49 protein-coding genes (1 of these 49 running past the window's edge) are annotated in these 57,671 nt (G+C 62.3%); 27 read left to right on the top strand and 22 right to left on the bottom strand.

Annotation, left to right across the window (positions count from 1 at the left end):
• Positions 1–899, top strand: the 3' portion of a protein-coding gene (locus A3AU_RS0123360; protein ID WP_027055040.1) for an NAD(P)/FAD-dependent oxidoreductase. 388 nt of this gene lie to the left of the window's left edge; the window shows 899 of its 1,287 coding nt (coding positions 389–1,287); its start codon lies beyond the left edge, outside the window; the stop codon is at positions 897–899.
• A gap of 290 nt (positions 900–1,189) precedes the next feature.
• Positions 1,190–2,062 carry an SH3 domain-containing protein gene (locus A3AU_RS0123350; RefSeq protein WP_027055039.1) on the top strand — a complete coding sequence of 291 codons (873 nt, stop codon included), beginning with the start codon at positions 1,190–1,192 and terminating at the stop codon, positions 2,060–2,062.
• 313 nt (positions 2,063–2,375) lie between these two features.
• Here A3AU_RS0123350 and A3AU_RS0123345 read toward each other — a convergent pair whose 3' ends face one another.
• Positions 2,376–3,680 (bottom strand): Mur ligase family protein, encoded by a 1,305-nt coding sequence (locus A3AU_RS0123345; RefSeq protein ID WP_027055038.1) that lies wholly within the window; start codon positions 3,678–3,680, stop codon positions 2,376–2,378.
• Between the two features lie 105 nt (positions 3,681–3,785).
• Positions 3,786–4,532, bottom strand: coding sequence for an SDR family oxidoreductase (locus A3AU_RS0123340; RefSeq protein WP_027055037.1), 747 nt, complete (start codon positions 4,530–4,532; stop codon positions 3,786–3,788).
• Positions 4,533–4,838: 306 nt separating this feature from the next.
• On the opposite strand from A3AU_RS0123340, the gene zwf reads away from it, so the two are divergent.
• From zwf to edd, 3 genes are all read left to right on the top strand, one after another.
• A complete protein-coding gene (gene zwf / locus A3AU_RS0123335) occupies positions 4,839–6,308 on the top strand; it encodes a glucose-6-phosphate dehydrogenase (protein ID WP_027055036.1) in 1,470 nt (489 codons plus the stop codon).
• Positions 6,290–7,006 carry a 6-phosphogluconolactonase gene (gene pgl, locus A3AU_RS0123330; protein WP_027055035.1) on the top strand — a complete coding sequence of 239 codons (717 nt, stop codon included), beginning with the start codon at positions 6,290–6,292 and terminating at the stop codon, positions 7,004–7,006. The genes zwf and pgl overlap by 19 nt, the downstream gene beginning before the upstream one ends.
• 70 nt (positions 7,007–7,076) lie before the next feature.
• Positions 7,077–8,900 (top strand): phosphogluconate dehydratase, encoded by a 1,824-nt coding sequence (edd, locus tag A3AU_RS0123325; RefSeq protein ID WP_027055034.1) that lies wholly within the window; start codon positions 7,077–7,079, stop codon positions 8,898–8,900.
• A 65-nt stretch (positions 8,901–8,965) separates the two neighbouring features.
• Here the strand turns inward: edd and A3AU_RS0123320 are convergent, their stop codons facing one another.
• The 5 genes from A3AU_RS0123320 to A3AU_RS0123300 all read right to left on the bottom strand — a co-directional run bounded on the left by A3AU_RS0123320 (position 8,966) and on the right by A3AU_RS0123300 (position 15,565).
• Positions 8,966–10,630 carry a vWA domain-containing protein gene (locus A3AU_RS0123320; RefSeq protein ID WP_027055033.1) on the bottom strand — a complete coding sequence of 555 codons (1,665 nt, stop codon included), beginning with the start codon at positions 10,628–10,630 and terminating at the stop codon, positions 8,966–8,968.
• Between the two features lie 87 nt (positions 10,631–10,717).
• Positions 10,718–10,849: a hypothetical protein gene (locus A3AU_RS1000000140790; protein WP_272481098.1), complete on the bottom strand. Its 132-nt coding sequence runs from the start codon at positions 10,847–10,849 to the stop codon at positions 10,718–10,720.
• Between the two features lie 69 nt (positions 10,850–10,918).
• Positions 10,919–11,917: a GlxA family transcriptional regulator gene (locus A3AU_RS0123310; RefSeq protein WP_032917978.1), complete on the bottom strand. Its 999-nt coding sequence runs from the start codon at positions 11,915–11,917 to the stop codon at positions 10,919–10,921.
• Positions 11,918–11,945: 28 nt separating this feature from the next.
• A complete protein-coding gene (gene folD, locus A3AU_RS0123305) occupies positions 11,946–12,845 on the bottom strand; it encodes a bifunctional methylenetetrahydrofolate dehydrogenase/methenyltetrahydrofolate cyclohydrolase FolD (RefSeq protein WP_027055031.1) in 900 nt (299 codons plus the stop codon).
• Between the two features lie 182 nt (positions 12,846–13,027).
• Entirely contained in the window at positions 13,028–15,565 is a 2,538-nt protein-coding gene (locus A3AU_RS0123300; RefSeq protein ID WP_027055030.1) for a GumC family protein, read from the bottom strand.
• Between the two features lie 197 nt (positions 15,566–15,762).
• On the opposite strand from A3AU_RS0123300, the gene A3AU_RS0123295 reads away from it, so the two are divergent.
• Positions 15,763–17,058 carry a lipopolysaccharide biosynthesis protein gene (locus tag A3AU_RS0123295; protein ID WP_027055029.1) on the top strand — a complete coding sequence of 432 codons (1,296 nt, stop codon included), beginning with the start codon at positions 15,763–15,765 and terminating at the stop codon, positions 17,056–17,058.
• Positions 17,059–17,070: 12 nt separating this feature from the next.
• On the opposite strand, the gene A3AU_RS0123290 is transcribed toward A3AU_RS0123295, so the two are convergent.
• Genes A3AU_RS0123290 through A3AU_RS0123280 form a run of 3 tightly spaced genes read right to left on the bottom strand, consistent with a single transcriptional unit; the run spans position 17,071 to position 19,939 of the window.
• Positions 17,071–17,994: a DUF6492 family protein gene (locus tag A3AU_RS0123290; protein WP_027055028.1), complete on the bottom strand. Its 924-nt coding sequence runs from the start codon at positions 17,992–17,994 to the stop codon at positions 17,071–17,073.
• A complete protein-coding gene (locus A3AU_RS0123285; RefSeq protein WP_027055027.1) occupies positions 17,991–18,770 on the bottom strand; it encodes a WecB/TagA/CpsF family glycosyltransferase in 780 nt (259 codons plus the stop codon). Before A3AU_RS0123285 ends, A3AU_RS0123290 begins: the two co-directional genes overlap by 4 nt.
• The gene (locus A3AU_RS0123280) at positions 18,767–19,939 is read right to left on the bottom strand and encodes a glycosyltransferase family 4 protein (RefSeq protein ID WP_027055026.1); all 1,173 of its coding nucleotides are present in this window, start codon (positions 19,937–19,939) and stop codon (positions 18,767–18,769) included. Before A3AU_RS0123280 ends, A3AU_RS0123285 begins: the two co-directional genes overlap by 4 nt.
• Positions 19,940–20,110: 171 nt before the next feature.
• On the opposite strand from A3AU_RS0123280, the gene A3AU_RS0123275 reads away from it, so the two are divergent.
• From A3AU_RS0123275 to proC, 3 genes are all read left to right on the top strand, one after another.
• Entirely contained in the window at positions 20,111–21,109 is a 999-nt protein-coding gene (locus A3AU_RS0123275) for a glycosyltransferase family 2 protein (RefSeq protein WP_027055025.1), read from the top strand.
• Positions 21,078–22,406: an O-antigen ligase family protein gene (locus A3AU_RS0123270; protein ID WP_027055024.1), complete on the top strand. Its 1,329-nt coding sequence runs from the start codon at positions 21,078–21,080 to the stop codon at positions 22,404–22,406. Before A3AU_RS0123275 ends, A3AU_RS0123270 begins: the two co-directional genes overlap by 32 nt.
• Before the next feature lie 161 nt (positions 22,407–22,567).
• The gene (gene proC, locus A3AU_RS0123265) at positions 22,568–23,383 is read left to right on the top strand and encodes a pyrroline-5-carboxylate reductase (RefSeq protein ID WP_027055023.1); all 816 of its coding nucleotides are present in this window, start codon (positions 22,568–22,570) and stop codon (positions 23,381–23,383) included.
• A gap of 3 nt (positions 23,384–23,386) precedes the next feature.
• Here proC and A3AU_RS0123260 read toward each other — a convergent pair whose 3' ends face one another.
• Positions 23,387–24,703, bottom strand: a complete 1,317-nt coding sequence (locus A3AU_RS0123260; RefSeq protein WP_027055022.1) for an NAD(P)H-dependent oxidoreductase — start codon at positions 24,701–24,703, stop codon at positions 23,387–23,389.
• Positions 24,704–25,045: 342 nt separating this feature from the next.
• On the opposite strand from A3AU_RS0123260, the gene A3AU_RS0123255 reads away from it, so the two are divergent.
• The 3 genes from A3AU_RS0123255 (at position 25,046) to A3AU_RS0123245 (ending at position 27,296) form a co-directional block, all read left to right on the top strand.
• Complete coding sequence (locus A3AU_RS0123255; RefSeq protein WP_027055021.1) at positions 25,046–26,452, top strand: PTS galactitol transporter subunit IIC; 1,407 nt, start codon at positions 25,046–25,048, stop codon at positions 26,450–26,452.
• A 74-nt stretch (positions 26,453–26,526) separates the two neighbouring features.
• Positions 26,527–26,988 carry a PTS sugar transporter subunit IIA gene (locus tag A3AU_RS0123250; protein WP_027055020.1) on the top strand — a complete coding sequence of 154 codons (462 nt, stop codon included), beginning with the start codon at positions 26,527–26,529 and terminating at the stop codon, positions 26,986–26,988.
• A gap of 20 nt (positions 26,989–27,008) precedes the next feature.
• A complete protein-coding gene (locus A3AU_RS0123245; RefSeq protein WP_027055019.1) occupies positions 27,009–27,296 on the top strand; it encodes a PTS sugar transporter subunit IIB in 288 nt (95 codons plus the stop codon).
• Between the two features lie 34 nt (positions 27,297–27,330).
• On the opposite strand, the gene A3AU_RS0123240 is transcribed toward A3AU_RS0123245, so the two are convergent.
• The 9 genes from A3AU_RS0123240 to A3AU_RS0123200 form a co-directional block, all read right to left on the bottom strand.
• Complete coding sequence (locus tag A3AU_RS0123240; protein ID WP_027055018.1) at positions 27,331–28,725, bottom strand: multicopper oxidase family protein; 1,395 nt, start codon at positions 28,723–28,725, stop codon at positions 27,331–27,333.
• Positions 28,726–28,959: 234 nt separating this feature from the next.
• A complete protein-coding gene (locus A3AU_RS0123235; protein WP_027055017.1) occupies positions 28,960–30,621 on the bottom strand; it encodes a peptidoglycan L,D-endopeptidase MepK in 1,662 nt (553 codons plus the stop codon).
• Between the two features lie 212 nt (positions 30,622–30,833).
• The gene (locus A3AU_RS0123230; protein WP_027055016.1) at positions 30,834–31,970 is read right to left on the bottom strand and encodes a hypothetical protein; all 1,137 of its coding nucleotides are present in this window, start codon (positions 31,968–31,970) and stop codon (positions 30,834–30,836) included.
• Positions 31,971–32,057: 87 nt separating this feature from the next.
• Positions 32,058–32,723 (bottom strand): methyltransferase family protein, encoded by a 666-nt coding sequence (locus A3AU_RS0123225; protein WP_027055015.1) that lies wholly within the window; start codon positions 32,721–32,723, stop codon positions 32,058–32,060.
• A gap of 297 nt (positions 32,724–33,020) precedes the next feature.
• On the bottom strand, positions 33,021–33,560 hold the full coding sequence (locus A3AU_RS0123220; protein ID WP_027055014.1) for a prepilin peptidase: 540 nt from the start codon (positions 33,558–33,560) through the stop codon (positions 33,021–33,023).
• A 9-nt stretch (positions 33,561–33,569) separates the two neighbouring features.
• A complete protein-coding gene (locus A3AU_RS0123215; RefSeq protein ID WP_027055013.1) occupies positions 33,570–34,118 on the bottom strand; it encodes a tetratricopeptide repeat protein in 549 nt (182 codons plus the stop codon).
• Between the two features lie 54 nt (positions 34,119–34,172).
• Positions 34,173–35,063 (bottom strand): type II secretion system F family protein, encoded by an 891-nt coding sequence (locus A3AU_RS0123210; protein ID WP_418001077.1) that lies wholly within the window; start codon positions 35,061–35,063, stop codon positions 34,173–34,175.
• A 78-nt stretch (positions 35,064–35,141) separates the two neighbouring features.
• The gene (locus A3AU_RS0123205) at positions 35,142–36,113 is read right to left on the bottom strand and encodes a type II secretion system F family protein (RefSeq protein WP_027055011.1); all 972 of its coding nucleotides are present in this window, start codon (positions 36,111–36,113) and stop codon (positions 35,142–35,144) included.
• The gene (locus A3AU_RS0123200; protein ID WP_027055010.1) at positions 36,113–37,498 is read right to left on the bottom strand and encodes a TadA family conjugal transfer-associated ATPase; all 1,386 of its coding nucleotides are present in this window, start codon (positions 37,496–37,498) and stop codon (positions 36,113–36,115) included. The genes A3AU_RS0123205 and A3AU_RS0123200 overlap by 1 nt, the downstream gene beginning before the upstream one ends.
• A gap of 540 nt (positions 37,499–38,038) precedes the next feature.
• Between A3AU_RS0123200 and A3AU_RS0123195 the strand changes: the two genes are divergently transcribed.
• The 10 genes from A3AU_RS0123195 (at position 38,039) to A3AU_RS0123150 (ending at position 46,146) form a co-directional block, all read left to right on the top strand.
• Positions 38,039–38,257 (top strand): Flp family type IVb pilin, encoded by a 219-nt coding sequence (locus A3AU_RS0123195; protein ID WP_027055009.1) that lies wholly within the window; start codon positions 38,039–38,041, stop codon positions 38,255–38,257.
• An 87-nt stretch (positions 38,258–38,344) separates the two neighbouring features.
• Positions 38,345–39,385: a Flp pilus assembly protein CpaB gene (gene cpaB, locus A3AU_RS0123190; RefSeq protein WP_027055008.1), complete on the top strand. Its 1,041-nt coding sequence runs from the start codon at positions 38,345–38,347 to the stop codon at positions 39,383–39,385.
• Positions 39,386–39,441: 56 nt separating this feature from the next.
• Positions 39,442–40,887 (top strand): type II and III secretion system protein family protein, encoded by a 1,446-nt coding sequence (locus A3AU_RS0123185; protein WP_027055007.1) that lies wholly within the window; start codon positions 39,442–39,444, stop codon positions 40,885–40,887.
• Positions 40,874–41,179, top strand: a complete 306-nt coding sequence (locus A3AU_RS0123180; RefSeq protein WP_027055006.1) for a hypothetical protein — start codon at positions 40,874–40,876, stop codon at positions 41,177–41,179. The genes A3AU_RS0123185 and A3AU_RS0123180 overlap by 14 nt, the downstream gene beginning before the upstream one ends.
• A gap of 72 nt (positions 41,180–41,251) precedes the next feature.
• Complete coding sequence (locus A3AU_RS0123175) at positions 41,252–42,712, top strand: TadE/TadG family type IV pilus assembly protein (RefSeq protein WP_027055005.1); 1,461 nt, start codon at positions 41,252–41,254, stop codon at positions 42,710–42,712.
• 4 nt (positions 42,713–42,716) lie between these two features.
• Complete coding sequence (locus tag A3AU_RS0123170; protein ID WP_027055004.1) at positions 42,717–43,214, top strand: TadE/TadG family type IV pilus assembly protein; 498 nt, start codon at positions 42,717–42,719, stop codon at positions 43,212–43,214.
• On the top strand, positions 43,208–43,843 hold the full coding sequence (locus tag A3AU_RS0123165) for a TadE/TadG family type IV pilus assembly protein (RefSeq protein WP_027055003.1): 636 nt from the start codon (positions 43,208–43,210) through the stop codon (positions 43,841–43,843). The genes A3AU_RS0123170 and A3AU_RS0123165 overlap by 7 nt, the downstream gene beginning before the upstream one ends.
• A complete protein-coding gene (locus A3AU_RS0123160; protein WP_027055002.1) occupies positions 43,840–45,003 on the top strand; it encodes a CpaE/TadZ family protein in 1,164 nt (387 codons plus the stop codon). The genes A3AU_RS0123165 and A3AU_RS0123160 overlap by 4 nt, the downstream gene beginning before the upstream one ends.
• Entirely contained in the window at positions 44,987–45,577 is a 591-nt protein-coding gene (locus tag A3AU_RS0123155; RefSeq protein ID WP_027055001.1) for a L,D-transpeptidase, read from the top strand. The genes A3AU_RS0123160 and A3AU_RS0123155 overlap by 17 nt, the downstream gene beginning before the upstream one ends.
• Entirely contained in the window at positions 45,574–46,146 is a 573-nt protein-coding gene (locus tag A3AU_RS0123150) for a hypothetical protein (RefSeq protein WP_027055000.1), read from the top strand. The genes A3AU_RS0123155 and A3AU_RS0123150 overlap by 4 nt, the downstream gene beginning before the upstream one ends.
• A gap of 38 nt (positions 46,147–46,184) precedes the next feature.
• Here the strand turns inward: A3AU_RS0123150 and A3AU_RS0123145 are convergent, their stop codons facing one another.
• Positions 46,185–46,721, bottom strand: a complete 537-nt coding sequence (locus tag A3AU_RS0123145; protein ID WP_027054999.1) for a hypothetical protein — start codon at positions 46,719–46,721, stop codon at positions 46,185–46,187.
• 447 nt (positions 46,722–47,168) lie between these two features.
• On the opposite strand from A3AU_RS0123145, the gene A3AU_RS0123140 reads away from it, so the two are divergent.
• The 4 genes from A3AU_RS0123140 to A3AU_RS0123125 are packed head-to-tail and all read left to right on the top strand — an operon-like array spanning position 47,169 to position 52,756.
• Positions 47,169–48,617 carry a TolC family protein gene (locus A3AU_RS0123140; protein WP_027054998.1) on the top strand — a complete coding sequence of 483 codons (1,449 nt, stop codon included), beginning with the start codon at positions 47,169–47,171 and terminating at the stop codon, positions 48,615–48,617.
• Between the two features lie 40 nt (positions 48,618–48,657).
• A complete protein-coding gene (locus A3AU_RS0123135; RefSeq protein WP_027054997.1) occupies positions 48,658–50,790 on the top strand; it encodes a type I secretion system permease/ATPase in 2,133 nt (710 codons plus the stop codon).
• 45 nt (positions 50,791–50,835) lie between these two features.
• Positions 50,836–52,125 (top strand): HlyD family type I secretion periplasmic adaptor subunit, encoded by a 1,290-nt coding sequence (locus tag A3AU_RS0123130; protein ID WP_027054996.1) that lies wholly within the window; start codon positions 50,836–50,838, stop codon positions 52,123–52,125.
• Positions 52,115–52,756, top strand: a complete 642-nt coding sequence (locus tag A3AU_RS0123125) for a ribbon-helix-helix domain-containing protein (protein ID WP_027054995.1) — start codon at positions 52,115–52,117, stop codon at positions 52,754–52,756. Before A3AU_RS0123130 ends, A3AU_RS0123125 begins: the two co-directional genes overlap by 11 nt.
• Before the next feature lie 13 nt (positions 52,757–52,769).
• Here the strand turns inward: A3AU_RS0123125 and A3AU_RS0123120 are convergent, their stop codons facing one another.
• A complete protein-coding gene (locus tag A3AU_RS0123120; RefSeq protein ID WP_027054994.1) occupies positions 52,770–53,708 on the bottom strand; it encodes a transglutaminase-like cysteine peptidase in 939 nt (312 codons plus the stop codon).
• Positions 53,709–54,030: 322 nt separating this feature from the next.
• On the opposite strand from A3AU_RS0123120, the gene A3AU_RS0123115 reads away from it, so the two are divergent.
• The coding region (locus A3AU_RS0123115) for a beta strand repeat-containing protein (RefSeq protein ID WP_027054993.1) at positions 54,031–57,671 on the top strand (3,641 nt) is incomplete at its 3' end.

The raw sequence follows: 57,671 nt of genomic DNA, 5'->3' as shown, positions 1-57,671 counted from the left end.
TCTCGGTGGCGCACAAGCCGCGCTATGTCGACGACTACAAGGCGCACGCGGAGATCATGGCCAGCCGGTTCTCCTATCCGCACATTTCCTTCATGGATGCCAAGGAGACGGCGGAGCGGCTGGGTTCGACCGCCTATTTCGGCGGCACGCGCGACACCGGCACCGGCCATCTCCATCCGATGAAACTGGTGATCGGCACGGCACGGGTGGCGTCACAGGCCGGGGCGCAACTGTTCGAGGCAACGCCGTCGACTGGCATCGTCTCCACCGGCGGCAAGGTCAGGGTTTCCACACCGAAAGGGACGATATCGGCGCAGAAATGCCTGGTCGCGGTCAACGCCTATGGCGGAACGCTCGAGCCGGTAAGCGCCGCGCACATCATGCCGATCGGGTCTTTTATCGGTGCTACCGTGCCCTTGGGGGTGGATTCGAAAGTGCTGCCCGGCGGCGAGGCGGTCGACGATTCCCGCTTCGTGGTGCGCTATTTCCGCAAGTCGAGGGATGGCCGGCTGCTGTTCGGCGGACGCGAAGTCTACGGCGTCGACGACCCCAAGGACATCCACATCCATATTCGCCGTCAGATCGCGGAGCTCTATCCGACATTGAGGGATGTCGAGATCACGCATGGCTGGGGCGGCTATGTCGGCATCACGGTGCCGCGCAAACCGTTCGTGCGCGAAGTGATGCCGAATGTGATCTCGGCGGGCGGCTATTCCGGCCATGGCGTCATGCTGTCGAACTACTTCGGCAAGCTCTTTGCCGAAACGATTGCCGGCAATCGCGACCGGCTTAAGCTGATCGAGGACCTGAAAATTCCGCCATTCCCCGGCGGCCGCCGTTTCCGCGCGCCGCTGCTTTTCCTGGCGCTCAACTGGTTCGCGTTGCGCGACAGGATTTAGGCGACAGCGGACCGCACGGCCCCACGCCATCACGAGCTGATGTAATATTGTAATATTGATTGTAACATTTGTTGCCCCAGCGGCACATTGCGGAAATGCCGGCAAAGGCGCAGAATCCCTTATAATGGCGTACTGATGCCACAATCGCGGGCGAAAGGTTCCCGCTTCTGGGCGACTATTCGGGGATTGCTGCGGGCTTGCCCGCGTTGATTTTGGGACCGATGCCGATCAGACGCCGGACTTCCGGCACCGATCGAAAGAACATTGGCCCGCTTATGGAGGTGGCGAGATTGAGAGAGCCCTTCAGTTTCGGTGCTCCGGAACGTCGGCGCTTTGCCATGCAGTTTGGATATGACATGCGGCCGTCCTTCTGGCAGGAAGTCCGTTCGAACTCGCACCTGGTGATTGCCGCGGTCGGCACCGCCGCGCTGCTTGGCGTGGCCGGGGTTGCGCTCTGGCTGGCCTTGCCGGCGAGCGAGCGGCAAGCAGCCGCCAGCCAGGAACAGAGCATTCCGGCCATTCCCGTAAAGACGACGAAGGTCGTGCCTGCCGGTACCACGGTGGCCGCGGCGACGGTGCCGCGGGCAGCGCGCAAGTCCGATCAGGTTTCTCCAACCGTGACGGCAGCGGGAAGCAACATACAAGCGCTTGCGGCCAATGATCCGCGCTGGACCGGAGCACAGCCGAAGACCGCCCCAGCGGCGTCTGATCAGGCGGCTGCTCCCGGCAAGGTGGCCAACCAGGCCGACGCGGCGCCGGACAAACCGGCTACCGCCGCGTCATTCGCACAAGCGGCGACCGGAACCGATGCCACCGCCGAGCTTGCCAAGGTTGCCGCGCCGACACCGGCGGCAGGCAGCAGTCCCGATGGCGCACAGACCGCCGCGATCCCCGAAGTGCAGCCGCAAACACCCGAACAGCAACCGGCGGCGACCCATGACGATGGCAGCAAGGCCAAGCCGCGCAAGGTGGCGGCGGCCGGCAACGGGCGCATCCTGAGAGCGGTGACCATGCGCAGCGGCCCGAAAAAGAACGCAGCAGCCATCGGCACCGTGCCTGCAAGAACCTCGGTGCAGGTGATGAACTGCAAGCAATGGTGCCAGATCGTCTACAACGGCAAGACCGGCTGGGTCTACAAGAGCTATATCAAGCCGGGCGCGTAATGTGACGGCGCGTTTGGACCAGCTTAAAGTCTTTGTTTTGATGCATGTCGTTGTCCCAGAACCGCTGCATACTTCTGGGCGACATGCATTAGAACGGTTCAGCGCTTGATGGAACCGCCGAACCGCTCTAAAGCGCGTCGCGTCGAAACGGATTCATGCGACGCGCTTTAGGTCCTTGTTTTTATGCATGTCGTTCTCCCAGAACCGAGGTCACTTCTGGGCGACATGCATTAACTCTTTGTTTTTTACGCAATTCTGGACGGAAAACCGTTACACACTTTTCCTGGGATTGCTGTAGATGCCGGCCCCGGCCTTATGACGACCTGCCTCCGAACATGCCGCGGAACTGGCGCCACATTCTGGTGCGCCTGCGGAGCATGACGTGGGCGCGATGCTGCTCGTAGGGCAATTCATACATGCCACAGGTTTGGCAGCCCTCCGCCTTGCCGCAGACAGGGATCCAGCATTTGACGTCATGCGTCCAGGCGAGCGCGATGCGCTCCAGGTGAAGGTTGGATGAGCTTTTGACGAGGATCAGTTCGCCGGGCACCGCCGTCCGTTTGATATGGTCGGAGACTTCCTTCACCGTCCGAAGCTCGACAAACTGGCCGCTGTCGCGATCGCTCTGACTGGCACGTGAGCGATGTGCGTTGTCTCCGGTATAGATCACCTGATCGGCGATTTCCCGCGCGGTTTGGTAGGCGTGAGCGTATTTCCTGGACGAGCCGGTGTAGTCTGAAATCTGGCCAATGACGATGCGCTTGCGGATGGCAGTGGCCTTGGCCATCATGTCCAGGGCGAGATTAATCGAGTGCCAGGGCGCCTTGGCGACATCGAGGATGAATTGTGGACCGCCTTCGGTGATCAGCATGGCACAGCGGTTCACGACCGGCTGGAAAGTTGCCACCTGGGCCACAACCTTGTCCGAAGGAACACCGAGTTCGAGCGCCGTAGCGACGGCGGCAACGGTCGGTAGCCAGAAATATTCGGCGGGAAAAGACGTCTCGATTTGCAGCAGCCCTCCTCGCCAATGGATCGAAAAGGTCAGCCGGTCCGGATAGGCGGCGTGGATGTCGGTCACACGATAGTCGGCCGTCTGTGCCGCGCCGAAGGTGACGACGCGGCATCCGGCGCCGGCAGCCATGTCAGCGACATAGGGATCGTCGGCATTAAGGACTGCAAGGCCGCCCGGGCGCAACGCCGCGACCAATGCACGCTTTTCGGCGGCGACGTTTTCCAGTGTCCTGAAACTGGCAACGTGCTCCAGACGAACCATGGTGACGACGGCCACATGCGGCTGCAGCATTTCCGCCATTGGCCGGATCGAGTCGACGCCGTACGCCCCGGTTTCCATCACGACATAGTCGGCCCGTTCCACTTGCTTCATGCGCCTGTACAGCGCGCTGACGACTGAATGGAGGGTGTTGGCCAGAACCTGCGTGTAGACTGGTCGATGAGCAGCCAATATGTGCCCAAGCAGTGCAGTGACGGTCGATTTTCCCGAGCTGCCGGTGACGCCGATGAAAGTCGCCTTGCTTTTCGCGCGGGCGCGCTTCGCCCTGTAGACACTGACGCGCCACCGCAGATCTTTGAAACCTTTGCGTAATTTCGACTTCATCGCGCCAACGATCCCGTCCCCCGAAACAACTTCAGGCCCCGTAACTTCAAGTCAAGTCGATGCCCGACGCACGGTCAAGTCGGCGATTGCGCCCGATAATTCGCCTCAGATGCAGCGCCCGCCATCGACTTCCAGCGCCACGCCGGTGATGAAGGCGGCTTCATCCGATGCCAGCCAGAGCGCGGCATTGGCGATATCGAGCGGGGTCGACAGCCGCCCGAGCGGGATCGAGGCGCGGAATGCCTCGCGGATCTCGGGCGTGTCGGCGCCCATGAATTTCTCCAGCATGCCGGTCTCTCCGGCCACCGGGCACAGGCAGTTGACGCGGATGTTCTTCGGCGCAAGCTCTACCGCCATCGATTTGGTGGCGGTGATCGCCCAGCCTTTCGAGGCATTGTACCAGGTAAGGCCGGGTCGCGGCCTAAGCCCGGCAGTCGAGGCCGTGGTCAGGATAACGCCACCGCCTTGCCGCTCCATGATCGGCACCACGGCAAGCGCGGCATGATAGATGGCCTTCATGTTGACGGCGGTGATCAGATCGAACGTCTCCTCGTCGACCTTGAGCATGTCGCCGTTGCGATGGGTGTAGCCGGCATTGTTGACCATGATGTCGATACGGCCGAATGCGCTTTTTGCGGCATAGACCATCTCGTCGAATTCGGAGCGCAGCGAAACATCCGTCTGGGTCCAGATCGCCGCCTCGCCGATCTCGCCGGCGACGCGCTCCGCCCCCTTGGCGTTGAGATCGGCGACAACTATCCTTGCTCCCTCTTGCGCGAAGCGCTTGGCCATGCCTTCGCCAAAGCCCGACGCCGCGCCGGTGATAATGGCGACCTTGTTTTCCAGACGCATGCTGTTCCCGCTCATCGATATCTTCCCGCAACCAAGAGGTCGGCTGACCGCCGTGACCCAGTCGCGACAGACAGCGCCATTTCTCCCTTAGCTTTCGTCACATTCACGTTCTATGCTGCAACTGCGAAAGCTTCCGGAGTCTCCGTTCATCGACAAGCCTCCGGCTGGCGCCAGTGTCAAGCGCACAGGTGGGCCCAATCAATATCCAGCGATTGGTCCTCGATGTGACACCATGGCACTGGAAAATTTAAATCGATTAGAATATATCAGCCGCGTACTCGCGACCGGCGTCAGAGCGGATAGACCATGACCAGCCAGATCATCCCCGTCGATCCTTTCGACTTCATCATTTTCGGCGGCACCGGCGACCTGTCGGAACGCAAGCTTCTGCCGTCGCTGTACCATCGCCAGCGCGACCACCAATTCTCCGAGCCGACGCGCATCATCGGTACGTCGCGCTCGAAGATGAGTGACGAGGAATTCCAGGCCTTCGCCAAACAGGCGATTTCCGACCACGTCAAGCCGGCCGACATCGACGCCAAGGAACTGAAGACCTTCCTGGCGCGGCTTTCCTATATCTCGGCCGACGCGACAACCGGTGCCGGCTTCGACAAGCTGAAAAAGGCGATCGGCGAGAGTGAAAGCATCCGCGCCTTCTATCTGGCCGTCGCGCCGGCGCTGTTCGGTGATATCTCGCACAAGCTCAAAGAGCACAATCTGATCACGCCGAACTCGCGTATCGTGCTGGAGAAGCCGATAGGCCGCGACCTTGCCTCGGCGCAGGCGCTCAACGACCTGGTCGGCGACGACTTCCATGAAAGCCAGATTTTCCGCATCGACCACTATCTCGGCAAGGAGACGGTGCAGAACCTGATGGCGCTGCGCTTTGCCAATGCACTTTACGAGCCGCTGTGGAATTCCGCCCATATCGACCACGTGCAGATCACGGTCGCCGAGACCGTCGGCCTGGAAGACCGTGTCACCTATTACGACAAGGCCGGCGCACTGCGCGACATGGTGCAGAACCACATGCTGCAATTGCTCTGCCTGGTCGCCATGGAGGCGCCGTCGTCGATGGACGCCGACGCGGTGCGCGACGAGAAGCTGAAGGTGCTCAGGGCCCTGAAGCGCATCAACGGCAACGAGGCGCCGAAGCACACGGTGCGCGGCCAGTATCGCGCCGGCGCGTCCGCCGGCGGCCCGGTGAAGGGCTATGTCGAGGAGCTCGGCAAGGACAGCAACACCGAGACCTTCGTCGCCATCAAGGCCGAGATCGGCACCTGGCGGTGGGCGGGCGTGCCGTTCTATCTCAGGACCGGCAAGCGGCTTGCGACCCGGGTTTCGGAAATCGTCATCGAGTTCAAGCCGATCCCGCATTCGATCTTCGGTGACAGCGCCGGGCCGATCTTCGCCAACCAGCTGGTCATCCGGCTACAGCCCGACGAAGGCGTCAAGCAGTTCATCATGATCAAGGATCCGGGCCCGGGCGGCATGCGGCTGCGCCAGATCTCGCTCGACATGAGCTTCGCGCAATCCTTCGACGGCCGCGCCCCCGACGCTTATGAACGGCTGATCATGGATGTAATCCGCGGCAACCAGACGCTGTTCATGCGCCGCGACGAAGTTGAGGCGGCCTGGAAATGGATCGACCCGATCCAGAATGCCTGGGAAGGCGCCAAGCAGGAAGCGCAGGGATATACGGCAGGCACATGGGGCCCGTCGGCCTCGATAGCGCTGATCGAACGTGACGGGCGGACATGGCACGAGAGCAATTGAACAGCGCCAGCTACAACTGGAACGCTTTCCCAGACCGTCCGCAACTGGCCGCGGCGCTGGCCGGCCGCGTCGCCGACCACCTGACCAGGGCTGTCGCCGAACGCGGAATGGCCGTGCTGGCCGTCTCCGGCGGCACGACACCGGCAAAGTTCTTCGCCACCCTCTCAACGCTGCCGATCGCCTGGGACAAGGTGATCGTGACGCTGGTCGACGAGCGTTTCGTTCCGGCCTCCTCGCCGCGCTCCAATGCCGGGCTGGTGGCTGCCAATCTGTTGCAGAACGCCGCCAAGGCGGCGCGCTTCGTGCCCCTCTACCATGAGGCATCCGGCATCGAGGACGCGGCGGCATCCGACGACGCGGCACTGCGGTCCCTGCCCTGGCCGCTCGATGTCGTTGTGCTCGGCATGGGGCCGGACGGCCACACCGCCTCCTTCTTTCCCGATGCCGACGATCTGGCAAAGCTGCTCGATCCGGCGTCGGACAGGATCATCCTGCCGGTTCATGCGGCCAGCGCGGGCGAACCACGGCTGACCTTGACGCTGGCGCGGATCATCGAGGCCGGCTTCATCGCACTACACATAGAGGGTGAGGACAAGCGCACCGCCTTCGACGGCGCGGTCGCGCCCGGGCCGCGAAAGCCGATCCGCGCCGTGCTCGACGCCGCGCCCAGGCCCGTAGAGGTTTTCTGGGCGCCCTGATTTTTCGTTTAGTGGTCCCGGCAACGGCGGGAGGATGTTTCCGGGACCTCGCCTGAAAGGACCGACCGCCATGACCGCAAGACACGACATCGAAGCCATCACGGAGCGCATCCGCCAACGCTCGAAAGCGGGCCGTGAGCGCTATCTCGGCCGCATCGCCGAGGCATCGAACCAGACCGCCAACCGGTCGGTGCTGTCCTGCGGCAACCTCGCCCATGGCTTTGCGGTTTGCAGCCCCTCGGAGAAGCTGGCGCTTGGCGCCGACAAAGTGCCCAATCTCGGCATCATCACCTCCTACAACGACATGCTGTCGGCGCATCAGCCGTTCGAGACCTACCCTGCCCTGATCAAGGAGGCCGCGCGCGACGCCGGTGGCATCGCCCAGGTGGCCGGCGGCGTGCCGGCCATGTGCGACGGCGTCACCCAGGGCCAGCCCGGCATGGAATTGTCACTGTTTTCACGCGACGTGATCGCCATGTCGGCAGCGGTCGGCCTGTCGCACAACATGTTCGACGCCGCCGTCTTTCTCGGCGTCTGCGACAAGATCGTGCCTGGGTTGGTGATCGCGGCGCTGACCTTCGGCCATCTGCCGGCCGTGTTCATCCCGGCCGGACCGATGACGACAGGCCTGCCCAACGACGAAAAGGCCAAGGTCCGCCAGCTCTATGCCGAGGGCAAGGCCGGACGCGCCGAACTCCTGGAAGCCGAGTCCAAGTCCTACCATGGGCCGGGCACCTGCACCTTCTACGGCACGGCGAACTCCAACCAGATGCTGATGGAGATCATGGGCCTGCACACGCCGGGCGCCTCCTTCGTCAACCCCGGCACGCCGCTGCGCGAAGCCTTGACTCGCGAAGCGACGAAGCAGGCGCTGGCGATCACCGCGCTGGGCAATGCCTATACGCCGGTCGGCCGGATGATCGACGAGCGCTCGATCGTCAACGGCGTCGTCGGCCTGCATGCCACCGGCGGTTCGACCAACCACACCATCCACCTGATCGCCATGGCGGCTGCAGCCGGCATCGCGCTGACCTGGCAGGACATTTCCGACCTTTCGGAAGCGGTGCCGCTGTTGGCGCGCGTCTATCCGAACGGGCTTGCCGACGTGAATCATTTCCAGGCAGCCGGCGGGCTCGGCTTCCTGATCCGCGAACTGCTCGACGAGGGCGTCCTGCACGAGGATGTGCAGACGGTGTGGGGCGAAGGCCTGCGGCCCTATGCCGTCGAGGCAAAGCTCGGCGCCGACGGCTCCGTTGTGCGCGAGGCCTCGCCGCGTGCCAGCGGCGACGAAAAGGTGCTGGCGCCGTTCAACAAGGCATTCCAGCCGACAGGCGGCCTGAAAGTGCTGGCGGGCAATCTCGGCCACGCCGTCATCAAGACCTCGGCGGTCAAGCCGGACCGGCGTATCATCGAGGCGCCGGCCAAGGTGTTCGACAGCCAGCAGGGCCTCAACGATGCGTTCAAGGCGGGCACGCTGACCGGCGATTTCATCGCCGTCATCCGCTTCCAGGGGCCGAAGGCCAACGGCATGCCGGAACTGCACAAGCTGACCACGGTGCTTGGCATCCTGCAGGATCGAGGTCAGCGCGTCGCGCTGGTCACCGACGGGCGCATGTCGGGCGCCTCCGGCAAGGTGCCGGCGGCGATCCATGTGACGCCGGAAGCGGTCGAGGACGGGCCGATCGCCCGGATCCATGACGGCGACGTCATCCGGCTCGATGCCGATGCCGGCACGCTGGAAGTGCTGGTGCCGGGAACCGAGTTCGCGCTGCGCCGCACCGCCGAAGCCGACCTCATCGGCAATGAGTTCGGTTTCGGCCGCGAGCTTTTCGCCGGTTTCCGGCAGCTGGTGGGCCGCGCCGACCATGGCGCCAGCGCCTTCGGAACGGCCTGACGTGATCCGTCTCATTCATAAAAAAGGGCGGCTCGGGGCCGCCCTTTTACGTTATCCACGCGATCCTATTGCACCGTCAGTTCAGCCCGCTCGCCGGCCTTGACCGTCACAGTGCCTTCCTTCGAGCTGTTGTCCGATTTCTCCGAGACGACGGCGTAGTCACCCGCTGGTATCGCCGCCTGATACTTCTGGTCGTATGCGTAGCCAAGCGACTTGCGGTTGCCGTTGATGTCCTTCTTGGTTTCGAAAATCTCAATCTTCGAGGCTCCGGGCGCGGTGATCGCCAGCACGCCGGCATTCATGGCGACCTTCACATCCTGAAATTCGCCGACCTTGACGTTGAACGGCTGCTCGACGACGGCAAGATCGACCGTCGCAATCAACACATAGTCACCAGGGGGCAGATCGAACTTACTGTCGGGACCATAGGCATAGGTCACCTCGTCCCGGGTTCCGTCGATCTTCATTTTCGCCTTCACGACCCTGAAGCCAATGCCCGAACCGTCGGCCTTGTCGCCGCCGGCTGTATAATAGGCGTTGGCAACGACATGTCCGACGCCGGCGATGATGTCCTTTTCGACTGTCTTGCCGGCAGCGAGCGGTATGGTCTCGCAAGCCACGCCCTGGCCGATCGTGACCGTCACTTTCTCGTCGCCGGCCGGCAACACGATCTTGGTGGTCCCATAGTAGGTCGCGGGATTATCGGCACCTGGGTAGTCGATCACGACGGCCGCGCCATCGACAACATCCGCCCCCGCGCTTGGTCGCGGATGAATGATGAGCGTGCCGGCATTCAAGGTGAAGAGCGGCTTGGCGACCTGGCCTGCCTCGATCTTGACCTTCTGCTCCACCTTGGCCTCGCCGTCGCGCGCGACGATGACGTAATCGCCCGGTTCCAGATTGGCTTTGTAGGCGCCATATTCGGTGGTGACGTTGTCGCCACGCGTGCCGTCGGATTTTGCCTTGTAGACTTCCCAGGCATTGCCGTCGGTGACCGGATCACCGCCATCGGCAAGCACCGCCGTAGGCATGAAATTGAATTCCGGCTTGGCGGGCTCGGGGGCAGGAGCGGGAGCAGGAGCCGGTTCAGGCGCGGGTGCCGGCGCCGGTGCGGCGACGGTTTCGACCAGCGCTTCCTGCAGCGCCTTCTCGTCCGATGCCTGGATGTACTTGCCACCGGTGTTTTCGGCCAGGCAGGCGATCTGTTTGCCCTCGTCGGCGGTCAGGCCGAAGCCGACCACGTCGGCGGTGAAGTCGACGCCGGATGCCTTGAGTTCCTTGCCCAGCGCACAGGGATCGCCGCCGCAGGTTTCAAGGCCATCGGTGATGAGGACGACGGTTGCCTTGTCCTCGGTGTATCTTAGCGCCTCCGCGGCCTGCTTGACGGCTGCCGTCAGCGGCGTCTTGCCGAGGAACTTCAGACTGTCGGCTGCGTCCGTGATGGCACTCGCCGAGCCCGCCTGGGGTGGAACGATCAGCTGGATGTCGTCGCAACTTCCCTTTTGGCGATGGCCGTAGGCCATGAAGCCGATCTCGTCGTCGGCTGGAACCGATTGAAGCACTGTCCTCAGTGATTCCCTGGCGATTTCGAGCTTGGGCTTGCCGTCGATCTGCGCCCACATCGAGCCGGAAGCATCGAGAATGATGATGACCCTGTTTGCGGCAAAGCCGAACGTCGTCATCGACAAAAGGAGGATCGCCGCAGCGATGCTCCGTGACAATCCCACCATCAAAATCTCCTGAGTAGCCGCCCCGCCTGCGGCCCAAAGCTATTTGAGCGCGCCCCTGGACACAAGGCCGGACGGGGGCCTTGCCGCTCAGGCGCGCACTGGCGGAGCCGGCCTGAAGCCTTCGTGCTCGACAATGGCTTGATATCGAGCATCGGACCACAGGCCCTTGAACGGAGGCTCGATGCGGATGCCCGGGATATCGTCCTCGTTGCGCGGCATCGCTTCTTCGAGGTACGCGGTTTTCAACCCGGCGAAAAGGTGGCGAGGGCGGATTGCCTTCCAGGCGGCTTAGTAGGTAGTGCGACGCTCTTCGGAAGGCGGACGGCCAAACTGCAGCCGGTAGCTCTGGGCGAAATAGGAATGCGAGGTGAAACCGGTGGCTATCGCCACGTCGAGGATCGGCATGTTGGTCTGGCGCAGCAATTCGCGCGCCCGCTCCAGCCGCAACCGCATGTAATAGCGGCCGGGCGTGACATTGAGGTGGCGCAGGAACAGGCGCTCCACCTGACGCACCGAAAGACCGGCCGATTTGGCGAGCTGCACCGCCGAGAGCGGCTCGTCGAGATGGTCGGCCATCAGTTCGACAATGCGCCTCAGCTTCTCCGACTTGCCGGTCAGGTCGCGTTCCGGCCCGACGCGCTGGCGGTCGCCGGCCGAGCGGATGCGCTCGTGCTGGAACTGGTTGGCTACGCCATTGGCGAGGTTCGAGCCGAAATCACCGCGCACGATCTCCAGCATCAGATCGATCGAGGTGGTGCCGCCAGCACAGGTGTAGCGCTTGCGGTCGATCTCGAAGACATTGCCGGTGCAGTTGATGTCGGGAAAGCGCTCCATGAAGCCGGCACGGTTTTCCCAATGGATGGTGCAGCGGTAACCGTCGAGCTGGCCGGCCTCGGCCAGCAGGTAGGACCCGACCGACAGCGCGCCGAGCGCGTTGCCGCGCCGGCCCCAGCTGCGCAAGGCCGCCAGAACCTTGCTCTTGCCGGGAAATTCCGTCGTCAAGCCGACCGAGACGAAAAGGATGTCGACGGGCGGCATGTCGGCGACGCTGTAATCGATCTTGAGCGGCAGGCCATTGGACGCCATGACCGGGTCGCCGTCGGCCGACACCGTGGTCCAGCCATAGAAATCGCGGCCGAGCAGACGGTTGGCCGAACGGAACGTGTCGATCGCCGCGGCCAGCGAGAACATGGAAAACTTGTCGACCAGCAGGAAGGCGAACTGCCGGCCACCTTGAACGGGATCATTCGTGACCGGCCGTTCCGGGGAAATGGTGGGGTTCGGCAAAACTGGCGCTTTCAGGGTCAACCCGGGCTCAGAAGGAGGGCCGCTTCAATCCGGCCGCTAGGTAGGCGGAAGCTAACGTATTGGCCATCAGCATGGCAATGGTCATCGGCCCGACACCGCCGGGCACCGGCGTGATGGCGCCGGCTTGCCTGGCCGCCTCGGCATAGGCGACGTCACCGACGAGGCGCGACTTGCCCTCGCTCTTCTCGGGTGCGGGAATGCGGTTGATGCCGACATCGATGACGGTGGCGCCGGGCTTTACCCAATCGCCTTTGATCATTTCCGGCCGGCCGACGGCGGCGACAAGGATGTCGGCGGTGCGGGCAAGCGCCGGCAGATCCTTGGTGCGGCTGTGGGCGATGGTGACGGTGCAGTTGGCGGCAAGCAGCAGGTTGGCCATCGGCTTGCCGACGATGTTGGACCGGCCGACGACGACGGCATTGAGGCCGGACAGGTCCTTGCCGCGCACGCGCTCGATCAGCAGCATCGAGCCGGCGGGGGTGCAGGGAACGAACGCCGTCTCCAGCTCGCCTGTGCCGAGCTTGCCGACATTGATGAAATGGAAGCCGTCGACATCCTTCTCGGGCGCGATCGTCTGGATGATCTTACCGGCATCGATATGGGCGGGAAGCGGCAACTGCACCAGAATGCCGTTGATGGCCGGATCGGCGTTGAGGTCGCCGATGATCTTGAGCAGCGCCTCCTCGGAGGTCTCGGCCGGCAGCGTGTGCTGAAGGGAATGAAAGCCGCATTCCTTGGCGGTACGCGACTTGGAAGCGACGTAGACCTGGCTCGCCGGATCCTCGCCGACGATGACCACGGCCAGACCGGGCTTCGCCTTGCCGGTGGCGACCAGCTCTGATGTCAGCGCCTTGACCGTCCGCACCACATCCTCGGCAACGCTCTTTCCGTCAATCACTTCGGCCATGAACCATCCTCAACACTGTTTCGCCCAACGTCGCTTTCGGGAACAGAATGCCGCGGCGCCGGCAAGATGCAGCGCGGCATTGTCACGAAAATTCGGCCACGCAATCCTGCCAAAACGCCGTCCGATGCCGTTTACACGAAACCGGGTTGGTTTTGTTCTGCCTCGGCAACGTATTCGGTGGCTCAGAAATAGCGGCGGCGGGCGCGGCTCTCGGTGAGTTCGCGGACCGCCTCGCGAAATTCGCGCAGGCTGGCGCGGATTTCCTCGATCGGCGCCTGTTCGGCGCTTTCCCCGGCCTGCGAAGGCTCCACCTGGGGCTGCGCCGGATAGGCCGGCGGCTGCGGCGGAGCAGACTGCGGCGGATATGGCGTAGGCCCGGCATGGGGCGCCATGCCCTGGGCGTAAGGGCTGTCTGCCGGCGGCTGCGCCTGCCACGGCTGCACCTGCGGATAGCCTGTCTGCTCGGGCGTATAGGGCGGCGCCGGATAGATCGGCAGCGGCGGCATCAAGGGCGACCGAGAGGGCGGCCCCATCGGCTGGGAATAGGCGGCATCGAAGCCTGGCGGGAAAAGCGGCCGCGCATAGTCCGACGACCGAGGCATGAAAGCGGAATCCGGGTTCTGAAAGCCGGAAGGCATGGCAGCATCCGCCGCACCAAAGGCGGCGAACTCGCTGGCATCATTCGCCTCTGCGGAGGGCTTACGGGACACGGCATCGCGCAGCTTTGCCATGAGCGCGGCGATACGCCCGAGCCGTTCGACCGGAGCCGCCTCGGCCTGTGCCGGTGGCGCTGGCGGTGCGGGCGGCGGGGGTGCCGCCGGCGGTATCGGCGCTGCCGGCATCGGCGGCGCGGGTGGCGGCGCGGCCCGGAATGCCCGCTCTTCGACGGGCGCCTTGCGGTCGCGGCGCGAGCGCGATGTCGCGGTCTCACGCAGGCTTTCATAGGCGCCGCGCATGGCGCCAAGGCCGACACCGGAAGCAAACCCCAGCAGCAGGCCGGCAAGCGCCATCAAGGCCCGCGACGGACCCTTCGCCTCGAGCGGCGCGAAGGCCTTGGAGATGACATTCATATTTGCGGTGTTGATGTCCTTCTGCTCGCCGGTCTCCTTGGCGCGCAGCAGGAACTGTTCATAGACAGAGCGCTTGGCGGCGGCCTCGCGCTCCAGTTCGCGCATCGACACCAGATCGTTGTTGACGTCGCCGCTGCGCACCTTGAGCTGCGCAAGGCGGGAGGAGAGATCCTGTTCGAGCTGGACGGCGCGTTTCAGGTCGACCTGCAGCGAGGAGGCGATGCGGCGCAACTCACCAGCGATGCGGTCGCGCGCGCCGGCGATCTGCGCGTTGAGCGCCTGGAGTTCGGGATGGCGCGGCCCAAGCCGGATGGCGGCGCGGTCGGCCTCCTGCTTGAGCGTCGCATATTGCGAACGCAGATCGCTCATCGTGTTGGAGTTGATCTCTTCCGGCAAGGTGCCAGAGAGAACCGAATTGACGTCGATTGAACGCGCCGAAGCCGCCCTTGCATTGAGTTCCAGCGTGCGGGCGCGGGCAACCGAGAGCTGTTCGTTGAGCTTCAGCATCTCGTCGTCGCTGATCAGATGGCCCTGCGCGTCAACGAGGTCATGCGAAGCCCTGAAATCCTCGACCTTGCGTTCGGCCGTCTCGACGCCCTTGCGCAGTTCATCGAGCCTCGCGGTCAGTTCGTCGGTCGCACGGCCGGCCGTGTCGGACTGGATCTGACCAAAGGTCTGCAGAAACACATCCGTCATCGTATTGGCGATGAGGGCCGATTTCTCGCCGTTCTGCGTGATCGCGCTGACGGTGATGACGAAGGTCTTGCCGCCACGTTCGACCGAGAGGCTTTCGGCCAGATTGCCCACGGCGAGCGCGCGCCTGCGCACCCCGTCGGCACCGCCTGGGCCATCCTGGTGCGGAAGCAGCGAGCGAATGAGCGACCTGATGCCGAGGCCGCCGGATCCCTGGCCATTGAACTCAGGATCGTTGGTCAAATTGAGCTTGTCGACGACCTTGTTCAAAACCGTGCCCGAGGTCAGCACCCGAACCTGGTTTTCGACGATGGCCAGCGTTGCATCGGAAGCGACGACATTCTGCGTGAGGTCACGGTCGGTGAGCTTGAGGTCGCGCGGATCGACGATCAGTTCAGCGGTGGCTTCATATTTCTTCGGTGTCGACAGCGCGATCGCGATGCCAAGCCCGGCGCCGATCAGCGTGGTTGTGATAATCAGCAGTTTCGACCTGGCAATGCCGCGCACCACCTGCATCGGATCGATCAATGGCTTCCACTGCTGGTCGTCGCCGCGACCGCCAGAGGATGCTTCGTCCTGCTGGCGGGATCCGGATGCGTCGTGAAAGCGCGCATTGCCGGGAAGCTCCTCCGGGGACTGCCTCGGGGACGTTATGGCCGGCGGCAGATCGCCGGTATCGTCCTCCTCCTGCGAGCGCCAGACTTCGTCCCTTGCTGCGGCTTCCGGCTCTGGCGGGGAGCGCCCTGCTCCGGCTGCGGCGGATGGCGCCGGGTTTGCCCGCGCCTCGCGCTGCGAACGGGCAAGGCGATGGCGTGTGGCGGCATCTTCGCGCCATGACGGATCTGCCCTATCCCCTATGGAGACCAAGGATGCGTCATCCTCACCGCGCATGGCCTGGCCGAGCGCCAGCAAGGAACGCTCGCGCCTCCAGTCTTCACGGTTGTCCCTGTCGACCATTGTCTTGGAGCTTCACTTTTGGCCGCTTGGCAGCGGCGGTCGGCCATTTGTTAAATCAAGCTAAACAGGCATGGAAAACAAAAGGTTAATTTTTGCGGCCGGCGCGTAAGCTTTTCATAACCTCAAGCGCGGGTATTTCCTGGCATTCGGACGCCAGAACCGCACGTTAAGTCTTTCCAGCCTATGGCTTCCGCCACATGACCGAAGCTCGCGGCATACCGCAAAGGCGCACTTTCGCCCGGATCGGCACTTTCGTGGCCGAGCGACGGGGGCTGGTACGCGACTATTTTTCCGCCATCAGCGGCGCCGGCGGGCGATTGGTGTTTTCGCTCGCCTATTTCATCGCCCTCGCCAACACCTTGTCCATCTCAGAATTCGGCATGTTCGCCACCGCTTCGGCGGCCGGCGTGATGCTGTCGCGCATCCTGGCCTTCGGTTTCATCTCGGCGCTCTATCGTACCGCCACCATCCGCCCCAACCTGATCGGTACCTTCACCGCCGGCTTCCTGCTGCTCGGCATCGCCTCGCTGCCGCTCCTGGCCGCGGCCTCGTTCGGCGTCTACCTGATCTTCTTCGCCGGGACCGTGCCGCTGTCGGTGTTCTCGGCGATCGTGTTTGCCGAAGCGCTGCTGTGGCGACCGGTGGAGGTGGCGCTGATCGTCAACAACGGGCTGGGCAAATTCGGCCGCGCCGCGATCCTGGCGATCCTGGCGACAGCGCTGCGGGCGCTTGGCGCGGTGCTGTTCATGCTCTGGGCGCAGCACAGCATCTGGGTCTGGTCGTGGTTCTATATCGGTGCCAATGCCGCTTCGCTGGTTCTGGCTTTCGGCTGGTTCTACCCGCGCCAAAGACTACGGCTGCGCATCGAGCTCTATCTGCGGCGGCTTGCCGATTCCCTCTATGTTGCCGGCGCCGAGATCCTGTTCTACCTGCAATCGGAATTCGACAAGCTGCTGGTGCTGGCGATCGGCGGCCCGCATCTGGCCGGCATCTACGCCATCATCATGCGGCTGGTCGACCTGACGGCAATCCCGATCCGCACCTTCTCGATGATGCTGGTGCAGCGCATGATGCGCGCGCCGGACCTGTTGTCGCGGCTGGCGGTCAAGAGCGGCATCGAGGGCGGCGTCTTCCTGGTTTCGACGCTGGCGCTGCTGGCGCTCGGTATCGTGCTGCATTTCTTCCCCAACGCACTCGGCAGGAACGTCTCCGAGGCCGCCCCCCTGGTGGCGCTGGCGATCTGCGTTCCGGGATTGCGCAATCTGGTCGAATACCAGGCCGAGCTGCTCTTCGCGCGCGGCCAGACGGCAGTGCGGGCGCTCAATCTCGGCCTGCTCGCCGCACTCAAGGCGCTGCTGCTGACCTATGTGCTGACCACCATCTCCGATACGTCGAAGCTGGTGCTGTCGCTCAACATCGTCTTCCTGCTGCTCTATCTCGCATCGATGCTGCTGACCTATTCGGCACTGCGCAAGCCGGCGAAGGCGATCTGAATCCGGCGCGGGCTAATCCAATCCGATCAGGCGGCGAATGCGCCCGATATCGGTGCCGATGAAGGATTGCATGCCGATCGCCACTTGCTCGGGCGCCATTCCGGCAACGAAGCGGCGGAACTCGTCGTCCGACAGCGCCTCACCCGTCCAGTGGACGCGGCAGAATTCTTCCGAACCATGGAAGTGGCCCGCTTCCTCCAGCAGATCGTCGACATAGCGGCCATAGATCATGCATTCGGAGAATCTGCGCGCCGCGCCAACGACCTCGACCCAGTCGCGGCCATGCACCTTCTCGATTTGACCGCACATGGAAAGCACCGTGTCGCGGCGCCAGGCGATCAGCGTCGAAATATAGTCGTGGGTCGATGTGCGGGACGGGTCGATACCGAGCGCCGAACCCGCATTGCGCGACCAGATGCGATGCTCGTCATGCCCCTCATCCGCCAGCGCGCCGTCGCGGCGGAACAGCCGCGCCTTGCCATCGCGCCAGAAGGCGGCGCAATCGAACGCCTTCAGGAAAGCGACGTCGGAATCGCAGAAGATCAGAACGTCTTCCCTGGCATGCCGCGCGACGGCGATGCGACGCAGCTGCTGCACGTGCCAGCCGCGCAGCGGCTGCGTCTTCAGGCTGAGCCAGACGCGCCGGCGAAAGATGCTGAGCGGATCGTCGAAAGCGCGCAGCCAGCGCGGCAGCAGGTCGCGCTCGTCGACGACGGTGCGACGGTCTGTCTCCAACTGGCGGAAAAGCGCGACGTCGCGATGTTCGACCAGGATGTAATGATGGGCCGTGCCGGAGACATGCCGGTCCAGGGTCTCGCACAACAGGCGGCAACGCTCGAAGTCCGGCGCGTAGCTTGCCGTCACCACCGCCGCCGTCGGCGTCTTCGGCAACAGACCCGGGCCGGCACGAGCGTCTGGAACGAACCGCTTGTTCACCGAAACTCTCCGCGCGACAGGCACTGCTTGAAGACCCGCCACAGGAAGACGGGATTGCCGACCACGTAGCGGCGCCAGAGCCGGCCTGGCTCGACCGCCAGCCGGAACAGCCATTCCAGGCGCAGGCGGCGCATCCAAAGCGGCGCGCGCGGCACCGAGCCGCTCAGAAAATCGAGCAGCGCGCCGACCGCGACCGGCATGGTGCAATGGCGTTCGTCGATATGGCGCGCGATCCACAGTTCCTGGCGCGGCACGCCCATGGCGACCAGCAGCATATCGGGCCGCAACGCCGCGATCCGGCCGATGATCTCCGGCTCCTGCGCGGAGGAGAAATAGCCATCGTGAATGACCACGAAATTGTGCTGCACGGCTAGTGCGGCCAACTTGACCGACGCCGCCTCGGCATTGACACGCGTCGCGCCGAGCAGGCCGACGGTCAGCGGCTTCGTCGAAGCCTGCAGGAAGGCCGGCACGAAATCGGTGCCGTTGAGATTGTCCGGAAACGCTGCGCCGTAGAGAAGCTTGGCGGCGAGATCGACGCCGATGCCGTCCGGCAGGATGAGGAAATCGTCGAGCGCCTCGGCGAAGTCCGGGTCTGAATAGGCGATGTTGGCATTGTGGGCGTTGAGGAAACTGACCTTGGTGAAGCGCCGCTCGGCGATCAGGCGGGTGAGCAGGGCGATCGCGTCGTCCCAGCGGATGGCGAGCACCGAGATGCCGAGGATCGCCTTCAGGTTATCGTGCCCGAACGCGGCGCGGGCGGTGTGCATGTTCATGCGAACACCTCACGCCTGACCGTCCCGAGTTTTTCCAAGCCGAGCCGGATGGCGACATCGAGTGCAGTGACCTGCTGGCGATGGAACGCGCTGCCATCGACATCCCGGACGTTGGCCGCTGCGGCCTCCAGGGCCCTGGCGAAGTTGGCCGGATCGTCGGTGACGACGCAATTGCCGGGGCGATGGTCGATGCCGCGCAGCGAGCGGCTGGTGGCGACCGAAGGCAGGCCGAGTTCGAATGTCTCGATGGTCTTCAGTTGCACGCCGCTGCCGGCGGTGCTGATCAGCGGGATGACCGCCGCGCCGCAGACGAACGCCCTGGCATCCGGGACACGGCCGACAAACTCGACGCCCGGATGCGTCGAGGTGATGCCGGACGGCATATGGCCGGCGATGCGGACGCGGAAATCCGGCCTTAGATGCGGCACGACCTTGCCCAGAAACCAGTCGAGGCCGATGCGGTTCGGCTGCCAGGTCCAGGTGCCGATCAATGCCGCGTCGCAGTCGATCCGGCGCGGACCTTTGTGGGCGGGCGCTTTGGCGCCGGTCACCAGAGGCAGCACCGCCGAGCGGTCGTCGGAGGCGACGCCAAGCGCCGCACGGTCTTCCCCGGCCAGCGTGAAGACGAAGCGCGCACGACGGCAAAGGCGCTGTTCCACGACCTCGAGCAGCCTTGCCTCGCGCCGGAACAGCAGGCGCTGGAAGAGACTGCCGGCGGCAGCGGCGTTCTCCCGCGCCGAGAGATGCTCGACATTGTGGGCGACGAAGATCGATGGCCGGTCTTCGAAGAGCTTCTCGAAGGCACCAGCGAACTGGACGGAATTCAGCACATAGCCATCGAACGGGCCGGCCTGTTGGATGGCGGTTTTCACATCGCGGGCGGACACGGCACGCAGCTTGACCGACGCGAAGGTGAGGCCCGAAAGCATCGCCTTGCCGACCCAGGCGAGCTTCCGCGGTGCCGAGGCACTTTCGGTGCGCACGTCGATAGCGCCCAGCACCACGGTGTTGTCGGGGTCGGCCGCGGCCTTCCCAGGCCAGGTGAAGCCGATGACCGTGACGCGCGCGCCGGCGCGCCGCAAAGCGGCGATGATCGCAGCATTGGCGATCTCGTAGCCCGAGGCGAGAGCACCGTCGGGCACGATCGATGTGACGAACAGCAGATGCATCTCACCTATCCTGTGGTGTAGCCGGTAGCAAAGCGCGATGAACCCTTGATTAAGCGAGCACAACCAACGCCGGAAAGCCCGCGTCGGGCGGACCTCTCCGCGCAAGGTGATTAACGAAACCTTATCACCGTGGTGCTACCAGAACCCCAACTCGGATGTGGTTGGACACGGATGACCCCTTTGCCATCGGATGGTTCGGTATCGATCGCCGGACGGTCTCCCCGGCTTGACGTGGAGGCGGTCGAAGCGGTCGTCACCTTGCCGACCTTCAAGCGGCCCGAACAGGTGCTGGAGACGCTGGCGTCGCTTAGCGGACAGAAGACCGGCAGACGCTTTGCCGTCATCGTCATGGAGAACGAAGCCGAGGCGCGTGAGGGCGCCAAGGCGGTGCTGCCGCTGTTCGAGCGCGGCGAAATCCCGGGCATGGTCATCATCGCACATCAGCGCGGCAATTGCAGCGCCTACAATGCCGGCTGGCAGACGGCGATCCTGCACTTCCCCAACTTCAGGCATCTGCTGGTGATCGACGATGACGAGATCGCCGATCCGCACTGGCTGGAACGCATGTGCACGGCCGCCGAAGCGCTCGGCGCCGATATCGTCGGCGGTCCGCAGGTGCCAGTCTTCGCCGATCCCGCCCATGCCAAATGGGCCGGGCACCCGGTCTTCGCACCGCCCTACATGGAGACGGGACGTGTACCGGCGCTCTATTCGTCGGGCAATCTCCTTGTCGGGCGCAACGTGCTGGTCGCCATGGGGCCGCCCTTCCTCGATCTCAGGTTCAATTTCATGGGCGGCGGTGATTCCGATTTTCTCAGCCGATCGGCGCAAAAGGGTTTTGTGCTCGGCTGGTGCGCCGAAGGCCAAGTGCGCGAAACCGTTCCTGCGCGGCGTGTCGAAGCCGACTGGATCCGGGCCCGCAGCCTTCGCAATGGCGTCATCTCGACGCTGGTCGAGAAGAAGAAACGCGCCGGCACGCCGCTGGCCGGCGCCAAGGTGTTGGCGAAGAGCCTGGCGCTGCTTGCCGCCGCGCCGCTTCGCGGCCTGATCCGGCTGGCGCGGACAGGATCGCCGGCGATCGCCATCTATCCCGTCCATGTGGCGCTGGGCCGCGTGATGGCCGAATTCGGATATGCCAATGAGCAGTATCGCCAGCCCGAGAAAAACTGAGCGCGCGCCGCTCAGCGATGCGTTCACCCGCGACGGCGTGGCGACGGCGATCGCGGCACTCCTGTTCACCGTCATCATGGTGTCGTTTCGGCCGTTCCAGCCGGCCGGCGCCGAACTCACCGGTGACGGCGGCGACATCGTCAACCAGCTCGGCTTCGGTTCGCTCGGCGCCGTTTCGATCTTTTCGCTGATGGCCTTTGCCGATCCGCGCATCGTGCGCTCGCTGCTCAGCCCGTCCTGGGTGCTGATGCTGGGTTTCTTCTTCCTGTCGGTGGTGCTGGCAACCGACCCGCCCTCCGCGATGCGCGCCGCGTCCTTCACCATGATCGGCATCCTGACGATGGCGACCATCCTGGCGCTGCCGCGCGATGCCGAGTCCTTCTCCAAAGTCATCATCTTCACCGCGGTGGTGGTGATGGGACTTTCCTATGTCGGCCTGATCGTCTTTCCGCACGAAGCGCTGCACACGGCCGACTCCCAGGAGCCGGAACATGCCGGCCTGTGGCGCGGCGTGTTCACCCACAAGAACATCGCCGGCCCGATCATGGCCTGCTTCAGTTTCGCGGGCCTCTACCTATACAGGCGCGGACAGCGGTGGTGGGGCGCAGGCATCTTCTGCGCGGCGATGATCTTCATGCTGCACACCGGCTCCAAGACCACCGCCGGCCTGGTGCCGTTCTCGATCCTGATTGTCGTGCTGCCGAGCCTGATGGGCATGCGGCTCGGCACACCGATCCTGTTTGCGCTGGCGATCATCGCCACGGCGGTCGGCACGCTGGGCATCGTCTTCCTGCCGCCGGTCAAACATCTGGCGGCGATTTATTTCCCCGACATGACCTATACCGGGCGCACGACGCTATGGGAGTTCGCCGGCTCGATGCTGGCGAAGAAGCCATGGACCGGCTACGGTTATGAAAGCTTCTGGGGCACACCGCTGCTACTCAACCAGGATCAGCCCTTCGACCGCCCCTGGGACATCAGGACCATCGTGCACGGCCATGACGGCTATCTCGACATCGCCGTGCTGATGGGCATCCCCGCTCTTTGCGTGGCGGTCTACACCTTCCTCATCGCGCCGCTGCGCGACTACATGCGCATCCCGCTGCGCAGGGAAAACATCTTTCTCGGCGACTTCTTCATGATGGTGGTGCTGTTTACCGCGCTCAACGCTTTCCTCGAAAGCTTCTTCTTCCACCGCGGCGATCCGGTGTGGCTGTTCTTCGTGCTCGGCGTGCTTGGCCTGAGGCAGGTGTCGCTGCGGCCGATCCCGGTGCGCAACCCCTCTCGTGCGACCTGACAGGGCTTCCCCAGCGAAGCGCGAGCGTCTATGTCAGGGCCTTCTTGGAGCGGATCAGGGTTTGATGGAACCGCCGAACCGCTCTAACTCTTTGTTTTTACGCAATTCCGAACGGAAAACCGTTACACACTTTATCCTGGAATTGCTCTAGGAGGGCTCCAATGACGATCAGGCTTGTTCTCGCCGGCTGCGGCAATATGGGTTACGCCATGCTCTCGGGCTGGCTCAAATCCGGCAAGCTTGCACCATCGACGGTTTTCGTGGTCGAGCCCAATGCCGATCTACGCCAGCGCGCTGCAACGCTTGGCTGCGCCACGTCAGCGGATGCCAGCGAGATTCCAGCCGGCGCCGTGCCCGATCTCGTCGTCATCGCAGTGAAGCCGCAGGTGATCCGCGACGTCACCGCCGCCTACAAGCGTTTCGGCGATGGCCGCACCACCTTCGTCAGCATCGCCGCCGGCACGCCGGTCGCCACTTTCGAGGAAATCCTGGGCAGCCGCGCACCGATCGCGCGTTGCATGCCCAACACGCCCGCTGCCATCGGCAAGGGCATGATGGTGGTGTTTTCCAACCGGCTCGTCTCCGACGATACAAAGCGTTTCATCGCCGACCTTTTGTCGGCAAGCGGCGAAGTGGCCACCATTGACGATGAAGGCCTGATGGACGCGGTGACGGCCGTATCGGGATCTGGGCCGGCCTATATCTTCCATTTCATCGAAGCGATGACCGTGGCCGCCGAGAAGGCGGGCCTGCCGGCGGCGACCGCCAAGCTGCTCGCCATGCAGACCGTCTATGGCGCCGCCTCGCTGGCTGCCGAAAGCCGCGAGGACCCGGGCGTGCTGCGCCAGCAGGTGACCAGCCCCAACGGCACGACGGCGGCGGCACTTGGCGTGCTGATGGGCGAGGATCGGCTGACCAATCTGCTCACGCAGGCGGTTGAAGCGGCGCGGCTGCGGTCAATCGAATTGGGGAAATAAAACTCAGTTCGTCCCGTACAGCATCTCATCCTGCAGCCGGCGCAAGGCGAACAGCCTCGTCGTCTGGTCCGGCGCGGCATTGTCGGTGGTCAGCAATTCGCCTTTGCTGACCGGTTTCAGCACCTTGCCGCCCTCGAGCAGGCCGACCGGCACGGCGCGCCGACTGCGGGCTTCGCCGACGGTCATGGTCCAGGAGCGATAGCAGGTCTCGCCAATCGCATCGAAAGTCTCGCCGGCGGCGAGATCGCGCTTGGCCACCGCGCAGACCTCGGCGACCGGCCGTGGCAGCGGCACCATGTCGGGCTTGCCGAACAGCACGATGCGCGCGGCGGTCAACGGTACTTCCAGCGACGTCAGATGATAGGGCCGGAACAGGCTGTAATAGGGACCATGACCGATATGCAGATCGTCCATGCGCTCGATGATGCGCGGATGCGTCGCCTCGACGATAACGAAGATGCCGGGCGCCACACCCTTGCCGATGGTGTAGTCGACGACGCCCTTCTTCAACAACAGCCCGCCATCGGCGCGCGGAATAAGTACCTTGACGAGGTCGTCGCGGTCAGCCCTCGGGCCGTGCATGCCGGGCACGTCGGGCACAAGGCCGGTGGCGTTGGCGATGGCGCACATCTCGACCATGGTTTTGGAGCCGTCGACGAACTCGACCAGCATGCGCGGGTTCATGTTGCGGCGGTTCGCTTCCTCACGATAGTCGTCGGGCACGGCATCGTGGTTGAGCGGATTGTTCTTGCCCTTCCCGGCCGAGACGATGGTCAGGCCGAGCGCGGACGCGAACTCGATCAGCTCCATGCAGCTCGACGGTTCGTCGCCGGCGCCGACCGAATAGACCACGCTAAGCCGGTCGGCCTGCTGTTTGAGATAGCAGCCGATGGTGACATCGGCTTCGACATTCATCATCACCAGATGCTTGCCATGCTCCATCGCCATCACGTCGAAATCGGCGGCGACGCCCGGCTTGCCGGTGGCGTCGATGACGACGTCGATGAGCGGGTTTGTGACCAGCATCTCGTTGGCGGTGACGGCGATCTTTCCCGCCTCGATCGCCGCGGTGACTTTCGATGCGGTGTCGGCCTCGACCGCCATCGCTTCGTCGCCATAAGCGATGCGAATGGCCTCGCGCGCGGTGTGCGGGCGCCGTGTGGAGACGGCGCAAACCGAAATGCCCGGCATCAGCATGCCCTGCGTGACGAGGTCGGTGCCCATTTCGCCCGAGCCGATGACGCCGATGCGCACCGGGCGGCCCTCGGCGGCACGGCTGGCGAGATCGCGGGCAAGGCCGGTCAAGGCGACATTGGTCATGCAGGATGTCCACAGCTTCTTGATTTGCGGCCGGATTAGCAGGGACCGGTCGCCTGTGCCAACGATACCGCTCGCGAACGGCGATTCCAGGCGAAAATGGCCCGGGAAAAGCGCCTTCGCCTTGGCCGGTTGGCCCAAAGGGTTGCCAATTGACATTGTTGTGAACAGCCCCAATAAAACATTCGTTTGCTGACAAAGGCAAATGTTCATCGAGACGAACGCTCGGAGGGGCTTTCGTCTCGCGGCAATCTGGGGAGTGCCTTGCGCCGAGGTGGCGGCAAGGCATTGGATGAGATCAAGGAGCATCGCGAAGCTTAGGGCTCGGGCTCCAGGGGAGGAAGAATGGATACTGTTCTCGCTGGCCTCAAGGGGGCCATCGACACGCTCGGCGCGACCATCCTGCTGCCGATCGTCATTTTCATCATAGCCGTGGTTTTGGGTGCCAAGGTCAGCAAGGCCTTTCGTGCAGCCGTCACCATCGGCGTCGCCTTCATCGGTATCAACCTTGTGCTCGGCCTGATGTTCACGTCTATCGGCGACGTCGCCAAGGCCATCGTCACCAACACGGGCATCCATCGCGACATCATCGATGTCGGCTGGCCGTCGGCGGCCGCGATCGCCTTCGGCTCGTCGGTCGGCCTGTGGGTCATCCCGGTCGGCATTCTGGTCAACATCGTGCTGTTGCTGACGCGCATGACGCGCACGCTCAACGTCGACGTCTGGAATTTCTGGCACTTCGCCTTTGTCGGTTCCCTCGTCGTCGCCGCCACCAACAATCTGGCCTACGGCATCGCGATCGCGGCATTGGTCGCCGCACTTTCGCTGCTGTTCGCCGACTGGTCGGCGCGCGCGGTGCAGCAGTTCTATGGCGTGCCCGGCATTTCGGTGCCGCATCTTGCCTCGGCGCAGATCCTGCCGATCGCCATCATCCTGAACTGGGTCATGGACCGCATTCCCGGCATCAACCGCATCAACATCAACACCGAAACCATCGAGCGCCGCTTCGGCGTGTTCGGAGAACCGGTCGTGCTCGGCCTGATCATCGGCCTCGTGCTCGGCGCCATCGCCTTCTACAATGCGGGCGATCTCGGCACGGTGCTGGCCAAGGTGCTGGGCACCGGCATGACGCTGGCGGCGGTGATGCTGCTTCTGCCGCGCATGGTGAAGATCCTGATGGAAGGGCTGATCCCGGTTTCCGACGCGGCACAGGAATTCGTACGCAAGCGCACCGGCGACCGCGAGCTGCTCGTCGGTCTCGACTCCGCGATCCTGATCGGCCATCCCGCCGCGATCTCGTCGTCGCTGATCCTGGTGCCGATCGCGATCATCCTGTCGGTGATCCTGCCGGGCAACCGCGTCATCCTGTTCGCCGATCTCGCGGTCATCCCCTTCATCGTCGCCATGACCGCGCCACTGGTCAAAGGCAATGTGTTCCGCATGGTGGTGATCGGCACGGTGACCTTGGCCATCGGCTTCTACGTCGCCAACGCGCTAGCCCCGCTGTTCACCAGTGCCGCCGTCGCCTCGGGCTTCAAGTTGCCGGCCGATGCGCTGCAGATCACCTCGGTGGTCGACGGCTTCCTGTGGGTTCCCTATGTGATCATCGAGGCGATCCAGGGTCTCGGGCTTCTCGGCATTATCGTGATCGCGGTGGTGATCGCAGCCCTGTTCGTGCTCTACCGCCGCAACCCGCTCGGCTGGGAAAGGGCGGCGGGCGCCGAAGACGAGCCGGCCGAAGGCAGCGCCTGAACGCAATCGCGCCTTCAATTTGAAACGTTCGTGCGCCCCTCTCCGGGGCGTACGATTCATCGACGGAGCAGACCATGTCCGACGGCCTCATGCAGCTTCTGGATCCCGAGGCGATCGTGCTCGGATCCGATGCCTCGACCAATGAGGAGATCATCCGCATCCTGGCCGGCCGGCTTGAAACCCTTGGCTATGTCAAAAGCACCTATGCCGACGCGGTCGTGCGACGTGAAATGACCATCCCGACGGGGCTGCCGCTGGAACGCGCAGACAATGTCGCGGTGCCGCACACCGATCCCGAACATGTGCTGAAGCCGGGCATCGCAATGGGGACGCTGAAACAGCCGGTGACCTTCGCCAACATGGAAGACCCCGACGAGAAGCTGCCGGTCGGCTTCGTCTTCCTGCTTGCCATCAATGACAAGGACAAGCAGATTGAAGCGCTGCAATCCGTCATGGCCACCATCCAGAACCCAAACGCATTGGACGGATTGAGGTCGGCAAGGACCCTTGACGACGTGCGTGCCGTGCTCGGCTGACAACCAGGGAGAAGCAAGAGATGTCCAGACAGAAAACAATTCTCTTTGCCTGCGGCACAGGCATCGCGACCTCGACCGCCGTCAACGTCGCCGTCACCGAGGCGATGAAGAAGCGCGGCCTTACCTTCAACGCGCAACAGGCAAAGGCGACCGAAGTGCCGGGGCTCGCCGACAACGTCGACTTCATCGTCGCCACCACGCCAATCTCGGCTTCGGTGACCAAGCCGGTCATCAAGGGTCTCGCCTTCCTGACCGGCATCGGCAAGGACAAGGTGCTCGATGAGATCGAGGCGCAACTGCGCAAGTAGGCCGCGAACGAGACGGCTGTGACCGAACGCGGCTTCAGACCACCCTGACGTAGCTTGTCATGCCCGATTTCTGGTGCTCGATGATGTGGCAGTGCAGCAGCCAGTCGCCGGGATTGTCGGCAACGAAGCCGAGGCTGACCTTCTCGTTGGGCTGGATGAGATAGGTGTCGGAAATCAGCGGCTGAACCGGTCGCGTCGACGACGACAGCACCTTGAAGCTCATGCCGTGCAGATGCATCGGATGCGACTGCGGCGTCAGGTTCTCCATGTCGATGACATAGCTCTTGCCGAGCTTCAGTTCGGCCAACGGCGTCGTCGGATCCGGTGTATCACCTGGCCAGGGCACCTTGTTGATGGCCCAGAAGCCGTAGCCGAGCGAACCGCAGATGCCGTCGCTCGGGATGTTTTCCGCCGTGGCACTGAGCGCCAGCGAAATATGCTGGGCGCTGGCCAGATCCACCTCCGCCACCGGATTGGCTTCCAACGGTGCGACATCGCGAACGTCCCGCTTGAACGACATGCCCGCTGCCCGCAGGGTCGCCAGGATTTTGGGCTTGGTGCCCCTGACGTCCCGCAGGCTGACCACCGCGCCCTCCTGGTCGGGCATGCGGATCGCGAGTTCCATGCGCTGTCCCGGCCCGAGCAGCAAGGCATCGGGTGAAAAGCGCTCAGGCACCGGATTGCCGTCCAACGCCATCACCATCGCCTCGGCCCCATCGACCCGGAAAGCGTAGATGCGCGTGACATCGGTGAACGCCACGCGCAGCCGCACCAGCCCCCCTGCCGGCGCGTCATATTGCGGCTGGTCGAGCCAGTTGGCGGTGCGCACCGTGCCGTAAGTGCCGGTTCTCGCGGCATCACGCGGCCGGAACTGATCGATGAACTGGCCGTCGTCGCCAAGACGCCAGTCGCGCAGATTGAGGACGAATTCGGCGTCGAATTTCGGATCGTTCGGATTCTCGACCACGATCACGCCGGTCAGGCCGTGGCCCATCTGCTCCAGCGTGTTGCAGTGCGGGTGATACCAGAAGGTGCCGGCGTCGGGCGGCGTGAAGGCGTAGTCGAAATGGTCGCCAGTGTAGACGTAAGGCTGCACCAGGAAGGGCACGCCATCCATCTTGTTCGGCAGGCGGATGCCGTGCCAGTGGATTGTCGTCGGATCATCGATGGCGTTGATCAGACGCGCGGCGAAGGGCTCACCCTTCTTCATCCTCAGCACCGGCGGCATTCCGGCATTGCCATAGGTCAGCACATTGTCGGTCGGACCGACATTCATCAGCTTCGTCTGGATTTTCGCCGTCTGCAGCACCACCGGTTGCGGGCTGGCGGCGGCCCAGCCGCCAAGCCTGCCGATGGCCGAGAGCCCGACCCCGCCGGCGCCAGTGACAGCGGCCATTTTCAAGAGCCTGCGGCGTGTCAATCCGGTCATTCAGCGCTCCAACTGCAAGGCCTGGGATTTATCGCCGTCTTGGATCACAGGCGAGCCACCAGTGCAAATGCCGATCTTGGCACATCGATCTTCAGTGCAACTCGGCCAGCAAGGCTTGGTGCCTCGGCAAGGTTCTTCTCGGGCCAGGACGATACCTTACAGAGCCTGACGGAAAGTTTCGGCGGCGGTTGCTTAACACATTACAACGCCGGATCGAACGGGCGCGTTCGCGCCCTATTTGAAGCTGGCGATTGGCAGGAATTTCACCGCCGAGCCGGTGAAGCGGCGGTGATCGGACGCCGTCTGCCCCCGCGGCTGGAAGCCGTCGAGATAGACCTGCTCCGGCGCGGTCCGGATGAAATGCGCTGCAATGACCGGCGCCGATGCCGATCCGCTGCCACCGGCAATGCCGCGACCTGTCCCAGGCGACCGGCCAGTCGACGCCACGGGCACGATCACCGCGGTGGCCTCGGGATCGAGACGGGGCTGGACACGGTCGGCCTTCGGGCTCGTCCTGACGCGATCTTCGGGTTTCGAGGCAGGGACCGGAGTTCGCTGGCCGGCCAGCACATCGAGCCCCTCATCGGGGTGATGCATGGCCAGCAAGGCACCGACGGCATCGGCGGATTTGGCTGCTTCCGGCTGACGCTCCGGGCTTGTCTGGCTTTGCGGTCGCCATGTCGGCAACGGGATGCTGAGCGCTACCATCTCCGGCGCGACGCTCGCGGCAGCGGTATCTGCCTTGCCCAAGGGCATTTCGGCTCTGGCGGGCACCGGCTCAGTGGCCGTGGACGCGCTGGCTGTTGCGAATGGCGCGGTCTGCGGGCTGGCTGCGGGGACGGCGCGCGGGGCGAACGCCGGCAGTGGCACCGCGCCGGGCGCCATCGCCATGACAATTGCTTCGGGCGTCTCGCTCTTTTGCTCGACGAGGGGTTCTTCAGCCGCAGCGGCGGAAGCCATCTGGATGTCCGCGCGCCGCGCATCCTCGGGCGGCACGATGGCGATGGCCTGTCCGGCCGGCTTCGGTTCAACGGACTTGGGCTCAACCGCCCTAGCCGGTTTGCGCGGCGCCGGCACCGCTTCCGCGATGTCGTCCGCCTCGTCCGCGCCGCGCCCGCCCAAAAGCGTCGCCAGCAGACCGCGCGCCGGCCTGCGTTGGCCGTCGGCACTTGCCCGTTCGATATTGGCGAGTTCGATATTGGGCGTGCCGGCGGCCTTGCGCGATTTGTAGGCGGCAAATGCCTGCTCGTAGCCGGGCAGCGGCCTGCCGTCGCTCGGCACATGCAATGTGTTGCCGTTCGGGAAGACCCTGGCCAGCTCCTGGCGGCTGATGCCCGGCCAATGCCTGACATTGCCGACGTCCATGTGGATGAAGGGCGACCCCGAGGTCGGGTAATAGCCGACGCCACCGCCCTGCATCCTGAGGCCGATGTCGCGCAGTTTCTTCAAAGGCACATCCGGTAGGAAGAAATCCATCGCGCGGCCGACCATGTGCTGGCTTTCCTTGGCCACGCCTTTCGAGCGGCCGCGCAGCATGGCGTTCGTCGCCGGCGAACGATAGGCGCTGACCACATGGATATAGCCGGTCGAGCCGCTGGTACGGTAGGCCTGCCAGACGAGATCGAGCAGGCGCGGATCCATCCTGGTCGGCTCGTTGCGGCGCCAGTCGCGCAGCATGAAATTGATCTTCTTCAGTCCCGCCTGATCGTAGCGGCCGTTGCGCTTGAAGACGATCTCGGCCTTTTCACCCGTATGGAGATGCTGAATCCGCAGCGCGCGCGTCTCGGCGAACGCGCTGGTGACGCACAGGCCAAGCAACGCGGCGACAATTGCCGGCACCCATGTCCAACGGTGGGAAGCGCCGGGCGCATTCTGTTCGCGTTCAATCACGGTCATGCCTTGCATTCTGTTTCGGGCGATTTGACGTCTTCGCCGGAGCCATCTTTCGGAAGCCCGCGACTGGACGACAGCTTGGCCAGGCGGGCGGGCATCCGTCGCGCAAACCCATCCTGCCGATGAACAGCATCTTGGTTAATGAATCGTGTCCGCACCGGAATTCGGCCTGCCCGCCGTGATGGGCAGGCCTGGAATGAATTCAACCAATCGCTTCAGCGGAACAGATATTTCGAGACTTCCGGATTGCCGCGCCGCCACATCACATTGTCGAGGAAATAGTGGTGCACGTTGATGAATATCCAGGCGATGAAGAGGAAAAGCGACGAGCCGAGCACCGCCTTGTCATAGGGAACCAGGTCGATCAGCATGATCGGCACAAGCCAGAAACCGAGCGCGCCAAGAATCCCGCCGACGATGATGAAGGTCGTTACCCGCAGCCTGTACAGCGCTCCAAAAATCGACAGGATCTTCAGTTCCGGCTTCTCGACGGCATCCACACGGTCGCGCTCGACATTGGTCTGGTAGCGCCAGACCACGGCCAGATACTGCAAGGAATGCATCGCCGGCACGACGAGCAGCCAGAGCGGGTTCAGCGTCACGAACAGGATCCAGGCGTAAAGGGACACGACATAGGCGACGACGCCATTGTAGGGCAACGCCCCACCATGCTTGCGCCAGCGGTTGATGAACATCACGGCGGTGGCAGCCGAGGAGGCGGCGGCGATCGACATGGCGATGGTGATCAGCCAAGGCGGGACCGCGAAGGTGTAGTACTGCAATCCCCAGAACTGCCTTTCGGCGATCACCACATTGGTCTGAAGCCAGGCGAACAGCCACACTGCGTAGCCGTTGAACAGCAAGACCTTCTTGTCGTGCTCGCTGAAGAATTTGCGCTTCAGCACGGCATCCACCATCAGCATGCCGTAGCCTTGCTTGACGTAGTGCCAGCCGACGAAAAAGCCCATCGCGTTGGTTGCGTTGCCCAGCAGGCGTGCGTTCCCCGCCAGCGAGCCATAGGCAAAGAAGGCGGTCATGACCAACGGGACGACAATGCCCGCGATGATGTAGCGGATCTGGAGGTTGCGGCTGTAACCGTCGCCGCGCACCTTGCGCGCGAAGTTGCGGTAGAAGATCTGGTACGAATGACCGAAGTGCGGCTGGTTGATAAAATGGGAGAGCAACAACGTCGTGAGCGCCAAGGCAGCTTCGTACCTCAGAGGAACGAAATACAGAACCGGCAGGATGAGAAGCGCGCTTCCGCCAAGCATGAAAAAGTCGATGAACGGGCCAAAGAGATATTTTTGCGGGGCGACTGAGGCCGGGGCATCTGCCGAAAGGTGAAGTGCCATGGTGCCTTCTCCCTGTGATCGTTTATTTAGCCATCGACCTGTTTGCTCGGCAAGATGTCGGCGCAGCTTTGGAAGCGGAGCAGTCTATCACTGGCCAGGCGCCGGCACTTCCGCACGAAGGAAACGTGGGAAAAGCATGGGGACGCGCCGAGCATACTCATTATATTCGGCGAACGTTTCCCGGAGAATGGCTTCCTCATTCCTTGCGCGCCGATACTGCAGAATAAATTGGACCACGCCTATCGCCACCATCACCACTGAAAAATGCGACAGGATCATTCCGAGAACGAACGTCGCCTCGCAGATGTAAAGCGGATGGCGAACAATGGAATATGGACCAGAGGTAACCAGCTGCCGGGCCGTCGCCATGATTGAGAAGGAGCGGCCGAGCCAATAGAGGCAAAACACCGAACTGACCATGCCGATGAAAATCAAGCCGAGTGCCACCATTTGCACCGTCTCGTTTTGCAGTGCGGGGGTCAGAAACATTGCAACGACGACCAGGAACGTTCCCACTACCGAGGTAACCCTTGGTTCAATTCCTTGGGCGGTTCCCTTTGGCGGGAGACGGCGGACCGTCAGGAAAACCTGCAGGGCGGATAACACGGTCGCCAAGACTTGATTGACGATGGCCAGCGAATTTCCCGGCGCGCTCTGATAGAAATAGGAGAAAAGCGTAATAGCGCTGAGAACCGCCAAGATCGTCATGATAAAGACGATGGCGGCGCGGCCGAAAAAATCCTCGGTTAACATCTGCTGCCCTCCCAAAGGACCATTGAAGCATCCTTCTTGCGCCTCCACAAGAAAAGGGTTTCCAAAGAGTTAACGTGTCACCTTATCTTAACTTTCGATTAATGTGACCGGTCTATTGTGTCCGTATGCCGAACCTTCTCCCAATGCTTCGCGTCCTGGCCCCAGCCTCAGTTGTCATTTCGGCGATCATTTTGGTCGCCACTAGCCACCATAGCATGCCCTTCGCAATTTGTGCTGCATTGCCTTTCAACTCGGCCGGATGGCCTTTACTTCGCCAGCAGAGCGGGCTGCAGAGATTTAGTTAAGCTGATCGAGGATTCCAGAGCTGGTTGCCAATACCAGGGCTTTGTAGATCTGGAACGCTATCGTGCAGATCGCGGCCAACGAAATCGGCACGCCGAAGGGCACGACACCCTGGCGGTCAAGATGCTGAGTATAGAGGCGGAATGCGCTTTGCGGCAGTAGTAGCGGGTTTTTCACGAGCAGCGCCGTGGCGATCGCAAAAAGCAGCAGCAATCCCGCGAACACAATGAGATCGCCTTCGCCGATCAAAAACGGCACGACTGCCATCAACTTGACATCGCCGGCACCTATCTTGCGCAGCACCCAGAACGGGAAGAGCGCTACAAACAGCAGCAGCCCGGCCATGGCGCTCAGGCCCATGTTCAACCATGATCCCGACTTGAGGGACAGCAGCAACAGCGATCCCAAGCCCAGGCAAAGCAGCAACAACACGTCGCGGTTGGATATCTTCTGGGTAGAGAAGTCGATCCAGGCGGCCCGCGCTAGCAGGACCACCGCCAGCGCCCTCATCAGAATCGACGCAGCGAGCAACATGCTGGTGCCCTACCGCTCGATATTCTGCACGCTTGACGACAGTAGCTTTAGATTGTTGGCGACGGTCGGATCGTTGGGCGCCAGTTCATAGGCCTTGAGGAAATTGCTGCGTGCGTCCTGCAACTTGCCGCGCAGCAAATAGGAGTAGCCGACATTGTTGTAATATTCGGGCGACGCGCCAACCAGCTTGAACGCTCGGGCGTAGGCCCGGTCGGCGAGGTCGAAGCGGTGGATGCGGTCGCACGAAGCGGCCAACCCCATCCAGGCGCCACCATCGTTGGGCGCGAGTTGCGTCGCCTTGAAGAACAACGCACCAGCATTGCCGTAATTTTCCGCACGAAACTGGTTCTTGGCTTCGGCCACGGCCAGGTCCGAGGCGTAATATTCGACGTTGCCGACCGTCTTCAATCCATCGAAGGCATCGCCAAAAGACGTGACATCGCCTTTCGACGGCTCATTGGTGCGGACGACACCATCTGTGGTGTCCGCGCCATTTGTCTGACAGCCGGCCAGCGCTGCCATCAACAGACAGGTCGCCGCCGCGATAGCCCTTTTCATAACGATTCCCCCAAGGGTCTCAGACCTCATATTAGGACCAAAGCATATGCGCAACTAGAAGAAAACGCCTCTCATGCGAATGATCACCGGTAACATGACCACCATGATCACCACCGGGAAGATGCACAACCCCAAAGGTATCATCATTTTGACCGGTAGCGCATTGGCCCGCTCTTCAGCCTGAAGAATTCTCTGGCCGCGCATCTCATCGCTATAGATTCGCAACGCCTCTGTCAGGCTGGTGCCCAGTTCTTCCGACTGCCGAAACAACACGGCCAGGGCTCGCGCCTCCTCAAGGCCGATGCGATCGGCGAGATCGCGGAGCGATTCGCGCAGGGGCTTGCCGGCGCGCAATTGCAGATTCATGATCGAAAGCTGTATGCCCAACCATTTATGGGTGCCAGCCAGTTCAGCGCCGACGCGTTCGACCGCCGCCTCGAGGCTCATACCTGCATCGGCACAGGTGATCATCATGTCCATGAAATCGGGAAAGGCACGGCGATAGATCTGCTTCTGTCCGTTTTCGAAACGGTCCAGCATGATGCTTGGTATCACAAGGCAGGCAAGACCGAACAAGGCAGAGCCGGCAAAGGTGATGAACCCGGGTAACTGTGGCGGCAGTAGCCGAGAAAGAAGTGCATAGATGGCAAGAAAGCCGATGCAGACGGCACCCAAGCGAGATAGCGTGTAAATTAGTGGTGCACTTGACTGATAAAAGCCGGCGCGAAAGAGTTTTGCTTCCAGGGTGTTTGGCTCACCACGCTCCTTTTCGATCGACTTGAAGTAGGCATCGACTGGCCGCTGCGCCGAAATCCTGGCAAGGTGGTCTTGTCCGAGGATTGAGCGGCGATCGGTGATGCCCTCCGTCATCAGGCTCTGCGCAACCAATTTCCGAGTCTGCAGCGCCGGCAGGAAAACAAGCGCACCAAACAGGAAAAGCGCCACTGCAGCTATGAAAACGGCGACGGAGACCAGAAGGCCGAGGTCATCTGTGTGCGAGAAAAGGTTTATGTCCCACTCCTGTCAGAAGTCAAAATTGACCATGCGATACATGATGAAGTCTCCCAGCAGCGCCCATGTGCCGAAAATAGTGAAGATCGGGACTATCAGCGCGTCGTGCCACACCGCGCCATAATAAGACGGCGCAATAAGCTGGAGAATCAAAAACATAAAGAGTGGGAACAGCGAGATGATCCATGCCGAAACGCGACCCTCGGCCGAAAGCGCTCTGATCTTCAGCCGCAGCTTCTGCCGTTCGCGCAACACCGATGAGAGATTGGACAGGATCTCTGTCAAATTGCCGCCGGTTTTGGCCTGGATCGACAGCGACACCGATAGCAGGTGAAGCCCCTCGAAGCCGACACGCTGCGAAAGCTTGCGCACGGCTTGTTCCATGCTGAGGCCAAAGGTTATTTCATCGGAAACGATGCCGAATTCAGTGCCGAGAGGATCAGGCATTTCACGAGCAACTAGACCGATCGCCACCGAAGTAGGATGTCCGGCGCGCAGTGAACGGACGATCATGTCTAGCGCATCGGGCAGCTGTTTGGCGAATTTCTGGATTCGTTTGTTTCGAGCGCGTCGCAGAACCAGAAGCGGCAATACGAATCCCACGATTACAAAGATAATAAGCGCGACGGGAGCGGAAAAACCCAGCAGGAGAAACAATACCAGCGCCAGACCCAGCCCGCTGAGGAGGAACATCGCCGCGAAAGTCAGTGGGTTTCCGGTAGTGCCTGATTGGGTATAGAGCCTGTTCAGCCAGATCAGGGCAAAAAGAAAGTCACCCGAATTGGTAAGCCCGCGTTCACGCAGCAACCCTTGCAAGGTCTGTTCGGCGGGAGCGTCGCCGGCAAGCAGCTTCAAGCGGCGGTTAACCACGCCAAGCCGAGAACGCCGACCGGCAAAGGAAAGATACAGAGCCTCGCCGGCGAGGATAACCGAGGCAGCCGCCAGCATGTATATGAAATAAAGCAGAGCCTGGCCAGTCAGCATCAGAGCGCCACCTGCGGATTAAACGCATCCTTGGCGAAATGCAGGCCTAGTGTCGCCGCCTCCGGAGCAAAACGTGGACGGATGCCCGTGGCGCGAAACTCCCCGACAATCTTGCCTTCCGCAGTTACTTCGCGACGAACAAAATTGTAGATTTCCTGGAGCTGTACAACATTGCCTTCCATGCCGGTGAGCTCCGATATGGCTGTCACCCGCCTGCCGCCATCCGCAAGACGCTGCGTCTGCACGATGATGTTGATGGCCGAGGCGATCTGCGCGCGAATGGAATCATTGGTCATCGGCATGCCGGCCATGCCGACCATCTGCTCGAGGCGCGATATGGCGTCGCGCGGTGTGTTGGCATGGATGGTGGTCATCGAGCCTTCATGGCCGGTGTTCATCGCCTGCAGCATGTCGAAGGCTTCCTCGCCGCGAACCTCGCCGACAATGATGCGGTCCGGTCGCATGCGCAGTGCGTTCTTGAGCAATTCGCGCTGGCGAACCTCGCCTTTTCCTTCGACATTGGGTGGACGCGTCTCCAACCGGCCGACATGCGGCTGCTGCAATTGCAGTTCCGCCGCATCCTCGATGGTGATCAGTCGTTCCCTGGAAGGAATGTAGCTCGACAGCGCGTTGAGCAAAGTCGTCTTGCCGCTGCCGGTGCCGCCGGAAACTAGGATCGACTTGCGTGACTGCACGGCAATCCGCAACAGGTCGATCATTGGTGGTCGAATGGAGTTGAACGCCATCAGTCGTTCGAGCGAGTAAGGATTCTTCGAGAATTTACGAATCGAGACCAGCGGGCCGTCTATCGAGACCGGACGCACCGCGATATTGACGCGCGAGCCATCCTCCAGCCGCGCATCGGCCATCGGCGCCGATTCATCGACGCGGCGACCGATCGCGGAAACGATCTTATTGACGACGCGCAGCAGATGAGCCTCGTCGCGGAAACGGATCGCCGTCTCTTCGATGATGCCCCGCCGCTCAATGAACACCCGCTTGTGGGTGTTGATCATAATGTCGGTGATCGAATCATCCTTGAGCAGCGGTTCGATCGGTCCCAACCCCAGCATCTCATCGGCTGTTTCGCTGGTCAGCTGGTCAAGCTCGCGTGCATTGAGCGGTACGTTGCGACTGCGCACGAACTCGCGCACGATCGGCCGGATTTCGTTGAGTATCTCGTCCTTCGAGGCCGTTTCGAGAGCGGAAAGGTTGAAGCGGTCTATCAGATGGCGGTGTAGCTCAACCTTGAGGGTAAGGAAATCGTCGCCATGTGGTTCAACGTCGGCTACAGGCGCAGGCGCCGGGACAACAGGAATAACCGCTATCGACGCAGCACTTGGCTCGACCCGCGCCTCGCCACCCTTGATGAACCGCCCCAGCATAATCCCTTATACCCCTCTAGCGCATATTAGTGGAAACTAAACGTTAACCAAGCGGCGCACAAGCGCCAGGGCGCCTCACGCCCGGTCATTACTTTCAACATAGTTAAGAACCGCAGTCAGGAAATATCGTTTTTATTTATGGCCTCCACGCATCAAAACATGAGTGGCGTACTAATCTTTGGACCGCTCCGGGTCCTTGCGTGCTCTGACGTCGCCAGTCACTCCATAATTGGCTATAACCTCTTAGATATAAAGGGGTATGCTTTCTTGCTAAAGTAGGTGTCACTAAATTAGTACCTCGACATAATTGTGAATGAATGGTTAAGAGCGCTTGAAAAATTAGACGAATCAATGTCTTGCTGAAATTTAAGGCCGCGCTGAACTCGAAAGTTCATGTATTGGGGCGTTAAGGAACCGTTAATCCCGTTTGACTCCGCAATTTCTCGGGACCTAGGATTGAGATGACGGGGGATGCTTGGGTATGGGGTTCATCCTTGGCTCTGTCTCGTCGGGTTCAAACCTCCAAAGGGAGAAATTGACATGAAGAAGCTCATGACGATGACCCGGCAGTTCCGCGACGAAGAGAACGGCGCTGCTATGGTCGAATACTCGATTCTTGTCGGCATTATCGCCGCGGCGTCGATCCTGGTTATTATCGGAATCGGAACGTGGGTCACCGGCTCGTTCACCGGCCTTTGCAGCGCTCTGATTGGCGTCAATGGCAACGCGGCCTGCACTCCAGCCACCGCTCCGGCGTAAAACTCTGAACTTCAGGCCCGGGTCGGGCGACCCGGGCCTGAAACCGTTCGCAGCGGGCGTTCCCGCATTGACTGGGGGCTTGGGCTTATGCGTGCCAACACACTTATCATGATTGTCCTCGCCGGCGTGTTCGGCGTGCTTGCGGTCGTCCTCGTCAATATCTGGCTAGCTGGCCAGCGCAGTGCCATGGCGGGAGTAACCGGCATCCAAGCCGACACTGTGGTGGTGGCGGCCGTTCCACTTAAGTTCGGGGATGCGCTAAGTGCCGACAAGCTGCGCGAGATCGCCTGGCCCGCAGGAGCGGTGCCAGCCGGCGCATTCAAGACAACCAAGGAAGCCCTGGCCGGCGACGGCACCAGGCAGGCACTTCAGATGATCAGCGCCAACGAGCCTATCCTCGCCAGCAAGATCACCGGCCCCGGCCAGCGCGCCACGCTTTCGGCGGTGCTCGGCGAAGGCATGAAAGCTGTTTCCATCAGGGTCAACGACGTGCTTGGCGTCGCCGGCTTTGTCTTCCCGGGAGATCGGGTCGACGTCCTGTTGACGCGCACGGTGCGCGACAGTGATGGCGTAGACAAGAGTTTCGTCGACGTGCTGCTGCAGAGCATGAAGGTGCTCGCCGTCGACCAGGTGGCCGACGAGAGCAAAGACAGCCCGACCGTCGTCAAATCGGTGACACTCGAGGCCAGCACCAAGGACGCGCAGAAGCTGACGCTGGCCGCAGGCGCTGGTCAATTGTCATTGGCGCTTCGCCAGGCGGCGGCCAGCAAGGGCGAGACGACCGAGCGCGTAACGCTATCGGATCTGACCGGCGAAACGCCAGACGACGTCGCCACAAGGCAGGCAGAACTGAACAAGCAAGCGGCGGCGGATGCCGCGGCCGCGGCTGAGCGTAAGCGCGCTGACGACAAGATCGCCGGGCTAACCCAGGCCGTGGAGAAGGTGGGAAGCCGCCTTGACGCGTTGGGCAAGGTCAAGCCGGCTCCGGCCGTGGCATCCGCGCCCGAAGTGCGCGAGGTCGTCAAGGAAGTGGTCAAATATGTGCAACCGGAGCCACCGAAAAATGTGTCGGTAGGCGTATTCCGGGGCGTGAAGCTCGAGACTTATGACGTGCCGCGACAGCCATGATATAAGATGCGGCTAATGACGTGGGGCTGCCATCGGCAGCAATCGGGGAGACGGGGATGCAGGGGTTTGGCGTAAGGTTGGCTGCGGCCGCGTTGTCCTGTGTGGCGGCGCTGTGCCTGTCGTGCGTCGCGGCCGACGCAGCCGACCGCTTCATCGACGTATCGAATCCTGGCGTCCATCGCATTTTCCTGCCGATGTCACAGTCGGTGACGCTCCAGGTGAATGCCAATCTGGGCGATATCGTCGTCGGCGACGAAAAAATCGCCGATGCCCAGCCGATGACCGACCGCACGCTCTATGTCATCGGCAAGGGCGCCGGCACCACCACGGTCAATCTGTTCTCACCTGAAAAGCGCTCGCTCGGTGTCATCCAGATCGAAGTCGGTGTCGATGTCAGCGACATGGCGGCGGCGATCCGACAGGTTTCGCCACGGTCGCGCATCGAAATCGGCTCGGTCAACGGGCGGGTCAGGCTTGGCGGTCATGTCAAGGACGGCGCCACGCTGGCGGCCATCATGCAAGTGGCACAGCAATATGGTCCCGACGCCATCATCAATTCGGTCACCGTCGACGACAGCCAGCAGGTCAACCTCGAAGTTCGCGTCCTGGAAGCCAAGCGCAATGCCGGCCGCGATCTCGGTGTGTCGATCCGAAGCACCAACAGCCGCGGCACAACCCTCGTTGGAACGGGCACAGCTGCCGTGGACAGTGACAAAGTTGTGCTCGGGCCGGGAGACCTGGTCGCTGGCGTCCTGTCAGGGACCAATCCATTCGCGGCACTTATCACCCGAGTCATTGATAGCAACATTAAGGTCGACCTGATTATCCAGGCACTCGAAAGCAAGGGCGTTGTCCGGACGCTCGCCAATCCGAACCTCACCACGCTTTCCGGTGAGCCGGCCAGCTTCAACGCCGGTGGCCAGGTTCCCATCCGCAGCGTCGACAAGAATGGCGAGGTCCAGATCGAATACAAGCAATTCGGCGTCAACCTTCTGTTCACGCCGGTCGTGCTTGACGACGACAAGATCCACATCCAGCTGGCGCCGGAGGTCAGCGACCTGACCGGCTTCACCACCGCCGGCGACCCGATCTTCACCAACCGCAAACTGTCGACCGTCGTCGAACTGCGCGATGGCCAGAGCTTCGCGGTCGGCGGCCTTCTTTCCAGCAAGACCACCAAGCTGCAGGACCAGGTGCCGTGGCTCGGCCAGGTTCCGGTCATCGGGACGCTGTTCCGCAATTCGAGCAGCCAGAAGGAAGAGACCGAACTGGTGGTCATCGTCACGCCGCACATCGTGCGGCCGGTGAAACCGGGCGAGCAGCTGGCGACGCCGTTCGACAAGACGCGGCCGGCCAACGACCCGGAATTCTTCGTGCTTGGTCAGCTCGAGGTGAACAAGGACATGATCCGCAAATATGAAACGGGCGACGGCGTCACCGGCCCTTATGGCCACATGCTGGACTTCAAATCGAAGGACAAGATGCTCTATGTCAAGAAATAGCGCCTTGATCCTCATTCTCTGCGCCGGTGGGCTTTCGGGCTGCGCCGCGGACTATCTGAACCATTACGACTCGGTGACGCTGGCCGCCGGCGATACGCAGAAATTCAATTCGCTGCTGCAGACGGTCGACCCGCTCAATCCGAAATCAAAGAACACTCACATCGAGGGGGATGGCGCGCGGGCTGCCGCTGTTGCCCAAGCCTACAAATATCCGCCACCGCCACCGCCGCCGCCGGCGATCACGGTCAATGTCGGCGGGACGGGGTCGGGTGTGACGACGACGACGCAGTAAACAGAAACGGAAGGATGCGGAGGGCGCCGGGCATGCGAGGGGCCTTGGCGCAAGAAAGCAAAGAGTAAGGTCATGTTGGGGACCATTCGTGCCTTCTGGAACGATCAGCGCGGCATAGCGATGATCCTCGTCGCCATCATGCTGCCCGTGCTTGTAGGCTTCGCGCTGTTGGCGATCGACTGGAGCCGAGCAAGCGGCCTGCACAACGACATGCAAAAGGGCGCCGACGCCTATGCGCTTGCCATGGCGGCAGAGCTGGACGGCAACCCCGATGCGATCACTCGGGCCAATCGGGTCCGTGACAGTCTGCTCGTAAACTCCAAGTCCAATACGACAAAATTCTCCACCTCGGGCAATCACACGCTTGCCGCGGCTGACCTAACCGTGACGTATCTGAGTGGGATACCCGCTAGCGACACTATCGCGCTCAACGCGGCGGGCGTCGACGCCAATGGCCAAAATTGGAGCACCACCGACCCCAAAGTGGCGAAATTTGTCGAAGTGACGGTGAACCCGACCGCTTTCGCCGCGATTTTTCCGGCAAGCTTTCTCGGCGGCAGCAACGGCTTTAACGTACAGACGCAAGCCGTGGCGGGTTTCACCAACGCGCTGTGCCAGTTCACGCCGATGTTCATCTGCAATCCCTACGCCAATATCGGCGCCCTGCAGACGGCCCTGTCAGGCACCAAGAAGCCGATGATCTGGCTGAAGGAGCAACAAGGCGGTGCCAGTGCCCAATACGGTCCCGGCAACTATGGCTTCCTGTCGTCACCGGAGGGGGACAAGAGCACGGCTGCGATTACCGAAATGTTCGCCGTTACGAACCCGCCGGCCTGCTACAGCCAGAACGGGGTAACGACACGCCCAGGCAACATTCCCCCCGTGGACGCTGGGATTAATACCCGGTTCGACATTTACAACAATGGCGGCCCCTACAAGACCGATCCCTCCAGCAACCCGCCGGCGCCGAATGTCCGTAAGGGTATGGTCGTTTCAAACGCAGGCAAGAACAATTGCAGTTACAGCGCACCGAACAGCGGGCAGGCAAAAAACTACAAGGCACTGCCCCGGGATAATTGCTTTACCTCAGGAACTTGTGCGCAGGCAGGCGTCCTTGGAGACGGCACCTGGGATTTCTCCGGATACTGGACCGTCAATCACGGCAACGCGAGCACTTCCGGTGTAACGACAGCCTGCGGCGCCAGCCCCAGTCGGTATTGTGTCTATAAATACGAAATCGCCAATCCGGCCTTGAAAAGCGGCCAGGAGGCGACGGCGCCGCAGTGCAATACGACGACGCAGGGAGCAGACAGGCGGCTGCTCTACGTCGCGATCATCGACTGCACTGCGAACTCCGTCAAAGGTGGTGGCCAGACCTTGCCGGTGCAGGCCTTTGCCAGCGTGTTCGTCACCGAGCCGGCGGGCGGGGCACCTAATGCCGACATCTATGGCGAGATGCAGGATATCAGCACCTTGGTCGGCCAAGGCACGCTGAAGAAGCTTCAACGCAACGAAGCTCAACTGTACCGGTAGGCCCATGCTGATCGCACTCAGACACTTCATCCGGCGGTTCCACCGCGACGAAAACGGCGCCGCCCTAGTCGAAACGGCCATCGCGGCCCCCTTCGTGCTGCTGCTGTCGGCCGGAGTCTTCGAATTTTCCAACATACTGAACACCCGCCTGCTGCTCGAAGCCGGCGTCGAGGACGGAGCGCGTTATATGGCACGCTGCAACGATAGCAGCTGGGCCAATTGCGTTTCATATGGAACGAACCTCGCGGTGAAAGGCTCGATTACAGGCGGCAGCGCAAGGGTTCCCAACTGGACGACGCAACAGGTGACGGTCGACGTGAGCCATACGCTTGCCGTGGACAGCGCCACCGGAACAGAGCTTTATCTCAGCAGCGGCCCCAATGTGGATGTCGTCACGGTCAGCACGTCAGTACCCTACAACGGTATAGGGCTCTGGGGCTATCTGGGTTTCGGAACCCTCAACATAACGGCATCGCATCAGGAGCGCGTCTTCGGATGGTGAGGGCGCGCAAAGGGTTTGGCTCGGACCAGTCCGGCGCAACCATGGTCGAAATGGCCATTGTTATGCCTTTGCTACTGACCCTTCTGCTCGGCTTTGTCGACTTCGGTTATGCCTTCTACCAGTGGAACGCCGCCAACAAAGCGGTGCAGATGGGCGCCAGGCTGGCGCAGATTTCAACACCGGTCGCCAGTGGGCTCGCTCTGGAGGCTCAGACACCCAGCGATGCGACGCTGGTTGGCACCGCGGTCCCGGCCAACACCTACAACTACATATGCACGGCCAACACCGCCGGTGCGGTTTCATGTGTTTGCGGAACCGGGAGCACTTGCCAGAACCTTACCGTGAGCCAGGCCTCCTTCGACGCTATCTACACCGGTAGCGGCGGCCGCGCCGGGATGCAAAAATTCCTGCCGAACCTGAAGAAATCCGAGGTCAGGATCCAGTACCAGGCTTCCGGCCTCGGCTACTGGACACGCCCCAACGGCCCGGTGCCGACAATCACCGTGAGCATCACCAATCATCCCTTTCAGTTCTTCTTCCTGGGCGGACTGCTCGGATTTGGAAACATCACCATGCCCTCCATGCTGAGCACGGTCACGGGCGAAGACATGAAGAGCACCTATCCATGAACGCCATGAACACCAAGGTTACGCCGACCAAGCGAAAGCAGGTGGCCCTGTTTTCGTCGGATCCGAACTTCAAGCGCGAGGTGGCGACGCGGCTCGATGCGCTGGCGATCTATGACGTCCGGGTTTCCGAGACGGACGAATTCCTCAAAGGCCCGCCGGCCGATACGCGCCCAGGCATCGTCATCCTCGATCTCGGCGGTGGCGAATTGCTGGGCAAGCCCGGCATCGTCGAGGCGCGCGCGCTGTGGGCGTTGGTGCCGCTGATCGCGGTTTCGGACGAGCTGACCTCGGAACAGACGCGCGTTCTGGTGCGCATGAACGCTTCGGACTGGCTGCACAAGCCGCTCGACGGCAAGGAACTGCTCAACGCGGTGACCTTCCACGATACCGGCAACCAGGGCACCAAAAGCCGGATCATCACCTTCATCAGCGCCAGCGGCGGCGCCGGCGCCACGACGCTGGCGCTGTCGGCAGCCGAACACCTCGCCTCGAAATCGACCGAGCGCGCGGCGTCGACCTGCCTGGTCGATCTCGATTTCCAGAGCGCCAATTGCGGCGCCTACCTCAATCTGTTCAACCAGTTCGACCTGACCGGCATTATAGGCCAGCCGGAACGGCTCGATGTCGAGCTGATGGATGTCATCAAGCTGTCGCGCCCGTCCGGCCTCACCCTCTATGCGTTCGAGAGGCCGCAACTGCCATTCGAGCCGCAGGGCAGCGATTTCGTCTTTCGGCTTCTCGACCTCGTCGCCTACCGGTTCGACGACATCGTCATCGACCTGCCCAACATCGAAACGCCCTGGCACAATTCGGTGCTGTCGACCAGCGACGAGATCTTCATCGTCTTCGAACTCAACGTCGCTTCGCTGCGGCAAGGCAAGCGGCTCTACAAGAAGATCCGCGAGTTGCGCGGCAACGCGGTCAGCATCACGCTCGTCGCCAACAAGCACAAGCGCAAATGGTTCGGGAACCATTTTTCGCGCAGCGAGCTCGAGAAGATCTTCAAGGCGCCGCACATCAAATCGGTCGCGCTGGACAATGCCCTTTTGAGCGATGCCTTGAACCGGGCGATCCTGCCTTCCGAAGTGGATGGCCGCGCCCGCTTCAACAAGGATCTGAAGAAGATGTTCAAAGAGCGGCTCGATGACGCTGCCCGGTAGATACCGGATCGCCCCAAGACTGGCCGGCGCCTGCATGCTCGGCCTGGCGCTGGCGATGTCTGTCCAGGGCCTCGCCCAGGCGCGGTCGGGGCTTTCGGACCGGCCGCCGCTGCCGGCAATGGGCCCCAGCCTGCGCAAGGCGGTTGCCTTCGCGACCACCGAGCAGCCGGGAACGATCATCATCCGCAAGAACGAGAAGGCGCTTTACCTGGTGACCCGCCAGGGCCAGGCGCTGCGCTACCAGATCAGCGTCGGACGTGACGGATTTGGCTGGACCGGGGTGGTGAAGGTCGGCGCCAAGACGGAATGGCCGCAGTGGCGTCCGCCCCGGGAAATGCGCGCCCGCCAGCCGGAGCTGCCGGAGCTGGTGCCGTCTGGCCCGTACAACCCGCTCGGCGCAAGGGCGCTGTATCTGCTTCGGGACGGACGCGACACCCTCTATCGCATCCATGGCACCAACGATCCCTCGGGCGTCGGATTCGACGGCACGTCGGGCTGCTTTCGCCTTACCAACACGGATGTCATCGATCTTTTCAAGCGCGTGCCTGTCGGCACCAAGGTGGTGGTTCAATGACGACGATCAGCGACCCGGACGTACCGACCATCACCGCCGAGCCCCTTGAACCGCAGCTGGTCGACCGCGCCAGAAGCAGATCCCGGCTGGCCGTCGTGGTCGGCGTCGGATTGACGCTGTTTGCCGTGCTCAATGCCACGGCCGCCATCTACCTCTTCCGAGGCATAAACGACCTGCGTACCGTGGAGGGACGTCTCGAGGAACTTGGCGCGTTCGAGCAGCGGATCGGTGCCCGGCTCGACACCGTCAACAACGGCTTCCAGAGCCGGTTCGAAAAGCTGGACAGCCAGCTGCAGGGAAGCTTCAACGAAATCAACGGCAACATAGCCCGGTTGGAACAGAACCTTCCACCGACCGACGGTAGCGGCACGTCGAGCGTGTCCGAACCAGTCGTTGCGGCAAACAACGTCGCTGAAGCGTCTCCCAGCAGCGTGATCGCCGCGGAACCCATTGTCGATACGCCGCGGCCGCCCAAGAGGAGGATTGCCACCGCGCCCCCTGCCCCGAATCCGGGCTATCAGCGAACGGAAACCCCGGACGGCAAGGTCTATTATCGCAAGATCAATTGAGGCGCGTCGGCGTTTCCGGCGAAGCCCGAAGCGCCGGGCTAGATATCCCGCCCCAACGTCACCAGACGCAAGGCCAGGGATTCGCCGCGCAATCGCGTTTCGCGAAGGAAGGCGACGTGGCAGTACGCGCAGGCCGCGAAGCCAAGAAGGAGCACGAGGCTGTTCTGCCAGGTAAAATCGACCTTCAGGGCAAATGGAAGGCCGCTGGACATCGGAAATGCCGCCACCGTGCTCGCCGTCTCAGAATGACTGCTGGAAGCGATCATCAGCCCGGCAAAGAGCAGCGCGACGTGGTTGGCCAGGAAGAAGGCGGATGCCCGTCGCATGTGGCAAGCGCTCCAGCACGCCAGGGCCGTGGCAACCAGGATGACGGCATCGAGGGCCATCGAACCGCCCAGATACATGTCGACCTGTTGCCAGAACATCGCCGACAAGGGGCGCAGTTCCAGCCAGACCCTCCACATGGCAGGGCTGGCGGGATAGGCTCCGAGCAGCATGGTCGCTAGTCGCTCGCACGCCAGAATCACCAGGATCAAAGCTGGAAAAGCGAAGAGTAATAGCGGCCTGCGCTTCATTTTATCCTCGACAATCTGACATCAGCATAGATTGCGGAGGTTGCGCGAAGCTTAACGCCGGGGTGCCACCATGGTCGTGCTTGGGAGTTCTCGCAGGCAACTCCTCAATTCAGCATCAGTCCGCCGTGCGGCCGTGGCATGAGCTTGGCCGAAACCGCCATCAGATTTCCAAGACGCTCGTGCGGTCTTCATACGATTGCGTTTGCGTCGAGACGTCGCTTCATTTCGACCTTCCGCATCAGGCGGCGTTGGCCGAGCCCGCAGCGCCCCTCTTTTGTGCCATTTTTGCTACATTTTCCAATCTTGTGGCCGAAATCCTGGATTCAGTAACCTCTAAATTAATAATCGCTCACATATTTCTTGAAATTGTTGGATAGTCGTTGGACAGGCTCAGGCTTGGTTCCGCGCTCGAAAAAGGGCGCGGGGGGAAACGTTGGGGCGGGCTAAATGAATACGACAAGCATATCGACTGTTGGGAAGCGGCTTGGTCTTTTGATGGCCGCGACGATGCTGACCTGCGCAAGTGCCAGTGCACTTACGCTCAAGGAAGCGGTCGCGGTCGCCGTCGAATCCAATCCCGAGATCGGGCAGGCCATAGAAAATCGCGAAGCAATCGAGTTCGAATTGCGGCAGGCCAAGGGGCTCTATCTTCCGAGCGTCGACCTGGAAGCGTCGGCTGGCGCCCGCCGTCTCGACAATTCTTCGCGACGCGCGCTCTCGATAGCGAATGACGCGCTCTATCCGGCGGAAACCGATCTGACGGTTTCGCAGACGCTCTATGACAGCGGCGCAAGGCGGGCCGAACTCGATCGCCAGGCCTCGCGCGTCGACGGCGCGTCGTTCCGTGTCCTGGAGCGGTCGGAGTTCATCGGGCTTTCGGTCGTCCAGGACTACCTCGAATACATGCTGCAAGCTTCGATCGTGGCCGAGGCAAAGAAGAACCTGGGCTTCCATCAGGCGATTCTCCACGACATCCAGGAAGGCATTGCCGGCGGCGGCTTGAACGAAGCCGACCGGCAACAGGCCGAAGAGCGTCTGTTCGCCGCCAAGGCCCGCATGCAGGAAGCCGCGGAGGAGTTGGAAGCTTCAAGGATAAGGTTCTTCAAGACGGTCGGGAAGCCGCTGACCGATGCATCGAGGCCGGCCGATGTTTCCGGCGCGCTGCCAAGGTCGCTGGACGATGCGATTGGCCTTGCGCGGGAGAGCAATCCGCGCGTCCATATGGCCAACAGCGATATCGCCGCGGCGGCCTCGCTGGTGGACGCGGCCCGGGCGAAATTCGGCCCCTCGATCGTCGCAGAAGGCGTCGCTCGCGCCGGGTACGACATCGACGGCGCCAATGGGGACACATCCGACCTGCAAGCACGCCTGGTGCTGCGGTGGAACCTCTACCGAGGCGGCATCGACAAGGCCAATGAGCAGGAGCAGATCCGTCGCACCAGCGAGCAGCGGCTTGCCCAGCACCAGGTGCTGCGGGAAATCGAAGAAGCCGTTCGCACGTCGTGGGATCGCCGCTTCCGGCAAGCCGACCTGGCGAAGACCCTGAAGCTGCAGGCCGCTTCCAACGAGAAGCTGGTCGCGTCCTATCGCGAGCAGTTCAAGGTTGGCCAGCGCTCGCTGCTCGATGTGCTGGATGCGCAGAACACGCGCTTCAACACGGCGACGCTGGCGGACACCGCATCCTACGCCTCTCTCTTTGCCCAATATCGGCTTCTGGCAGCCACCGGGCAGTTGCTGAAAACAATGGACATCCACCCGCCAAAGCAGGCCACTGCCTACGCACGAACCGAGTTCGCCGCACCGGAAACGGCCGACACCGAGACCTATGCGCGGACGCCATCGGAACAGAAGAATGACCTGCCGTTCGATATTCTGGCACCGGTCAGGAAAAAGTAAGCGGATGTAAGGACCGATCGAAAGTCCTTGTGGGCGGATCGTGAATCAGCAACCCAACATCCTCTCCCCGAAGGAGGCATTCAAGGCCTGCTTCTCGGCCATTGCCGGATATCTCGGCAGGCCGAGCGCGCCCACTGTGCTGTTCGCCGGCGTGCCGCTGTCGGACACGCGCATCGACATCGACGCCATCCGACATCTTGCCGAGCGCATCGGCCTTGAAATCACCGAGTTCAGCCACCGTGACTTTCTTCGCGGACGCATCGACCTCCCCGCCATCGTGTTTCGCGCCAGCCAATTGCCGATTGCCCTGCTGGCCGAAACCGAGGACGGCGCATTCACCACCGCTCCCCAGGAAGACGGCCGCATAACGATCGCGAGATCCGAGCTGGCGGCCAGCTATATCAGCGGCGGCGTCTCCTTCTCGATAACCTATGCCAACGCCGCCGAAGGGATGAACGTCGGTTCGGCACCGAAGATCGAGCGGCGACATTGGCTGACGGGAACGATGGGCCCGTTCTGGCGCACCTATTCGAAGGTTATCCTGGCGGCGGTCTTCATCAACATACTGGCCATCGCATCGCCTATCTTCACTATGAACGTCTACGACAGGATCCTGCCGAACAAGGCAATATCGACGCTCTGGGTGCTTTCGATCGGCATCGGCGCGGTCATCCTCTTCGATCTGCTTCTGAAGACCGCCAGGGCGTCCCTCATCGATTATGCCGGGCGCAAGGCCGATTTGCGCATTTCCTATATGCTGTTCGACAAAGTGCTGAACTCGTCCCTGTCGGCCCGGCCCGGCTCGACGGGCGAATACGCAAATCGGGTGACGCAGTATGAATTCGTGCGTGAATTCTTCACGTCCAACACCATCAGCGTGTTCATCGACACCGCCTTCGTGTTCGTCTTTCTCCTGGTCATCTATGCGATAGGCGACTGGCTGGTCATCATACCGGCGCTGGCCTTCGTGGCCGCGGTGCTCGTCGGACTGATCACGCAGCGGCGCATCGGCAAACGCGTCGCGGCCTCCATGAACGAAGCCTCGCAACGGCAGGCCCTGCTGGTCGAATCCATCTCCACGCTGGAGACGATCAAGTCGCTGCGGGCCGAGGCGTATCTGCTGCGGAAATGGGGAGAGCATTCCAAGAACGCGTCCAACACGTCCGAGAAGATCAAGCAGCTCTCGGCGGCAGCCGGCAATATAACGCAGGCCATCCAGCAGCTGGTCACCGTTGCCCTGATCGTTGCCGGCGCCTATGCCTTCTCGGAAGGACACGTCTCCACCGGAGCCATCATCGGCACCGTGATGCTGGCCAGCCGGGCGGTGGCTCCACTCGGGCAGATCGCCATCACCCTATCCAGACTTCGCCAGGCAATGCTCTCCTTGCGCATGGTGAACTCGATCATGGCGCAGCCGGAGGATCGCCCCGATACGGTGGGTTTCGTCAACCGCCCCATCCGCAATGGCGCCATGGCGTTCAGGAATGTCGGCTTTGTCTATCCCGGATCCGAGAACGAGGTCCTGACCGGTCTGAACTTCTCGGTGAGGCCCGGTGAGCGCATCGGTATCATCGGCCGCATAGGCTCGGGGAAGACAACCATGGGCCGGCTGATCGGCAGGCTCTTCCTGCCGACTTCAGGCGAGTTGCTGCTGGACGGGATCGACGTCCGGCAATACCACCCGTCGGAGGTTCGCGCCGCGGTCGGCATCGTCGCTCAGGCCAACGATCTGTTTTCGGGTACCATCAAGGAGAACCTCCTGATGGCATGTCCGGAGGCGACCGACGAGCAGATCGTCGAGGCGGCCAAGGCTGCCGGCGTCGACGATTTCGTCTCTCGCCACCCGCGTGGCTACGACATGAATGTCGGCGAGCGCGGCACCAATCTCTCGGGCGGACAGAGGCAGACGATGGCGATTGCCCGCCTGTTGCTGACCAAACCGAAAATCGTCTTCCTCGACGAACCGTCGGGATCGATGGACCTGGCTTCCGAGCGGCAACTGATCAAGCAGCTCAAAGTGGCTTTCGACCGGAACACCACGCTGATCGTTTCAACCCACCGTTTCAGCATGCTCGAACTGGCCGACCGTCTTATCCTCATCGATCAGGGCAGGATCGTTGCCGACGGACCAAAGGATCAAGTGATACAGGCGCTGCAGAAAACAAGCACCTGAAGACAGACTTATTTGAACGTATTCAATGCGCTGGGACCGCAAGACATGCTTGCAAGAGAAGACCGGCCGCCGCTCTTCGCGTCGGCGTCCTTATTGATCATAGGCGCACTTTTTGTGTCCTCCGTCGCCTGGGCGTCTTTTGCCGAGGTCGACGAAATCGCGCGTGGCGAGGGCAAGGTCATACCGGCTTCCAAAACCCAGATCATCCAGGCCAGCGAGCCCGGCGTCGTTCAGGAGATCGCCGTGACGATCGGGCAGGTCGTGAAGAAGAACGATCTCATCATCCGCCTCGACAACACGATGAACACGTCCAGCCTCGGCGAGCAGCAGGCCAAGGCACGGGCGCTCGAGACGCGCATCGCGCGGCTGAAATTCGAGCAGAGCGGCAATATCGACGGCCCGTTTCCCTGTCCCGCCGAAATCCAGAAAGTCGCGCCGGAAATCTGCGACAACGAGCAGAAGCTGCTCGTCGCGCGCCGCGACAACTTCCAGGTCAAGCTGTCCGTTCTCAAGTCACGTCTCGATCAGCGCCAGAATGAATTGGATGAGGCCACAGCGAACCTCGATCGTCTCACCAAAAATCTCGAAGTCAGCGACCGGGAAACGGCGCTGGTCGAAGCCATGGTCAAGAAAGGGCTGATGGCCAAGACCGAGCAGATTCGCGTCGAGCGGGAGCAGACCGAACTGCATGGGCAGTTGAACCTGGCTGGTGAAACCATCAAGAAAGCCAAGGCGGCCATCACCGAGGCCCAGCTTCAAGTCAACGAGATCGGCCTGCAGCTGCAACAGGAGGCGCTGAGCGACCTGACGCAGGCGCTCGCCGACCTTTCGGTGGTCGATGAGACCATACGTGGCGCCACCGACAAAGTGGCGCGAACGGATATCCGCTCGCCTGTAGACGGCATCGTCAACACGCTTGATGTCAACACGCTTGGCGCCTTCGTCCAGCCCGGGGCGGTCGTGGCCGGCATCGTGCCGACATCCGAGACCCTGCTGGTCGAAGCACGGGTTTCACCACGCGATGTTGCCTTCATCCGGCCGGACCAGGACGCTCTGATCAAGATAACCGCCTATGATTTCTCGATCTTCGGCGGCATCGAGGGCAAGGTTTCCAACATCACCGCCGACAGCTTGGTCGACCAGAAGACGGGCGAGCCCTACTATCAGGTGCGCGTCGCAACCGAGAGGTCGACGCTGACGCGGGACGGCAAGACCTATTCGATCATCCCCGGCATGATCTGCTCGGTCGACATCAAGACCGGACGCAAGACCATCCTCACCTATCTGATGAAGCCGATCAACAAGGCCCGCGAGGAGGCAATGAGTGAGCGATAGTGCCATCTCTCCAGCCGCCGATCGCGATCGGCTGCTGCCGCCCATGGCGACAGAAGATTTCGGGCTGGAATTCCGGGTCGTGGCGCGTGGCGGCACGCGGCGCGGCATTCGCCTGGAGCGAGCGTTCTGGACCTCGCTGAAGCAGATGGCCGAAAGCCGTAAATGCACGATCGGCATGCTGATCGATGAGATCGCCGAAAGCCACGCCAACACGGGAAACCTGACATCGGCAATCCGGGTGGCGTGCATGCGAGGATTGGCCGACGAGAACCAGACCTTGCGAAGGCTGGCGTCGATCAAGACGATCAACGCCATTCTGGTCGCCTGCCCGTCACCGGCCTTTGCGCTTTCGTCGTCGAAGAGGATCCTGACCTTCAACGCGCCGTTCCAGCAATTGGTCAGGCGGCAATTGCCGGTCGCGTCAAGCGAAGATGCACGCCACGACCTGAAGCTTGCCCTGGACCTCAATGTCGCGGACATTTTCGCGCGGCTCGACGCCAACGGCGAAACGCCGGTTGCCACGGGCTTCGTCATCGGCGCGGGCGACCGCCGCTACCGGGGGCAATTGAACGTGGCAAGGGCGCCGGTGCTCGAACCCGAGCTGCTGATGGCCTTCGTTTTTGGCGGCTAATGTCTTGGAGCCGCTACTGCTGCAGGCCCTCTCCGGGTGCGACCGTCGCAAGGCCGCCCTTGATATCGGCGACTTGGGCCGCGCCTGGCCTGGTGCCATGGATCCACGCGCGGTCGGTGCTGAACGAATACAACGGCACGTAATCTGGGAGATCGCTGTCGCGCGAGACCACATTGCTCAGGCTGTCCAGAATGAACACGCCACTGCCGGTGCTGACAGACAGAACGGCATGAAAGAAACCACGCTTGCGGTCCTGCAGGACAACAAGCGACATACTCTGCGCCGGAATGCCGGCACGCAGCAGCGCCGCCATCTTGAGAATGGCGAAATCCTCGCAGTCGCCCGCCCGGTGCGCGAGAACTTCCGAAGGTTTGGCCCAGTAGTCCAGCTTGCCGTAGACGACGCTGTCCTTCTTGTAGGCGATGGCGTGATTTATGCTTGAGTTGATGAAGGACAGCTTGTCGAAAAAGCGCTTGTCCTTGGCAGCGTCGACGATGGCGGTGAAGATGCTGTTCTTGCCGTCGCACCCGGTGCCGGCGGAACAGTCGACGATTGCCTTGTATACCGGCGCCCAACGCGCCGAGACGGGAAAATTGTGCATGGACAGCGCAACCGATCCGAACACGCCGGGAATGATCGCCGCGGTCTGGATGGGATCGATCCCGGCCGGCGCCGTCGAAGAGCCGGTTTCCTGATCGATCGCAGCCGGACCGTAGCTAGCGGAAACCATGCCGATCTTGTAGGCCAGGGCGGGCTGCCACGGCTGCGGCCGCAGCAGCGAAATGCCGCCCAAAGCGGGAGGCGTTTCGACCTTCGCCAGCAGCGCACCGGCAGGATCGACGTTCGCGGGGAAAGCGCTCGCGAACGACGGCTGTGGCAAGCCCACTATGCCGATTGCCAGCAGCAGCGCCTTGAACCCGGTTGTCCCCAGGGCAGATTTTTCTTTTGTCATAACGCCCACCTTTGACTGTGGACGCTATCAATTCCGTCTCAAATTATTGGAAAGGAAGAGAGATAAGTTTTCTGTACTTGGTAATGCCTATTTTGTGTAAAATTTTATACAAACTTATACTTCTGTTTACCAAGTGACCGGGGTCAACCTCCGCCAGATGGATCGCATATCAGTTCCTGCATATCAGGTTATATGGTCCAAGTTTACCATGCATAAAAAATGCCTTAGCTCGCATATTGGAATATATGAAACCGATTGCAGGATAGTTGCAAAGTAGAGGTGGTCCCTGTCTCTTTCCGGGAAATGCCGGAGGGGTTTTGCTATGACCACCAGTAACGATTTGGACACCGTCTCTCATTCCTGGGACGAGCACTCTGAACATAACGGCCTGCAGGCGCCGATCCAGGTCGCGGAAGCCGCACCGGCACAAAAGGCCGCCCCGGCAGCCGCCGAACCGGTTCCCGTCGATATCGGCAGCGGCGCGCCCGTCAAACCCGAAGCCCCGGCGGAGGCGAAGGCCCCGGCGGCTGCCGCGCCGCACGAATACGTGGCCGACGCCAACCATGTGGTGAAACTTCCGGCCAATGTCTCGATCGACAACATCAAGGTCGACGGCCATAACCTGGTGCTCGAGCAGGCGGACGGCTCGGTGATCGTCATCAAGGACGCCGCCCTCAACGTGCCGACCTTCATCATCGGCGATGTCGAAGTGCCGCGCGTTGCCTTGATCGCGGCCTTGGAAGCAAGCCATGTCGATGTTGCCTTTGGCGCCGACGGATCGATATCGGCGGGCCCCGGCGGTTCAACCTCGAGCGCGGGCGGAGACTTCTCGGTTCCTCCCGGCGGTATCGGCGACGGGTTCGGCCTGTCGGCGCTGTTGCCGCCGACGGATCTGGCGTTCGGCCAGCCGGATCATCGCGAGCTGTTCCCAAGTCTTATCAAGCCCAATTCCATACCGTCGATCATCGACCTGACGCCTTCCGTCGATGGTGGCGACACCATCGTCAATGAAAAGGGCCTGCCGGCGAGCTCGGGGTCGGAAGGCTCAGGCGAGGCGCAGAATCCTGCCCCCAACAGCGACCAGTCCGAGACCAACACCGGCACCTTTACCATCACCTCGCCCGATGGTGTCGCCTCGCTGACCATTGCCGGCCAGGTAATTTCGGGCGCCGCGCTTGCCAACAGCGCATCGACGCCGATCGAGATCACCACGCCGCTCGGCAATACGCTGACCATCAGCGGCTACGACGCCAGCACCGGCCAGGTGAGCTACAGCTATACGCTCGTCCACAGCGCTGCTCACCCCGGTACGGGTACCGATTCCATCTTCGACAACATGGCCGTCACCGTCACGGACACCGATGGCGATGTCTCGGCACCCGGCACATTGTCGGTCCAGATTGTCGACGACGTGCCAACGGCGAACGCGGACGCCAACAGCGTCGGAGCGGGCAGCCATGCGCAAATCTCGGGCAACGTGATCACGGGCGTCGGCGAGACCGACCCGTCCGCCAGCGCGGACGTGAAGGGCGCGGACGGCGCGAGCGTGACCTCGGCCTTCGGGACGGGCCCGGCGCAGGACGTGACGTCCGCAGTTACCGGAACGACGATCGCGGGTCAGTACGGAACGCTGACGCTGTATTCGGACGGCCACTACACCTATGACCGCGCGACCAACACGCCGGGCGGCGTGAACGATGTGTTCCACTACACGCTGACCGATGGTGACGGCGACCAGTCAAACACCACGCTGACGATCAATATCGGCAATGAGCCGCCGACGCTGGGCGACATCCCGGCCGCTGGCGCCGCCGGTGCGATCGTGTACGAGGCGGGACTGCCGAGCGGTTCGCAGCATGACGGCTCGAACGCGGTGAGCGGCACGGTCGGCTTCACCTCGCAGGATGGGGTGAACTCGGTGTCGCTGGGCGGCCACGCGCTGTCGAGCGATTCGGGCAATCCGACGACGTTTACGGACGCCGTCACGGGCGGCACGGTGAGTGCGTGGTACGCCTACACCAGCGCGACCGGCACGGGCACGATCCATTACAGCTACACGCTGACAGCGGACTACCATAGCGCGACAGGTGGCGACGGGGCCAACACTGAGGCTGCGCCCAGCTTCGCGGTCGTCGTGACCGACCTGGACAACCAGCCCGCCTCCGGAAACCTGGTGATCAATGTCATCGACGACGTGCCGACGGCGAAAGCCGACACGGACGCCGCGCAATCCGGCGAGACGGTGACGGGCAATGTCGAGACCGGCACGAGCACCCACGGCACCGGCACGGCGGACACGGCGGGAGCCGACGGGATCGCCTCGATCGCCTGGGCGGGTTCGGTTACCAGCAACGGCGTGACGACGGTAACGGGCGCGCATGGCGTGCTAACGGTCTTCGCCAATGGCGATTACAGCTATCACGCCAACCCCAATGCGACGACGGGCAATGACGTCTTCAATTATACGATCACGGACGGCGACGGCGACAATTCGCTGGCCACGTTGACGATCACGGTGGCCAACGGCCAGCCGCAGGTATCGCCCGCGGCCGCTACGGTCGACGAGAGCGGCCTCGACACGACGCCGCCGGCCGGTGACCTGGGTCCCGGGACGGTAGACGGCTCGCATGCGGGCGACGGCTCGGAGACGACGAAGGGCACGCTGACCTTCTCGGACCCCGACGGCGCGACGGTGACCGGCGTTGCATCAGGCAATGTCGGCAGCGACGTGAGTGGCAATGTCGGCGCGAACATCAATGGAACGTACGGCATCCTTCACGTCAACGCGGATGGCACCTACACCTATACGCTGACCAATCCGGAAGCGAATGTTCCCGCGGGCAACGACGGCACCAACGTGCAGCCCGGACAGGACGTGTTCACCTATACGGTCAAAGACGGTTTTGGGAACACCAGCACCTCTACGATCACGATCTCTATCAAGGATGACGTGCCGACGGCGCATAACGACACGGACGCGGCACAATCCGGCGAGAAGGTAACGGGCAATGTAGAGACCGGCACGAGCACCCACGGGACAGGCGCGGCTGACACGGCGGGCGCGGACGGGATCGCCTCGATCGCATGGGCGGGTTCGGTAACCAACGGCGGTGTGACGACAGTAACGGGCGCGCACGGCGTGCTGACGGTCTTCGCCAATGGCGACTACAGCTATCAGGCCACCCCAAACACGCCGACTGGCAATGACGTCTTCAATTACACGATCACGGACGGCGACGGCGACACGTCGCCGGCGACGCTGACGATCGAAGTAACCGGCAGCCAGCCGCGTGTGGTGGCAGAGATCGCGACGGTGAACGAGGCGGGCCTCGACACGACGCCGGCGGCCGTCGACCTAGGCCCCGGGACGGTTGACGGCTCGCATGCAGGCGACGGCTCGGAGACCAAGTCGGGCACATTGACATTCTCGGATCCAGACGGAGCGACGGTGACCGGCGTTGCATCTGGCAATGTCGGCAGCGACGTCAGCGGCAATGTCGGCACGAACATCAACGGCACGTACGGCATCCTGCATGTAAACGCGGATGGCAGCTACACCTACACGCTGACGTCGCCGGAAGCGAATGTTCCGGCGGGCAACGACGGCGCCAACTTGCAGCCCGGGCAGGACGTGTTCACGTTCACGGTGACCGACGGCCTTGGCAACACATCGACGTCGACCATCTCAATCAATATCCTGGACGATGTTCCTTCGATAACGCCCAGCGGTACGGCAGCGCCGACGCTGAGCGTCGACGAGAGCTTCATTCCGGTGATCGGCTCGGTCGGCGGCGGCGTCGGCAATGTCTCGTCCGGCAACTTCGCGGCCAACTTCACGGTGACGCCGGGCGCGGACGGACAGTCCGGCTCGACCGCCTACTCGCTGACCATCAACAATTCCACGACCACCCTGGTCGACTCGATCACCGGCACGCCGGTGACGCTGGTGCAGAACGGGGCGGG

The organism is Mesorhizobium erdmanii USDA 3471, assembly GCF_000472705.1.
Classification (GTDB): domain Bacteria; phylum Pseudomonadota; class Alphaproteobacteria; order Rhizobiales; family Rhizobiaceae; genus Mesorhizobium; species Mesorhizobium erdmanii.
The sequence above is the reverse complement of the archived record's forward strand: the minus strand, read 5'-3'. Positions and strand labels throughout refer to the sequence as shown.

Excerpts from the sequence above, each read along its gene's own strand:
- A3AU_RS0123200 (WP_027055010.1), bottom strand. The coding sequence starts at position 37,498 with ATGCTGGGGCGGTTCATCAAGGGTGGCGAGGCGCGGGTCGAGCCAAGT.
- A3AU_RS0123130 (WP_027054996.1), top strand. The coding sequence starts at position 50,836 with ATGCTTGCAAGAGAAGACCGGCCGCCGCTCTTCGCGTCGGCGTCCTTA.
- A3AU_RS0123235 (WP_027055017.1), bottom strand. The coding sequence starts at position 30,621 with ATGACCGTGATTGAACGCGAACAGAATGCGCCCGGCGCTTCCCACCGT.
- A3AU_RS0123345 (WP_027055038.1), bottom strand. The coding sequence starts at position 3,680 with ATGAAGTCGAAATTACGCAAAGGTTTCAAAGATCTGCGGTGGCGCGTC.
- A3AU_RS0123250 (WP_027055020.1), top strand. The coding sequence starts at position 26,527 with ATGTCCGACGGCCTCATGCAGCTTCTGGATCCCGAGGCGATCGTGCTC.
- A3AU_RS0123150 (WP_027055000.1), top strand. The coding sequence starts at position 45,574 with ATGACGACGATCAGCGACCCGGACGTACCGACCATCACCGCCGAGCCC.
- A3AU_RS0123170 (WP_027055004.1), top strand. The coding sequence starts at position 42,717 with ATGCTGATCGCACTCAGACACTTCATCCGGCGGTTCCACCGCGACGAA.
- A3AU_RS0123270 (WP_027055024.1), top strand. The coding sequence starts at position 21,078 with ATGAGCAGTATCGCCAGCCCGAGAAAAACTGAGCGCGCGCCGCTCAGC.
- cpaB (WP_027055008.1), top strand. The coding sequence starts at position 38,345 with ATGCGTGCCAACACACTTATCATGATTGTCCTCGCCGGCGTGTTCGGC.
- A3AU_RS0123205 (WP_027055011.1), bottom strand. The coding sequence starts at position 36,113 with ATGCTGACTGGCCAGGCTCTGCTTTATTTCATATACATGCTGGCGGCT.
- A3AU_RS0123140 (WP_027054998.1), top strand. The coding sequence starts at position 47,169 with ATGAATACGACAAGCATATCGACTGTTGGGAAGCGGCTTGGTCTTTTG.
- A3AU_RS0123280 (WP_027055026.1), bottom strand. The coding sequence starts at position 19,939 with ATGCATCTGCTGTTCGTCACATCGATCGTGCCCGACGGTGCTCTCGCC.
- zwf (WP_027055036.1), top strand. The coding sequence starts at position 4,839 with ATGACCAGCCAGATCATCCCCGTCGATCCTTTCGACTTCATCATTTTC.
- A3AU_RS0123255 (WP_027055021.1), top strand. The coding sequence starts at position 25,046 with ATGGATACTGTTCTCGCTGGCCTCAAGGGGGCCATCGACACGCTCGGC.
- A3AU_RS0123245 (WP_027055019.1), top strand. The coding sequence starts at position 27,009 with ATGTCCAGACAGAAAACAATTCTCTTTGCCTGCGGCACAGGCATCGCG.
- A3AU_RS0123175 (WP_027055005.1), top strand. The coding sequence starts at position 41,252 with ATGTTGGGGACCATTCGTGCCTTCTGGAACGATCAGCGCGGCATAGCG.
- folD (WP_027055031.1), bottom strand. The coding sequence starts at position 12,845 with ATGGCCGAAGTGATTGACGGAAAGAGCGTTGCCGAGGATGTGGTGCGG.
- A3AU_RS0123165 (WP_027055003.1), top strand. The coding sequence starts at position 43,208 with ATGGTGAGGGCGCGCAAAGGGTTTGGCTCGGACCAGTCCGGCGCAACC.
- A3AU_RS0123195 (WP_027055009.1), top strand. The coding sequence starts at position 38,039 with ATGAAGAAGCTCATGACGATGACCCGGCAGTTCCGCGACGAAGAGAAC.
- pgl (WP_027055035.1), top strand. The coding sequence starts at position 6,290 with ATGGCACGAGAGCAATTGAACAGCGCCAGCTACAACTGGAACGCTTTC.
- edd (WP_027055034.1), top strand. The coding sequence starts at position 7,077 with ATGACCGCAAGACACGACATCGAAGCCATCACGGAGCGCATCCGCCAA.
- A3AU_RS1000000140790 (WP_272481098.1), bottom strand. The coding sequence starts at position 10,849 with ATGCCGCGCAACGAGGACGATATCCCGGGCATCCGCATCGAGCCTCCG.
- A3AU_RS0123240 (WP_027055018.1), bottom strand. The coding sequence starts at position 28,725 with ATGACCGGATTGACACGCCGCAGGCTCTTGAAAATGGCCGCTGTCACT.
- A3AU_RS0123300 (WP_027055030.1), bottom strand. The coding sequence starts at position 15,565 with ATGGTCGACAGGGACAACCGTGAAGACTGGAGGCGCGAGCGTTCCTTG.
- A3AU_RS0123275 (WP_027055025.1), top strand. The coding sequence starts at position 20,111 with ATGACCCCTTTGCCATCGGATGGTTCGGTATCGATCGCCGGACGGTCT.
- A3AU_RS0123285 (WP_027055027.1), bottom strand. The coding sequence starts at position 18,770 with ATGAACATGCACACCGCCCGCGCCGCGTTCGGGCACGATAACCTGAAG.
- A3AU_RS0123160 (WP_027055002.1), top strand. The coding sequence starts at position 43,840 with ATGAACGCCATGAACACCAAGGTTACGCCGACCAAGCGAAAGCAGGTG.
- A3AU_RS0123215 (WP_027055013.1), bottom strand. The coding sequence starts at position 34,118 with ATGAAAAGGGCTATCGCGGCGGCGACCTGTCTGTTGATGGCAGCGCTG.
- proC (WP_027055023.1), top strand. The coding sequence starts at position 22,568 with ATGACGATCAGGCTTGTTCTCGCCGGCTGCGGCAATATGGGTTACGCC.
- A3AU_RS0123185 (WP_027055007.1), top strand. The coding sequence starts at position 39,442 with ATGCAGGGGTTTGGCGTAAGGTTGGCTGCGGCCGCGTTGTCCTGTGTG.
- A3AU_RS0123230 (WP_027055016.1), bottom strand. The coding sequence starts at position 31,970 with ATGGCACTTCACCTTTCGGCAGATGCCCCGGCCTCAGTCGCCCCGCAA.
- A3AU_RS0123155 (WP_027055001.1), top strand. The coding sequence starts at position 44,987 with ATGACGCTGCCCGGTAGATACCGGATCGCCCCAAGACTGGCCGGCGCC.
- A3AU_RS0123340 (WP_027055037.1), bottom strand. The coding sequence starts at position 4,532 with ATGCGTCTGGAAAACAAGGTCGCCATTATCACCGGCGCGGCGTCGGGC.
- A3AU_RS0123295 (WP_027055029.1), top strand. The coding sequence starts at position 15,763 with ATGACCGAAGCTCGCGGCATACCGCAAAGGCGCACTTTCGCCCGGATC.
- A3AU_RS0123145 (WP_027054999.1), bottom strand. The coding sequence starts at position 46,721 with ATGAAGCGCAGGCCGCTATTACTCTTCGCTTTTCCAGCTTTGATCCTG.
- A3AU_RS0123180 (WP_027055006.1), top strand. The coding sequence starts at position 40,874 with ATGTCAAGAAATAGCGCCTTGATCCTCATTCTCTGCGCCGGTGGGCTT.
- A3AU_RS0123225 (WP_027055015.1), bottom strand. The coding sequence starts at position 32,723 with ATGTTAACCGAGGATTTTTTCGGCCGCGCCGCCATCGTCTTTATCATG.
- A3AU_RS0123260 (WP_027055022.1), bottom strand. The coding sequence starts at position 24,703 with ATGACCAATGTCGCCTTGACCGGCCTTGCCCGCGATCTCGCCAGCCGT.
- A3AU_RS0123320 (WP_027055033.1), bottom strand. The coding sequence starts at position 10,630 with ATGGTGGGATTGTCACGGAGCATCGCTGCGGCGATCCTCCTTTTGTCG.
- A3AU_RS0123220 (WP_027055014.1), bottom strand. The coding sequence starts at position 33,560 with ATGTTGCTCGCTGCGTCGATTCTGATGAGGGCGCTGGCGGTGGTCCTG.
- A3AU_RS0123120 (WP_027054994.1), bottom strand. The coding sequence starts at position 53,708 with ATGACAAAAGAAAAATCTGCCCTGGGGACAACCGGGTTCAAGGCGCTG.